Annotated in this window: 55 protein-coding genes (1 of these 55 running past the window's edge); 38 read left to right on the top strand and 17 right to left on the bottom strand. The window is 51.6% G+C overall.

Going from position 1 to position 57,671, the window contains the following annotated elements:
* The 7 genes from mrcB to fhuB form a co-directional block, all read left to right on the top strand.
* A protein-coding gene (gene mrcB / locus HEM79_RS03065) for a bifunctional glycosyl transferase/transpeptidase (RefSeq protein WP_000918199.1) crosses the window boundary here: on the top strand, window positions 1-403 show its end. Its footprint begins 2,102 nt before the window's first position; 403 of the gene's 2,505 nt are visible here — the last part of the coding sequence; its start codon lies off the left edge, out of view; its stop codon occupies window positions 401-403.
* A 392-nt stretch (window positions 404-795) separates the two neighbouring features.
* The gene (locus HEM79_RS03060) at window positions 796-2,886 is read left to right on the top strand and encodes a DNA methyltransferase (protein WP_286178526.1); all 2,091 of its coding nucleotides are present in this window, start codon (window positions 796-798) and stop codon (window positions 2,884-2,886) included.
* A complete protein-coding gene (locus HEM79_RS03055) occupies window positions 2,886-3,851 on the top strand; it encodes a hypothetical protein (protein WP_000323818.1) in 966 nt (321 codons plus the stop codon). Before HEM79_RS03060 ends, HEM79_RS03055 begins: the two co-directional genes overlap by 1 nt.
* A gap of 254 nt (window positions 3,852-4,105) precedes the next feature.
* Entirely contained in the window at window positions 4,106-6,349 is a 2,244-nt protein-coding gene (gene fhuA / locus HEM79_RS03050; protein WP_176241752.1) for a ferrichrome porin FhuA, read from the top strand.
* Between the two features lie 50 nt (window positions 6,350-6,399).
* Entirely contained in the window at window positions 6,400-7,197 is a 798-nt protein-coding gene (gene fhuC, locus HEM79_RS03045; protein ID WP_001158929.1) for a Fe3+-hydroxamate ABC transporter ATP-binding protein FhuC, read from the top strand.
* Window positions 7,197-8,087 carry a Fe(3+)-hydroxamate ABC transporter substrate-binding protein FhuD gene (gene fhuD, locus HEM79_RS03040; RefSeq protein WP_176241751.1) on the top strand — a complete coding sequence of 297 codons (891 nt, stop codon included), beginning with the start codon at window positions 7,197-7,199 and terminating at the stop codon, window positions 8,085-8,087. Before fhuC ends, fhuD begins: the two co-directional genes overlap by 1 nt.
* Window positions 8,084-10,066 (top strand): Fe(3+)-hydroxamate ABC transporter permease FhuB, encoded by a 1,983-nt coding sequence (gene fhuB, locus HEM79_RS03035; protein WP_176241750.1) that lies wholly within the window; start codon window positions 8,084-8,086, stop codon window positions 10,064-10,066. The genes fhuD and fhuB overlap by 4 nt, the downstream gene beginning before the upstream one ends.
* A 34-nt stretch (window positions 10,067-10,100) precedes the next feature.
* Here the strand turns inward: fhuB and hemL are convergent, their stop codons facing one another.
* Window positions 10,101-11,381: a glutamate-1-semialdehyde 2,1-aminomutase gene (gene hemL, locus HEM79_RS03030; RefSeq protein ID WP_176241749.1), complete on the bottom strand. Its 1,281-nt coding sequence runs from the start codon at window positions 11,379-11,381 to the stop codon at window positions 10,101-10,103.
* A 165-nt stretch (window positions 11,382-11,546) separates the two neighbouring features.
* Between hemL and HEM79_RS22565 the strand changes: the two genes are divergently transcribed.
* Genes HEM79_RS22565 through erpA form a run of 4 tightly spaced genes read left to right on the top strand, consistent with a single transcriptional unit; the run spans window position 11,547 to window position 13,453 of the window.
* On the top strand, window positions 11,547-11,609 hold the full coding sequence (locus HEM79_RS22565) for a hypothetical protein (protein WP_212741837.1): 63 nt from the start codon (window positions 11,547-11,549) through the stop codon (window positions 11,607-11,609).
* A complete protein-coding gene (gene clcA / locus HEM79_RS03025; RefSeq protein WP_000846360.1) occupies window positions 11,606-13,027 on the top strand; it encodes a H(+)/Cl(-) exchange transporter ClcA in 1,422 nt (473 codons plus the stop codon). Before HEM79_RS22565 ends, clcA begins: the two co-directional genes overlap by 4 nt.
* A gap of 23 nt (window positions 13,028-13,050) precedes the next feature.
* Entirely contained in the window at window positions 13,051-13,116 is a 66-nt protein-coding gene (gene yadW, locus HEM79_RS03020) for a small protein YadW (protein WP_122998795.1), read from the top strand.
* On the top strand, window positions 13,109-13,453 hold the full coding sequence (erpA, locus tag HEM79_RS03015) for an iron-sulfur cluster insertion protein ErpA (protein WP_001295564.1): 345 nt from the start codon (window positions 13,109-13,111) through the stop codon (window positions 13,451-13,453). The genes yadW and erpA overlap by 8 nt, the downstream gene beginning before the upstream one ends.
* 46 nt (window positions 13,454-13,499) lie before the next feature.
* Here erpA and HEM79_RS03010 read toward each other — a convergent pair whose 3' ends face one another.
* Genes HEM79_RS03010 through mtnN form a run of 3 tightly spaced genes read right to left on the bottom strand, consistent with a single transcriptional unit; the run spans window position 13,500 to window position 15,651 of the window.
* Window positions 13,500-14,123, bottom strand: a complete 624-nt coding sequence (locus HEM79_RS03010; protein WP_000964220.1) for a TRIC cation channel family protein — start codon at window positions 14,121-14,123, stop codon at window positions 13,500-13,502.
* Window positions 14,124-14,159: 36 nt separating this feature from the next.
* Window positions 14,160-14,960: a vitamin B12 ABC transporter substrate-binding protein BtuF gene (btuF, locus tag HEM79_RS03005; protein WP_176241748.1), complete on the bottom strand. Its 801-nt coding sequence runs from the start codon at window positions 14,958-14,960 to the stop codon at window positions 14,160-14,162.
* Window positions 14,953-15,651, bottom strand: coding sequence for a 5'-methylthioadenosine/S-adenosylhomocysteine nucleosidase (mtnN, locus tag HEM79_RS03000; RefSeq protein ID WP_000689855.1), 699 nt, complete (start codon window positions 15,649-15,651; stop codon window positions 14,953-14,955). Before mtnN ends, btuF begins: the two co-directional genes overlap by 8 nt.
* Before the next feature lie 83 nt (window positions 15,652-15,734).
* On the opposite strand from mtnN, the gene dgt reads away from it, so the two are divergent.
* From dgt to cdaR, 3 genes are all read left to right on the top strand, one after another.
* Window positions 15,735-17,252 (top strand): dGTPase, encoded by a 1,518-nt coding sequence (dgt, locus tag HEM79_RS02995; RefSeq protein WP_176241747.1) that lies wholly within the window; start codon window positions 15,735-15,737, stop codon window positions 17,250-17,252.
* 129 nt (window positions 17,253-17,381) lie between these two features.
* Entirely contained in the window at window positions 17,382-18,806 is a 1,425-nt protein-coding gene (degP, locus tag HEM79_RS02990; protein ID WP_000753934.1) for a serine endoprotease DegP, read from the top strand.
* 153 nt (window positions 18,807-18,959) lie between these two features.
* Window positions 18,960-20,117 carry a DNA-binding transcriptional regulator CdaR gene (cdaR, locus tag HEM79_RS02985; protein ID WP_000929428.1) on the top strand — a complete coding sequence of 386 codons (1,158 nt, stop codon included), beginning with the start codon at window positions 18,960-18,962 and terminating at the stop codon, window positions 20,115-20,117.
* 63 nt (window positions 20,118-20,180) lie between these two features.
* Here cdaR and HEM79_RS02980 read toward each other — a convergent pair whose 3' ends face one another.
* The 4 genes from HEM79_RS02980 to map all read right to left on the bottom strand — a co-directional run bounded on the left by HEM79_RS02980 (window position 20,181) and on the right by map (window position 25,386).
* Entirely contained in the window at window positions 20,181-20,567 is a 387-nt protein-coding gene (locus tag HEM79_RS02980) for a DUF3461 family protein (RefSeq protein ID WP_000272188.1), read from the bottom strand.
* Between the two features lie 315 nt (window positions 20,568-20,882).
* A complete protein-coding gene (dapD, locus tag HEM79_RS02975) occupies window positions 20,883-21,707 on the bottom strand; it encodes a 2,3,4,5-tetrahydropyridine-2,6-dicarboxylate N-succinyltransferase (protein WP_001186663.1) in 825 nt (274 codons plus the stop codon).
* A gap of 30 nt (window positions 21,708-21,737) precedes the next feature.
* Window positions 21,738-24,410 (bottom strand): bifunctional uridylyltransferase/uridylyl-removing protein GlnD, encoded by a 2,673-nt coding sequence (gene glnD / locus HEM79_RS02970; protein ID WP_001094593.1) that lies wholly within the window; start codon window positions 24,408-24,410, stop codon window positions 21,738-21,740.
* Between the two features lie 181 nt (window positions 24,411-24,591).
* The gene (gene map, locus HEM79_RS02965) at window positions 24,592-25,386 is read right to left on the bottom strand and encodes a type I methionyl aminopeptidase (protein ID WP_176241746.1); all 795 of its coding nucleotides are present in this window, start codon (window positions 25,384-25,386) and stop codon (window positions 24,592-24,594) included.
* Between the two features lie 367 nt (window positions 25,387-25,753).
* Between map and rpsB the strand changes: the two genes are divergently transcribed.
* The 20 genes from rpsB to tilS all read left to right on the top strand — a co-directional run bounded on the left by rpsB (window position 25,754) and on the right by tilS (window position 47,728).
* Window positions 25,754-26,479 (top strand): 30S ribosomal protein S2, encoded by a 726-nt coding sequence (gene rpsB / locus HEM79_RS02960; protein WP_000246882.1) that lies wholly within the window; start codon window positions 25,754-25,756, stop codon window positions 26,477-26,479.
* 134 nt (window positions 26,480-26,613) lie between these two features.
* Entirely contained in the window at window positions 26,614-27,465 is an 852-nt protein-coding gene (gene tsf, locus HEM79_RS02955; protein WP_000818112.1) for a translation elongation factor Ts, read from the top strand.
* A 146-nt stretch (window positions 27,466-27,611) separates the two neighbouring features.
* Entirely contained in the window at window positions 27,612-28,337 is a 726-nt protein-coding gene (gene pyrH, locus HEM79_RS02950; RefSeq protein WP_000224573.1) for a UMP kinase, read from the top strand.
* Between the two features lie 291 nt (window positions 28,338-28,628).
* On the top strand, window positions 28,629-29,186 hold the full coding sequence (frr, locus tag HEM79_RS02945) for a ribosome recycling factor (RefSeq protein WP_000622418.1): 558 nt from the start codon (window positions 28,629-28,631) through the stop codon (window positions 29,184-29,186).
* A 92-nt stretch (window positions 29,187-29,278) separates the two neighbouring features.
* Complete coding sequence (gene ispC, locus HEM79_RS02940) at window positions 29,279-30,475, top strand: 1-deoxy-D-xylulose-5-phosphate reductoisomerase (protein WP_176241745.1); 1,197 nt, start codon at window positions 29,279-29,281, stop codon at window positions 30,473-30,475.
* Between the two features lie 188 nt (window positions 30,476-30,663).
* A complete protein-coding gene (ispU, locus tag HEM79_RS02935; protein ID WP_001517776.1) occupies window positions 30,664-31,422 on the top strand; it encodes a (2E,6E)-farnesyl-diphosphate-specific ditrans,polycis-undecaprenyl-diphosphate synthase in 759 nt (252 codons plus the stop codon).
* Between the two features lie 12 nt (window positions 31,423-31,434).
* Window positions 31,435-32,292: a phosphatidate cytidylyltransferase gene (gene cdsA / locus HEM79_RS02930; protein ID WP_000922433.1), complete on the top strand. Its 858-nt coding sequence runs from the start codon at window positions 31,435-31,437 to the stop codon at window positions 32,290-32,292.
* 11 nt (window positions 32,293-32,303) lie between these two features.
* The gene (rseP, locus tag HEM79_RS02925) at window positions 32,304-33,656 is read left to right on the top strand and encodes a sigma E protease regulator RseP (protein ID WP_000948225.1); all 1,353 of its coding nucleotides are present in this window, start codon (window positions 32,304-32,306) and stop codon (window positions 33,654-33,656) included.
* A gap of 29 nt (window positions 33,657-33,685) precedes the next feature.
* On the top strand, window positions 33,686-36,118 hold the full coding sequence (gene bamA / locus HEM79_RS02920; RefSeq protein ID WP_001240898.1) for an outer membrane protein assembly factor BamA: 2,433 nt from the start codon (window positions 33,686-33,688) through the stop codon (window positions 36,116-36,118).
* Between the two features lie 121 nt (window positions 36,119-36,239).
* Window positions 36,240-36,725: a molecular chaperone Skp gene (skp, locus tag HEM79_RS02915; RefSeq protein ID WP_176241744.1), complete on the top strand. Its 486-nt coding sequence runs from the start codon at window positions 36,240-36,242 to the stop codon at window positions 36,723-36,725.
* Window positions 36,726-36,728: 3 nt separating this feature from the next.
* The gene (lpxD, locus tag HEM79_RS02910) at window positions 36,729-37,754 is read left to right on the top strand and encodes a UDP-3-O-(3-hydroxymyristoyl)glucosamine N-acyltransferase (RefSeq protein WP_176241743.1); all 1,026 of its coding nucleotides are present in this window, start codon (window positions 36,729-36,731) and stop codon (window positions 37,752-37,754) included.
* Between the two features lie 104 nt (window positions 37,755-37,858).
* A complete protein-coding gene (gene fabZ, locus HEM79_RS02905) occupies window positions 37,859-38,314 on the top strand; it encodes a 3-hydroxyacyl-ACP dehydratase FabZ (RefSeq protein WP_000210739.1) in 456 nt (151 codons plus the stop codon).
* 3 nt (window positions 38,315-38,317) lie between these two features.
* Window positions 38,318-39,106, top strand: a complete 789-nt coding sequence (gene lpxA, locus HEM79_RS02900; protein ID WP_000565966.1) for an acyl-ACP--UDP-N-acetylglucosamine O-acyltransferase — start codon at window positions 38,318-38,320, stop codon at window positions 39,104-39,106.
* Window positions 39,106-40,254: a lipid-A-disaccharide synthase gene (gene lpxB / locus HEM79_RS02895; protein ID WP_000840595.1), complete on the top strand. Its 1,149-nt coding sequence runs from the start codon at window positions 39,106-39,108 to the stop codon at window positions 40,252-40,254. The genes lpxA and lpxB overlap by 1 nt, the downstream gene beginning before the upstream one ends.
* Window positions 40,251-40,847 (top strand): ribonuclease HII, encoded by a 597-nt coding sequence (rnhB, locus tag HEM79_RS02890; RefSeq protein ID WP_176241742.1) that lies wholly within the window; start codon window positions 40,251-40,253, stop codon window positions 40,845-40,847. The genes lpxB and rnhB overlap by 4 nt, the downstream gene beginning before the upstream one ends.
* A 36-nt stretch (window positions 40,848-40,883) precedes the next feature.
* On the top strand, window positions 40,884-44,366 hold the full coding sequence (gene dnaE / locus HEM79_RS02885; RefSeq protein ID WP_176241741.1) for a DNA polymerase III subunit alpha: 3,483 nt from the start codon (window positions 40,884-40,886) through the stop codon (window positions 44,364-44,366).
* A gap of 12 nt (window positions 44,367-44,378) precedes the next feature.
* Window positions 44,379-45,338 carry an acetyl-CoA carboxylase carboxyl transferase subunit alpha gene (gene accA, locus HEM79_RS02880; protein ID WP_000055746.1) on the top strand — a complete coding sequence of 320 codons (960 nt, stop codon included), beginning with the start codon at window positions 44,379-44,381 and terminating at the stop codon, window positions 45,336-45,338.
* A gap of 221 nt (window positions 45,339-45,559) precedes the next feature.
* Window positions 45,560-45,814, top strand: a complete 255-nt coding sequence (locus HEM79_RS02875; protein WP_000644313.1) for a DUF4282 domain-containing protein — start codon at window positions 45,560-45,562, stop codon at window positions 45,812-45,814.
* Between the two features lie 164 nt (window positions 45,815-45,978).
* Entirely contained in the window at window positions 45,979-46,368 is a 390-nt protein-coding gene (locus HEM79_RS02870) for a VOC family protein (protein WP_176241740.1), read from the top strand.
* 64 nt (window positions 46,369-46,432) lie between these two features.
* Window positions 46,433-47,728, top strand: coding sequence for a tRNA lysidine(34) synthetase TilS (gene tilS, locus HEM79_RS02865; protein ID WP_176241739.1), 1,296 nt, complete (start codon window positions 46,433-46,435; stop codon window positions 47,726-47,728).
* 52 nt (window positions 47,729-47,780) lie between these two features.
* Here the strand turns inward: tilS and rof are convergent, their stop codons facing one another.
* Window positions 47,781-48,041 (bottom strand): Rho-binding antiterminator, encoded by a 261-nt coding sequence (gene rof / locus HEM79_RS02860; RefSeq protein ID WP_000062320.1) that lies wholly within the window; start codon window positions 48,039-48,041, stop codon window positions 47,781-47,783.
* The gene (locus tag HEM79_RS02855; protein WP_000417058.1) at window positions 48,028-48,228 is read right to left on the bottom strand and encodes a YaeP family protein; all 201 of its coding nucleotides are present in this window, start codon (window positions 48,226-48,228) and stop codon (window positions 48,028-48,030) included. The genes rof and HEM79_RS02855 overlap by 14 nt, the downstream gene beginning before the upstream one ends.
* Before the next feature lie 165 nt (window positions 48,229-48,393).
* Between HEM79_RS02855 and HEM79_RS02850 the strand changes: the two genes are divergently transcribed.
* From HEM79_RS02850 to nlpE, 3 genes are read left to right on the top strand one after another with little or no spacing between them, the layout of a single operon-like run.
* Complete coding sequence (locus HEM79_RS02850; protein ID WP_176241738.1) at window positions 48,394-48,939, top strand: YaeQ family protein; 546 nt, start codon at window positions 48,394-48,396, stop codon at window positions 48,937-48,939.
* On the top strand, window positions 48,936-49,358 hold the full coding sequence (gene arfB, locus HEM79_RS02845) for an alternative ribosome rescue aminoacyl-tRNA hydrolase ArfB (RefSeq protein WP_176241737.1): 423 nt from the start codon (window positions 48,936-48,938) through the stop codon (window positions 49,356-49,358). The genes HEM79_RS02850 and arfB overlap by 4 nt, the downstream gene beginning before the upstream one ends.
* Before the next feature lie 14 nt (window positions 49,359-49,372).
* Window positions 49,373-50,083 (top strand): envelope stress response activation lipoprotein NlpE, encoded by a 711-nt coding sequence (gene nlpE, locus HEM79_RS02840; protein WP_176241736.1) that lies wholly within the window; start codon window positions 49,373-49,375, stop codon window positions 50,081-50,083.
* 155 nt (window positions 50,084-50,238) lie between these two features.
* Here nlpE and HEM79_RS02835 read toward each other — a convergent pair whose 3' ends face one another.
* From HEM79_RS02835 to metN, 7 genes are all read right to left on the bottom strand, one after another.
* Window positions 50,239-51,063 carry a YaeF family permuted papain-like enzyme gene (locus HEM79_RS02835; RefSeq protein ID WP_176241735.1) on the bottom strand — a complete coding sequence of 275 codons (825 nt, stop codon included), beginning with the start codon at window positions 51,061-51,063 and terminating at the stop codon, window positions 50,239-50,241.
* Window positions 51,064-51,115: 52 nt separating this feature from the next.
* Entirely contained in the window at window positions 51,116-52,834 is a 1,719-nt protein-coding gene (gene proS / locus HEM79_RS02830; RefSeq protein WP_176241734.1) for a proline--tRNA ligase, read from the bottom strand.
* Window positions 52,835-52,944: 110 nt separating this feature from the next.
* On the bottom strand, window positions 52,945-53,652 hold the full coding sequence (gene tsaA, locus HEM79_RS02825; RefSeq protein ID WP_000094021.1) for a tRNA (N6-threonylcarbamoyladenosine(37)-N6)-methyltransferase TrmO: 708 nt from the start codon (window positions 53,650-53,652) through the stop codon (window positions 52,945-52,947).
* Window positions 53,649-54,053 (bottom strand): Rcs stress response system protein RcsF, encoded by a 405-nt coding sequence (gene rcsF / locus HEM79_RS02820; RefSeq protein ID WP_176241733.1) that lies wholly within the window; start codon window positions 54,051-54,053, stop codon window positions 53,649-53,651. Before rcsF ends, tsaA begins: the two co-directional genes overlap by 4 nt.
* Before the next feature lie 117 nt (window positions 54,054-54,170).
* Window positions 54,171-54,986 carry a methionine ABC transporter substrate-binding lipoprotein MetQ gene (gene metQ, locus HEM79_RS02815; RefSeq protein ID WP_000874226.1) on the bottom strand — a complete coding sequence of 272 codons (816 nt, stop codon included), beginning with the start codon at window positions 54,984-54,986 and terminating at the stop codon, window positions 54,171-54,173.
* A 39-nt stretch (window positions 54,987-55,025) separates the two neighbouring features.
* Window positions 55,026-55,679 carry a methionine ABC transporter permease MetI gene (locus tag HEM79_RS02810; protein ID WP_001294600.1) on the bottom strand — a complete coding sequence of 218 codons (654 nt, stop codon included), beginning with the start codon at window positions 55,677-55,679 and terminating at the stop codon, window positions 55,026-55,028.
* Window positions 55,672-56,703 carry a methionine ABC transporter ATP-binding protein MetN gene (gene metN, locus HEM79_RS02805; protein ID WP_000593991.1) on the bottom strand — a complete coding sequence of 344 codons (1,032 nt, stop codon included), beginning with the start codon at window positions 56,701-56,703 and terminating at the stop codon, window positions 55,672-55,674. The genes HEM79_RS02810 and metN overlap by 8 nt, the downstream gene beginning before the upstream one ends.
* A gap of 187 nt (window positions 56,704-56,890) precedes the next feature.
* Between metN and gmhB the strand changes: the two genes are divergently transcribed.
* Window positions 56,891-57,463, top strand: coding sequence for a D-glycero-beta-D-manno-heptose 1,7-bisphosphate 7-phosphatase (gene gmhB, locus HEM79_RS02800; RefSeq protein WP_001140174.1), 573 nt, complete (start codon window positions 56,891-56,893; stop codon window positions 57,461-57,463).
* Window positions 57,464-57,671: the final 208 nt, after the last annotated feature.

The following is a 57,671-nucleotide window of genomic DNA, read 5'->3' as shown; positions in this document are numbered from 1 at the left end:
TGATACCTGGTTTGCGGGCATTGACGGCAGTACGGTGACCATCACCTGGGTAGGCCGCGATAACAACCAGCCAACTAAGCTGTATGGTGCCAGCGGGGCAATGTCGATTTACCAGCGTTATCTGGCTAACCAGACGCCAACGCCGCTGAATCTTGTACCGCCGGAGGATATTGTGGATATGGGCGTGGACTACGACGGTAACTTTGTTTGCAGCGGTGGTATGAGAACTTTGCCAGTATGGACCAGCGATCCAGATTCGTTGTGCCAGCAAAGCGAGATTCAACAGCAGCCGTCGGGCAATCCGTTTGATCAGTCTTCTCAGCCGCAGCAGCCTGCGCAACAGGAGCAGAAAGACAGCGACGGCGTAGCAGGCTGGATCAAGGATATGTTTGGCAGTAATTAACGTTCTCAGGTAGTAATGCGTTGATACTAATGGCAGGTTCTCTGTGGATACAGGGAACCTGCTAAATTTAGTGGGATGCAAATATCAGAAGAAATTGACCTGTTTAATATTCAACGCAATGAATTTAAATATTTTTTGCGTGAAGCATTCTTCCTTTGATGCCAACAGACATCCTCTCAGAATGGTCGATGAAAGCGTATCGACACAGCCTTTGCCGGACTTAATGAGAAAGCGAATCAAAAAGGTAAATAGTGAATGACTATAGCAGTGCACGCTAATGAGGTATCTCTCAACGTTGTTATTGGTATTAATGAGGGGGGCAAAAGATGATGCGCTCTGGTCAGCAAGTATCACATCCTGAGAATCACTATCAGGCATTATTGCAGGAAATTATGGCATTAAGTGGCCTGGATCCGAAAGGCGTGGCGCAGTATCTCGGCACTTCTTACATTGCAGTTACTCGCTGGATTCGCGGAGATATTGAACCCAGTGCCGATACGATAAAAGAATTGCATGAGCTACTTGCGAAGCTCAATGCGGGTCTGGCGATCGATCTTGCAAATCTGAATACGACACGAACATTCGCCTCTCGTGGGATACGTAAAAAAACCACAGCCGACAAATATGAAGGCACGATTGTGCTGCGCGATGAGCCGGGCCCGGCTCTGCTCTCCCGACTTAAAAAAGGAGAACTTTGGGGCAATGGTGAATACCAGTTGGCTGAAATTCTTTCATCGCATCCTGAAGCCGCGCAGACCGTGAAAGAGGCTGTGGCGGAGGGCGTTTCAGCAGGAAAGAATACGTATACTTATGACGCGCATACATATCACACCAAAGTTCCGCCTCAAGGGATTGCCCAGGTGCTGCAAAAATATTTGCCCGAAGGCGGACTGGTGCTTGATCCCTTTGCGGGAAGCGGTATGACAGGGGTTGCGGCGCTGACGACCGGCCATGATGTCATTCTTAATGAACTGTCACCTGCAGCCAGTTTTATCGCTAATCGATTTACATCGCAATGTGATCCCGCTGCGCTCGCGGCGGCGGTAAAAGTAGTTACTGAGAGTCTGGTGGATCTGCGCAAAACCCTTTACACAACGCAATGCCGTACCTGTGGAAAAGAGGCGGAGTTGCTCTTTACTGTCTGGTCATACAAAGTCATTTGCAGTGAGTGTAGTAAGGAGTTTGTGCTTTGGGACGAATGCCGTAGCTACGGTAACACCGTGCGCGAACATAAATTTTTGCGCGAGTTCCCGTGCCCTCATTGCCATCATCAGGTCAAAAAATCGCGCCTTGCCCGAACGACGCCTGTGCCGGTTCTCGTGGGGTACAAATGCTGCGGTAAAGCTCAGTCTGAGGTGCCGCCTGTAGAAGCCGATCTCAAGCTCATTACCGCAATTGACGCAGGCAAATATCTTGCTGAGGAGTTCATCCCGGATTTCGAGCTGCCAGATGGGGTGAATCTGGCACAGCCCAAGCGTCATGGTCTGACTAACATAAAGCATTTTTATACTGCCAGAAATCTGGCGGCGATGAGCCAGTTGTGGAAAGCGATTCATCGCGTTGAAGATACTAATATTGCCGCATTTCTCGGCTTTGTTTTCACTTCGCTCTATCAGCGTGTGACCCGGCTTTCTGAGTACCGTTTTTGGGGCGGTAGCGGTAATACGGCAAATTTTAATGTCCCTTATATTTTCAATGAAGCAAATATCTTTTTGACCTTCGAACGCAAGGCCAGATCAATTATTGATCACCTTGAAACCACGGCTAAAGCCTACGTTGGTCGTTGTCAGGTTAAAACGGGTTCCGCGACCGATCTTTCGTTTCTGCCGGATAATAGTGTTGATTTGATTTTCACCGATCCGCCATTTGGAGCCAACATTAACTATAGCGAAATGAATATGTTGTGGGAGTCCTGGTTAATGTCCTATACGGATGCCACGGATGAAGCCATAGTTAATCGCGTACAAAAAAAGGATGCCAACAGATATCAGGAATTAATGACGCAGAGTCTGGCTGAAAGTTATCGTGTGCTAAGACCTGGGCACTGGATGGTGTTGGTATTTATGAACTCTTCGGAGGATATCTGGAATCGTCTGCGTAATGCCGTGCTGGATGCTGGTTTTACCATTGAAAGGATCGATATTTTCGACAAGCAGCACGGTACGTTTAAGCAATTTGTTAGCGATAACACCGCAGGTGCGGATCTCATGCTGCATTGTCGTAAAGTTGAAAATGGCAACAAGCGGGCAGTGTCAACGGCGGAGGCGAAAACTATTTCAGTTAAGGAATTTCTGAGCCAGCGAAATGGTACGATCCCCGTGCTTCCTTATCTGCACGTTAAACGTGAGGCTGATATCGACTATCGCACTCTCTACAGCGAATATCTGGCTGAAAGTCTTTTACTGCATGGGAAAATGTTGGACTTCGCGACCTTCAGGTCTCAGGCAATTGCTCTTTTGGAAGGTAATAAGGATCCGTTGTAATGGCATACTTACAAGCATTTACTGATACTGAAAAGGTATTTGCTAAACGGTGGTTGGCAACTCAGGTTGCCGCCATGATGGGCAGAAAGCTGGAGGAAGGCGACTGGAGCCGCGTTTACTGCCTGGCAAAAAATATTCCCGATGGTGGCTGGAGCAATTTACATATTGATGTCAATTATCAGGGATTGGGGCTGGAGATGAAACTCTTGCGCATAGCAGGCCTGCGGGACAGACCGATCAAGTCAGTCTGCGGTACTACGCTTATGCACCCAGCTGCAACGCGTTCGATCCGTATTGATGATACCACTCGTGATGCTAACGATGTGATGCATGACGTCTTCCAGCAATACGCAGAGCTTATTGAACGTCGAACGCAAACGGTAAGAGATGCCGCACCTCATAAGACCCCTGATATGCGTACAGGCTGGCTGCTATGGGAGGATAGTCTGACGGAATTCCTCTATTTTGAAGAGCGGATGATCCCGCCAAATCCGGAACAGTACACAGCGGTATGGAATGTTACTCCAGCTAAAGGGGCACGTAAGGCCAGCAAAAGTTTGTGGATATATGACCGGGATACAAAGCAGAAACGCTATTCTGTGACGACGAGTGCGGGTATCAAGATCCAGCCATATTTTGACGTGCCGCTGCCGTCAGACGAGAATCTTTGCTATTTTCGCGTGCAGAGTGAGCCGGTGAATGAAGAGATCGTCCGCATGTGGGTTTCTGCCTCCACCGCTCAGGCACTAAAAAGCCGGCTGGGTTCGCTCGATACCGCCACCATGAATGAAGCAATTTTCCGTGCCATTGAACAGAGTGAGAACAACACTCAGGCGCCGGAAGTTGATGAAGGACTGGCGGTTTCTATAGATATCAGTAAACAAGCGCACGTTCAGCTCGCGGAAGCCTGGGAGGCCGTGAGCGATGAGCACCGCGCGCAGCTTCTTCTGAAAGCGTTATCCTGACGCTGCTTGTATAGACTGGGGAATAAATCACTACGCCTTGTGGAGTGAATGAACACAGGGCGTAGATAAATCAATATCAGTAACATCCCGCCTAAACAATTAACCCTTTCTTTTCATCTGATTGTTTATTGACCCTTCAGGGGCGCGCATATTGCGTACCGCTTGCGAACCCGTCAGCCTTTCGAATATTATCTTATCTTTATAATAATCATTCTCGTTTACGTTATCATTCACTTTACATCAGAGATATACCAATGGCGCGTTACAAAACTGCTCAGCCAAAACACTCGCTGCGTAAAATCGCAGTTGTAGTAGCCACAGCGGTTAGCGGCATGTCTGTTTATGCACAGGCAGCGGTTGAACCGAAAGAAGACACTATCACCGTTACCGCAGCACCTGCACCGCAAGAAAGCGCGTGGGGGCCGGCGGCTACCATAGCAGCGCGACAATCCGCTACCGGCACCAAAACAGATACGCCGATTCAAAAAGTGCCACAGTCTATTTCTGTTGTGACCGCCGAAGAGATGGCGCTGCATCAGCCTAAGTCAGTAAAAGAGGCGCTCAGCTACACGCCTGGTGTCTCTGTTGGTACGCGTGGCGCATCCAACACCTATGACCACCTGATCATTCGCGGTTTCGCTGCAGAAGGCCAAAGCCAGAATAACTATCTGAATGGCCTGAAGTTGCAGGGCAACTTCTATAACGATGCGGTCATTGACCCGTATATGCTGGAACGCGCTGAAATTATGCGTGGCCCGGTTTCCGTGCTTTACGGTAAAAGCAGCCCTGGCGGCCTGTTGAACATGGTCAGCAAACGCCCGACTACCGAACCTCTGAAAGAAGTTCAGTTTAAAGCCGGTACTGACAGCCTGTTCCAGACTGGTTTTGACTTTAGCGATGCGCTGGATGATGACGGCGTTTACTCTTATCGCCTGACTGGTCTTGCGCGTTCTGCCAATGCTCAGCAGAAAGGGTCAGAAGAGCAGCGTTATGCTATTGCACCGGCGTTCACCTGGCGTCCGGACGATAAAACCAATTTCACCTTCCTTTCTTACTTCCAGAACGAGCCGGAAACCGGTTATTACGGCTGGTTGCCAAAAGAGGGAACCGTTGAGCCGCTGCCGAACGGTAAGCGTCTGCCGACGGACTTTAACGAAGGCGCGAAAAACAACACCTATTCTCGTAATGAGAAGATGGTAGGGTACAGCTTCGACCACGAATTTAACGATACCTTTACCGTGCGTCAGAACCTGCGCTTTGCGGAAAACAAAACCTCGCAAAACAGCGTTTATGGTTACGGTGTCTGCTCCGATCCGGCGAATGCTTACAGCCAACAATGTGCGGCATTAGCGCCTGCGGACAAAGGCCATTATCTGGCGCGTAAATACGTCGTTGATGATGAGAAACTGCAAAACTTCTCTGTTGATACCCAGCTGCAGAGCAAATTTGCCACTGGCGATATTGACCACACCCTGCTGACAGGTGTTGATTTCATGCGTATGCGTAACGACATCAACGCCTGGTTTGGTTACGACGACTCCGTACCGCTGCTCGATCTGTACAATCCGGTGAATACCGATTTCGACTTCAATGCGAAAGATCCGGCAAACTCCGACCCTTACCGCATTCTGAATAAGCAGAAGCAAACGGGTATTTACGTTCAGGATCAGGCGCAGTGGGATAAAGTTCTGGTCACCCTGGGCGGCCGTTATGACTGGGCGGATCAAGAATCTCTTAACCGCGTTGCCGGGACGACCGATAAACGTGATGACAAACAGTTTACCTGGCGTGGTGGTGTTAATTACCTGTTTGATAATGGCGTAACACCTTACTTCAGCTATAGCGAATCGTTTGAACCTTCTTCCCAGGTCGGAAAGGATGGTAATATTTTCGCACCGTCTAAAGGTAAGCAGTACGAAGTCGGCGTGAAATATGTGCCGGAAGATCGCCCAATTGTGGTGACAGGTGCACTGTATAATCTCACCAAAACCAATAACCTGATGGCGGACCCTGAGGGTTCCTTCTTCTCGGTTGAAGGTGGCGAGATCCGCGCACGTGGCGTAGAAATCGAAGCAAAAGCGGCGTTGTCGGCGAGTGTTAACGTGGTGGGTTCTTATACCTACACCGATGCGGAATACACCACCGATACTACCTACAAAGGCAATACGCCTGCGCAGGTGCCAAAACACATGGCTTCTCTGTGGGCTGACTACACCTTCTTTGACGGCCCACTTTCAGGTCTGACGCTGGGCACTGGTGGTCGTTATACTGGCTCCAGCTATGGTGATCCGGCTAACTCCTTTAAAGTGGGAAGTTATACGGTCGTGGATGCGTTAGTGCGTTATGATCTGGCGCGAGTCGGTATGGCTGGCTCCAACGTGGCGCTGCATGTCAACAACCTGTTCGATCGTGAATACGTCGCCAGCTGCTTTAATACCTATGGCTGCTTCTGGGGCGCAGAACGTCAGGTCGTTGCAACCGCAACCTTCCGTTTCTAATTTCTCTTTTGGGGCACGGATTTCCGTGCCCGTTTCACAAGTTGGCTGTTATGCAGGAATACACGAATCATTCCGATACCACTTTTGCACTGCGTAATATCTCCTTTCGTGTGCCCGGGCGCACGCTTTTGCATCCGCTGTCGTTAACCTTTCCTGCCGGGAAAGTGACCGGTCTGATTGGTCACAACGGTTCCGGTAAATCCACGTTACTGAAAATGCTCGGTCGTCATCAGCCGCCGTCGGAAGGTGAAATTCTTCTTGATGCCCAGCCGCTGGAAAGCTGGAGCAGCAAAGCGTTCGCCCGCAAAGTGGCTTATTTGCCGCAGCAGCTTCCTCCGGCAGAAGGGATGACGGTGCGTGAACTGGTGGCGATTGGTCGTTACCCGTGGCATGGCGCGCTGGGGCGCTTTGGTGCGGCAGATCGCGAAAAGGTCGAGGAAGCTATCTCGCTGGTTGGTTTAAAACCGCTGGCGCATCGTCTGGTCGATAGTCTCTCTGGCGGCGAACGTCAGCGGGCGTGGATCGCCATGCTGGTGGCGCAGGATAGCCGTTGTCTGTTGCTCGACGAACCGACCTCGGCGCTGGATATCGCCCACCAGGTTGACGTACTGGCGCTGGTGCATCGTTTAAGTCAGGAACGTGGTCTGACGGTCATTGCCGTGCTGCACGATATCAATATGGCAGCGCGCTACTGTGATTATCTGGTCGCCCTGCGCGGCGGTGAAATGATTGCTCAGGGAACGCCTGCGGAAATTATGCGCGGCGAAACCCTCGAAATGATTTATGGCATCCCGATGGGGATTTTGCCACATCCGGCGGGTGCAGCACCTGTGAGTTTTGTTTATTAATGAACGGCTTACCTCTTATTTCGCGCCGCCGACTGTTAACGGCGATGGCGCTTTCTCCGTTGTTATGGCAGATGAATACCGCCCGCGCGGCGGCTATTGATCCAAATCGTATTGTGGCACTGGAGTGGTTGCCGGTGGAGTTACTACTGGCGCTCGGCATCGTACCTTACGGCGTGGCGGATACTATCAACTATCGACTGTGGGTCAGCGAGCCGCCATTGCCGGAGTCGGTGATTGACGTTGGTTTGCGTACAGAACCTAACCTCGAACTGCTGACTGAAATGAAACCGTCGTTTATGGTCTGGTCGGCGGGATATGGCCCTTCACCAGAAATGTTGGCTCGTATTGCGCCGGGACGCGGATTTGACTTCAGCGACGGCAAACAGCCGCTGGCGATGGCGCGTAAATCACTGACGGAAATGGCCGATTTGCTTAACCTGCAAAGCGCAGCGGAAAAGCATTTAGCGCAATATGAAGATTTTATCCGCAGCATGAAACCCCGCTTCGTGAAGCGTGGTGCACGCCCGTTATTGCTGACAACATTGATTGATCCGCGCCATATGTTGGTCTTCGGTCCAAACAGCCTGTTCCAGGAAATTCTCGATGAATACGGCATTCCAAATGCCTGGCAGGGTGAAACCAACTTCTGGGGCAGTACCGCCGTCAGTATCGATCGTCTGGCAGCGTACAAAGACGTTGATGTGCTCTGTTTTGATCACGACAACAGCAAAGAGATGGACGCGTTAATGGCAACCCCGCTGTGGCAGGCAATGCCGTTTGTCCGTGCCGGACGCTTTCAGCGCGTACCCGCAGTCTGGTTCTATGGTGCGACACTTTCGGCAATGCACTTTGTGCGGATTCTGGATAACGCCATTGGAGGTAAAGCGTGAGTAAACGTATTGCGCTTTTCCCTGCGTTATTGCTGGCGCTGCTGGTGATTGCCGCAGCGGTGTTGACCTGGATGAACTTCTCGCAGGCGCTGCCGCGTAACCAGTGGGCGCAGGCTGCCTGGTCGCCGGATATCGATGTCATTGAACAGATGATTTTTCACTACAGCTTGCTGCCGCGTCTGGTGATTTCGCTGCTGGTTGGCGCAGGTCTGGGGTTAGTGGGCGTGTTGTTTCAGCAAGTGCTGCGTAACCCTTTGGCAGAACCGACCACGCTGGGCGTCGCAACGGGCGCACAATTGGGGATTACCGTCACTACGCTCTGGGCGATCCCCGGCGCGATGGCGAGCCAGTTTGCCGCGTTGGCAGGGGCTTGTGTCGTTGGCTTAATTGTCTTTGGCGTCGCGTGGGGCAAGCGCCTTTCGCCGGTAACGCTGATCCTCGCGGGGCTGGTGGTGAGCCTTTATTGTGGGGCAATCAACCAGTTACTGGTTATCTTCCATCACGACCAACTGCAAAGCATGTTCCTGTGGAGTACAGGAACGCTGACGCAAACCGACTGGGGCGGCGTTGAGCGTTTATGGCCGCAGCTGCTGGGCGGCGTGATGCTGACGTTACTGCTATTGCGTCCGTTAACCCTGATGGGGCTTGATGATGGCGTGGCGCGCAATCTCGGGCTGGCCTTGTCGCTCGCGCGTCTGGCGGCGCTGTCGCTGGCGATAGTCATCAGTGCGCTGCTGGTGAACGCAGTGGGGATTATCGGCTTTATCGGGTTGTTCGCGCCACTGCTGGCAAAAATGCTGGGGGCGCGGCGTTTGTTGCCACGGTTGATGCTGGCGTCGCTGATTGGTGCGTTAATTCTGTGGCTTTCCGATCAAATCATTCTCTGGCTAACCCGCGTGTGGATGGAAGTTTCTACCGGTTCGGTGACTGCGTTGATAGGTGCGCCGCTGCTACTGTGGCTGCTGCCGCGTTTACGCAGCATTAGTGCGCCAGATATGAAGGTGAACGATCGTGTCGCGACTGAACGCCAACATGTGCTGGCGTTTGCTCTCGCTGGCGGCGTGCTGCTGCTGATTGCAGTGTTGGTGGCGTTGTCGTTTGGCCGTGATGCGCACGGCTGGACGTGGGCGAGCGGGGCGCTGCTTGATGATTTAATGCCCTGGCGCTGGCCGCGAATTATGGCAGCACTGTTTGCGGGCGTAATGCTGGCGGTGGCGGGCTGCATTATTCAGCGGTTGACTGGCAACCCGATGGCAAGCCCGGAAGTGCTGGGGATTAGTTCCGGTGCGGCGTTTGGCGTCGTGTTGATGCTGTTTCTGGTGCCGGGCAACGCCTTTGGCTGGCTGTTGCCTGCGGGAAGTCTCGGCGCGGCGGTGACCTTGTTAATCATTATGATCGCTGCCGGTCGCGGAGGTTTTTCCCCACACCGGATGTTGCTTGCGGGGATGGCGTTAAGCACCGCGTTCACCATGCTTCTGATGATGTTGCAGGCGAGTGGTGACCCGCGAATGGCGCAAGTGCTGACCTGGATTTCCGGTTCGACCTACAACGCGACCGATGCACAGGTCTGGCGCACTGGAATTGTGATGGTGATTTTGCTGGCGATTACTCCGCTGTGCCGCCGCTGGCTGACCATTTTACCGCTGGGTGGTGATACCGCACGAGCTGTGGGAATGGCGCTGACGCCGACGCGAATTGCGTTGCTGATGTTGGCGGCCTGTCTGACAGCGACCGCGACGATGACTATTGGACCGTTGAGTTTTGTTGGTCTGATGGCACCGCATATCGCGCGGATGATGGGCTTTCGACGGACGATGCCGCACATTGTGATTTCGGCGCTGGTGGGAGGTTTGCTGCTGGTATTCGCTGACTGGTGTGGGCGGATGGTGCTGTTTCCGTTCCAGATCCCAGCGGGATTGTTGTCGACCTTTATTGGCGCGCCGTATTTTATCTATTTGTTGAGAAAGCAGAGCCGTTAATTGAATGCCTCGCCCGGTGGGCGAGGCAAAATCATCACAACTTCGCAAACACCCGACGCGCAGCATCGATGGTGTTATTGATATCTTCCATGCTGTGCGCTACAGACATAAAGCCCGCTTCAAACGCTGACGGTGCCAGGTAAATACCTTCGTCCAGCATCATATGGAAGAAACGCTTAAAGCGTTCCACGTCACAGGCCATCACGTCCTGATAGCACGTCACGGACTCGGCGTCGGTAAAGAAAATACCGAACATGCCGCCAACATGGTTAACGACCAGCGGAATTCCCGCTTCTTCTGCCGCTTCCAGCAGGCCTTCCGCCAGACGCGTGGTTAACTCGTTCAGTGTTTCGTGAACGCCCGGTTGCGCAACTTCATTCAGACAGGCGAAACCTGCTGCCATCGCAATTGGGTTACCGGAAAGCGTACCAGCCTGATAGACCGGGCCGGTCGGAGCCAGTGCATCCATTACATCACGACGACCGCCGAATGCGCCTACTGGCATCCCACCGCCGATGATTTTGCCGAGGCAGGTGAGATCCGGCACCACGCCGTAATAATCCTGTGCGCCTGCCAGCGCCACGCGGAAGCCGGTCATAACTTCATCGATGATCAGCAATGCGCCAAACTCGTCACACAGCGCGCGCAGACCCGGCAGGAACTCTGGCAGCGGAGGAACACAGTTCATGTTGCCTGCCACTGGCTCGACGATAATGCAGGCAATCTCTTGCGGATACTGTTCAAACGCGGCGCGTACAGACGCCAGATCGTTATAGGTACAGGTTAAGGTATGTTTGGCGAAATCTGCCGGAACGCCCGGAGAGTTTGGCTGACCTAACGTGAGCGCACCAGAACCGGCTTTCACCAGCAGGCAGTCAGCGTGGCCGTGGTAACAACCTTCGAATTTAATGATTTTGTCGCGACCGGTAAAACCACGCGCCAGGCGGATGGCGCTCATCGTTGCTTCGGTGCCGGAGTTCACCATGCGCACCATATCCATCGTCGGCACGAGTTCGGTCACCAGCTCCGCCATTTTTACTTCCATTTCGGTCGGCGCGCCAAAGCTCAGACCACGTTCAGCGGCTTCAATCACTGCATTGCGGATCGCCGGATGGTTATGGCCCAGCACCATCGGCCCCCAGGAACCGACATAATCGATATAGGCTTTGCCATCAACGTCGTACAGATAAGCACCGTCCGCTTTTTCGATAAACAGTGGAGTGCCGCCCACGCCGGTAAAGGCGCGAACAGGAGAGTTCACACCGCCAGGGATCAGCTCGCGCGCTGCGCTGTAAAGGTTTTCAGACTTACTCATGGAGGGTTCCTGATTCGTAGAAAAAGTGAATGGCTGCTATTCTATGTTATTCATAACAAGTTAAATACTCGTCAAACATCAGGTTGCTTATACTGCTGCAACCTGGATTTCTAAGAGTATAAAAGTTTTGAGTATTTGAAACATTACGCTTTGCAAAGGATTTTCATGGAACGAGCGAGTAAAATGCCGTCATCTTATTTGTATGACCAATATGTGATCATTGGATGAAAACCGAAACTCCTTCTTATGAAATACCGCAGGCCGCGCGTCTGCGACGCAGACAACTGATTCGCCAACTTCTTGAGCGCGACAAAACGCCATTAGCCATTTTGTTTATGGCGGCGGTCGTCGGCACCCTTGTCGGGCTGGCGGCAGTTGCTTTTGACAAAGGCGTCGCCTGGTTGCAAAACCAACGTATGGGCGCGCTGGTACATACCGCTGATAATTACCCACTTCTGTTAACCGTCGCTTTTCTTTGTTCGGCGGTGCTGGCAATGTTCGGCTACTTTCTGGTGCGTAAATACGCGCCAGAAGCAGGTGGTTCGGGGATTCCGGAAATTGAAGGGGCGCTGGAAGATCAACGTCCCGTTCGCTGGTGGCGTGTATTGCCGGTGAAATTCTTTGGCGGGTTGGGGACACTCGGTGGTGGCATGGTTCTTGGGCGTGAAGGACCAACCGTGCAGATCGGCGGTAACATTGGCCGTATGGTGCTTGATATTTTCCGCATGAAAGGTGATGAAGCTCGCCACACGTTGCTGGCAACCGGTGCTGCGGCGGGTCTGGCGGCGGCCTTTAACGCGCCGCTGGCGGGTATTCTATTTATTATCGAAGAGATGCGTCCGCAATTTCGCTATACGCTGATTTCGATTAAGGCGGTATTTATTGGCGTCATTATGTCGACCATTATGTACCGGATATTTAATCACGAAGTCGCGTTAATTGACGTCGGTAAACTTTCTGACGCGCCGCTCAATACGCTGTGGCTTTATCTGATCCTCGGGATTATTTTTGGTATTTTCGGCCCTATTTTTAATAAATGGGTACTGGGGATGCAGGATTTACTGCACCGTGTGCACGGCGGCAATATCACTAAATGGGTGCTGATGGGCGGTGCGATTGGCGGCCTGTGCGGTTTGCTGGGGTTCGTTGCGCCAGAAACTTCGGGCGGCGGTTTTAACCTGATTCCTATCGCCACAGCGGGGAATTTCAGCATGGGAATGCTGATTTTTATTTTTGTCGCTCGGGTGATCACTACGCTGCTCTGCTTTTCTTCCGGTGCGCCGGGCGGTATTTTCGCCCCGATGCTGGCGCTCGGTACAGTTTTGGGAACGGCATTTGGCATGGCTGCCACGGAGATATTTCCGCAATACCACCTTGAAGCAGGGACATTTGCTATTGCTGGAATGGGGGCGTTACTGGCAGCCTCTGTTCGTGCGCCGTTGACCGGGATCATCCTGGTACTTGAGATGACAGATAACTATCAGCTCATTTTGCCAATGATTATTACCGGTCTTGGCGCAACACTATTAGCACAATTTACTGGTGGAAAACCGTTATACTCGGCGATTCTTGCCCGCACGCTGGCAAAACAGGAAGCGGAGCAGCTGGCGCGAAGCAAGGCCGTGGCTGCCAGTGAGAATACTTGAACGAAATACCAGGGTATTAGATAATGGCAGTTATTATTGGGTTAGAATTTGCCCAATTGCCGATGTCGTTTGGAGCAAAATATGAGTGATGACGTAGCACTGCCGCTGGAGTTTACCGACGCAGCAGCCAACAAAGTTAAAAGCCTGATCGCTGACGAAGATAACCCGAATCTGAAATTACGCGTGTATATCACCGGTGGCGGTTGCAGCGGCTTCCAGTATGGTTTCACCTTTGATGATCAGGTGAACGAAGGCGATATGACCATCGAAAAACAGGGCGTTGGCCTGGTGGTTGACCCGATGAGCCTGCAATATCTGGTCGGCGGTTCCGTTGATTATACCGAAGGTCTGGAAGGTTCACGCTTCATCGTAACCAACCCGAATGCGAAAAGCACCTGCGGTTGCGGTTCTTCCTTCAGCATCTAATCTGCTGTTAATGTGCCGGATAAACTATCCGGCACATCTTCTCTCTTCAACGCCCATTCTCATCCAGCGCAAAAGTCGGCAATTTCAGATGCCACCGAATAGCCGCCAGCCGAATTAATAGCGTTACAACCATTCCCATCATACTGGCTGTTTCCAGCGGTACGGAGAAGGTGTAATGAGCTGTAGCGTGGACAATACCGCCGATAATACAGGCCGTTGCGTAGATTTCTGTGCGTAATATCATGGGGATTTCGCGCGCCAGTACATCGCGGATGATCCCGCCGCCAACGCCGGTGATCACACCCATACAAACCGCGATTAACGGACCGGCTTCCGCATTAAAGGCTTTGTTGACGCCAATACCAACGAACACTGCCAGACCAACAGCATCCAGCACTGGCAGCATCCATTTGGGTAAGCGCCTTGGCTGGCGTACCAGAACGATAGTCAGCATACTGGTCACCATCGCGACGACCAGATCGGTGGGATCTTTCACCCAAAATACCGGACCGTGATCCAGCGCCATGTCACGAATTGTCCCGCCACCTACTGCGGTAACCACGCCCAGAACCAGGACGCCAAAAGGGTCCATACGCAATTTTCCGGCCAGCAAAACGCCGGAGATGGCAAATACCGCTGTACCGACTATATCCAGCCAATAGACGAGCATTTTTCAATCCCCACTGAGCACCTGAAAGGTCAGGCGCTAATCCACTTGTGAAAGCGCATTACAGAGTTGTTGTGCAGCGAGGATAATACGTGGGCTTGCGCGTTCAAACCAGTCACTTGTGAGAGGAATAACGGGAATTTTGAGTTGTTCGCCCCAGTATTGCTTTATTTTAGGAATTTTATCCGCTCCGCCAGTGATGACAATAGCCTGCGGCGCGCGTGCTAATACTTGTTCACGGCTAACCTGCGGCCAGGGAACTCGACTGTCTTTAAAGATGTTTTCTCCGCCGCAAACTTCCAGTATCTGGTTCTGAATCGACTCTTTTCCGCTGGTGAACGGCGGATTAATGCCGAATTGTAAGAAAACACGTTTTTTCGGTTTATCAGCATATTGCGCTTTCAGTTGCGTATACTGTTCCAGTAAGGTTTGCGCGGCTTTCCCGGCCTTGTCAGGTTGCGGACTCCAGGGAGCCAGTTGACGTAACGCATCGGCAATTTGTTCAATGCTTGTCGCATCGACCCACATGACGTTTATTCCCAGTGAAGCAAGCTGGTCAACCTGCCGCTCGGCATTGCCTCCGCGCCAGGCAACCACCAAATCGGGTTTCAGCGCCACGATGCGTTCCAGATTCATCCCTTGCCAGGTGGAAACCTGCTCAATCTTCTGTGCTTCTGGCGGGTAGTCGGAATAACTGCTGACCCCTACCGGCGTGATCCCGGCGGCAAAGGCAAGTTCAGTGTTGGCAGGAGAAAGTGTGATAACGCGCGGCGCGGCGTTTAGCCACAGCGGCGCGAGAAAAGACAGGGCGACCAGCGCCCTGAACAGTGACTTAGCCATGAGCCAGTTTCTGCACCAGTGATTCAACCATCAGGCTGGACTGTTTGGCTGCAACGGCCAGAAATTCGTCGAAGCTGAGATGAGACTGTTGATCAGCCACGTCGGAGATGGCGCGTACCACCACAAACGGTACGTTAAAATTGTGGCAAACATGAGCGATAGCTGTCGCTTCCATCTCTACCGCAATGGCCTGCGGGAAGTTGTGGCGGATTTTCGCCAGGCCAACAGAGCCGTTGATGAACGCGTCGCCGCTGACAATCAGGCCACGTACAGCGTTAAGATTCAGTTCGGCAATGCAGGACTCGGCGGCAGCGATCAGTTTATCATCAGCTTTGAAGCCTGCCGGACAGCCAGGTAACTGACCATATTCATAACCAAATGCCGTGACATCCGCGTCGTGATAGCGTGCTTCGTCAGAGACAACGATATCGCCCACTTTCAGCGTTGGCGCCAGACCCCCTGCAGAACCGGTGTTAATAATCACATCTGGTTTGCAGTGTTCCAGCAGCAGAGTTGCACCCAGCGCCGCAGCGACTTTACCGATGCCCGATTTCAGAAGCGCAACCTCGGTTCCGTTCAGTTGACCTGTGTAGATTTCACAGCCACCCAGACGGAGAGTTTGACGGTTTTCGATTTTGTCACGCAGCAGCGTAACTTCTTCTTCCATTGCACCAATGATGCCGATTTTCATAGATTTACTCGCGATAAGCCCGATTTGAGGGCATAGTTTATCATGCGCTTACGGGGAAGCGTATTTCTCACGCGGGAGAGGACATGGCACAGATTGATTTCCGAAAAAAAATAAACTGGCATCGTCGTTATCGTTCACCGCAGGGTGTTAAAACCGAACATGAGATCTTGCGGATCTTCGAAAGCGATCGCGGACGTATTATTAACTCTCCGGCGATTCGTCGTCTGCAACAAAAGACCCAGGTTTTTCCACTTGAGCGCAATGCTGCTGTACGCACGCGTCTTACCCATTCAATGGAAGTTCAGCAGGTGGGGCGCTATATCGCCAAAGAGATTTTAAGTCGTCTGAAAGAACTTAAATTGCTGGAGGAGTACGGCCTGGATGAACTGACCGGGCCGTTTGAAAGCATTGTCGAGATGTCATGCCTGATGCACGATATCGGTAATCCACCGTTTGGTCATTTTGGCGAAGCGGCTATAAATGACTGGTTTCGCCAGCGTTTGTACCCAGCGGATGCCGAAAGTCAGCCGCTGACCGACGATCGCTGTAGCGTGACAGCGTTGCGATTGCGGGAAGGAGAGGAACAACTCAACGAGCTGCGGCGCAAAATTCGTCAGGACTTATGTCATTTTGAAGGCAATGCACAAGGTATTCGCCTGGTGCATACATTGATGCGGATGAATCTCACCTGGGCGCAGGTTGGCGGTATTTTAAAATATACTCGTCCGGCGTGGTGGCGTGGTGAAACGCCTGAGACTCACCACTATTTAATGAAAAAACCGGGCTATTATCTTTCTGAAGAAGTCTATATTGCCCGTTTGCGTAAAGAACTTAATTTGGCGCTTTACAGTCGTTTTCCATTAACGTGGATTATGGAAGCAGCTGACGATATCTCTTATTGTGTGGCTGATCTTGAAGATGCGGTAGAGAAAAGAATATTCACCGTTGAGCAGCTTTATCATCATCTGCATGATGCGTGGAGCCAGCATGAGAAAGGTTCGCTGTTTGCACAAGTGGTAGAAAATGCCTGGGAAAAATCGCGTTCAAATAGTTTAAGCCGCAGTACGGAAGATCAGTTTTTTATGTATTTACGGGTGAACACCCTGAATAAGCTGGTGCCCTATGCGGCACAACGATTTATTGATAATTTGCCGACGATTTTTGCCGGAACGTTTAATCATGCCCTGTTAGAAGATGCCAGTGAATGTAGTGAACTTTTGAAGTTATATAAAAATGTCGCCGTAAAACATGTGTTTAGCCATCCAGATGTCGAGCAGCTTGAGTTGCAGGGATATCGGGTGATTAGCGGGTTATTAGAGATTTATCGTCCTTTATTAAGCATGTCATTATCAGACTTTACTGAACTGGTAGAAAAAGAGCGAGTAAAACGTTTCCCCATTGAATCACGCTTATTCCATAAGCTCTCAACGCGCCATCGGCTGGCCTATGTCGAGGCTGTCAGTAAATTACCGTCAGATTCTCCTGAGTTCCCGTTATGGGAATATTATTATCGTTGTCGGCTGTTACAGGATTATATCAGTGGCATGACGGACCTTTATGCGTGGGATGAATATCGGCGGCTGATGGCGGTAGAACAATAACCAGGCTTTTGTAAAGACGGACAATAAATTTTTACTTTTTGCAGAAACTTTAGTTCGGAACTTCGCGCTATAAAACGAATCTGAAGAACACAGCAATTTTGCGTTATCTGTTAATCGAGACTGAAATACATGAAAAAAACCACATTAGCACTGAGTGCACTGGCTCTGAGTTTAGGTTTGGCGTTATCTCCGCTCTCTGCAACGGCGGCTGAGACTTCTTCAGCAACGACAGCCCAGCAGATGCCAAGCCTTGCACCGATGCTCGAAAAGGTGATGCCTTCAGTGGTCAGCATTAACGTAGAAGGTAGCACAACCGTTAATACGCCGCGTATGCCGCGCAATTTCCAGCAGTTCTTCGGCGATGATTCTCCGTTCTGCCAGGACGGTTCTCCGTTCCAGAGCTCTCCGTTCTGCCAGGGCGGGCAGGGCGGTAACGGCGGCGGCCAGCAACAAAAATTTATGGCGCTGGGGTCTGGCGTTATTATTGATGCCGATAAAGGCTATGTCGTCACCAACAACCACGTTGTCGATAACGCGACGGTCATTAAAGTTCAGTTAAGTGATGGTCGTAAGTTCGACGCGAAAATGGTCGGCAAAGATCCGCGTTCTGATATCGCGCTGATCCAAATCCAGAACCCGAAAAACCTGACTGCAATTAAGATGGCGGATTCCGACGCGCTGCGCGTGGGGGATTACACCGTCGCTATCGGTAACCCGTTTGGTCTGGGCGAGACGGTAACTTCTGGTATCGTCTCTGCACTGGGGCGTAGCGGCCTGAATGCCGAAAACTACGAAAACTTCATCCAGACCGATGCAGCGATCAACCGTGGTAACTCCGGTGGTGCGCTGGTTAACCTGAACGGCGAACTGATCGGTATCAACACCGCGATCCTCGCACCGGACGGCGGCAACATCGGTATCGGTTTTGCTATCCCGAGCAACATGGTGAAAAACCTGACTTCGCAGATGGTGGAATACGGTCAGGTGAAACGCGGCGAGCTGGGTATTATGGGAACCGAACTGAACTCCGAACTGGCGAAAGCGATGAAAGTTGACGCCCAGCGCGGTGCATTTGTAAGTCAGGTTCTGCCGAATTCTTCTGCCGCGAAAGCAGGTATTAAAGCAGGTGATGTGATCACCTCCCTGAACGGTAAGCCAATCAGCAGCTTTGCCGCGCTGCGAGCTCAGGTTGGCACTATGCCAGTGGGCAGCAAACTGACTCTGGGCTTACTGCGCGACGGTAAGCAGGTTAACGTGAACCTGGAACTGCAGCAGAGCAGCCAGAATCAGGTTGATTCCAGCTCCATCTTCAACGGCATTGAAGGCGCTGAAATGAGCAACAAAGGCAAAGATCAGGGCGTCGTCGTGAACAACGTGAAAACGGGCACCCCGGCTGCACAGATTGGCCTGAAAAAAGGTGATGTGATTATTGGCGCGAACCAGCAGGCAGTGAAAAACATCGCTGAACTGCGTAAAGTTCTCGACAGCAAACCGTCCGTGCTGGCACTGAACATTCAGCGCGGCGACAGCACCATCTACCTGTTAATGCAGTAATTTCCCTTAACCCCTTCCCGCCCAGGGAAGGGGTTCTTCATGCAATCTGTGAACTTCCCCACAACTCCATATATATCTTCGTTCCTTTGGGCATTTGCACAATGCCGCGCTTCCCTCACTTCTTTATGCTAAACCGTGCACAACGGAGGGCTTATGGCTGGCTGGCATCTTGATACCAAAATGGCGCAGGACATTGTGGCGCGCACCATGCGCATTATCGATACCAATATCAATGTAATGGATGCTCGCGGGCGCATTATTGGCAGCGGCGATCGTGAACGTATTGGTGAATTGCACGAAGGTGCGTTGCTGGTACTTTCGCAGGGACGAGTAGTCGATATCGATGACGCGGTAGCACGTCATCTGCACGGTGTGCGGCAGGGGATTAATCTACCGTTACGGCTGGAAGGTGAGATTGTCGGCGTAATTGGCCTGACTGGTGAACCAGAGAATCTGCGCAAATATGGCGAACTGGTCTGTATGACGGCTGAAATGATGCTGGAACAGTCGCGGTTGATGCACCTGCTGGCGCAGGATAGCCGTTTGCGGGAAGAACTGGTGATGAACCTGATTCAGGCCGAGGAGAATACTCCCGCACTCACTGAATGGGCGCAACGGCTGGGGATCGACCTCAATCAACCGCGAGTGGTGGCTATTGTCGAGGTCGACAGCGGTCAGCTTGGCGTAGATAGCGCAATGGCGGAGTTACAGCAATTGCAAAACGCGCTGATTACCCCCGAGCGTAATAATCTGGTGGCGATTGTCTCGCTGACCGAAATGGTGGTGTTGAAACCGGCGTTGAATCCGTTTGGGCGCTGGGATGCAGAAGAACATTGTAAGCGAGTTGAGCAGCTCATTACTCGTATGAAAGAGTACGGTCAGCTGCGATTTCGCGTTTCGTTGGGTAATTATTTTACCGGACCTGGCAGTATTGCTCGCTCTTACCGCACGGCGAAAACAACGATGGTGGTTGGTAAACAGCGAATGCCCGAAAATCGCTGCTATTTTTATCAGGATTTGATGCTGCCAGTCTTACTTGATAGTTTGCGCGGCGACTGGCAGGCCAACGAACTGGCGCGACCGCTGGCGCGATTGAAAGCGATGGACACTAATGGCTTGTTACGGCGAACGCTGGCAGCGTGGTTTCGCCATAATGTGCAACCGCTGGCAACGTCAAAGGCGCTGTTTATCCATCGAAATACGCTGGAGTATCGACTTAATCGCATCTCTGAATTAACCGGGCTGGATTTGGGCAATTTTGATGACAGGTTGCTGCTGTATGTGGCGCTACAACTGGATGAAGAGCGGTAGGTTCATAACAAAATTAAAGCCGGGTGATACTTTACCCGGCTCGCAGAATGACATCAGTTACTATTATTTGCGTGTCAGCTTTTCCAGATCCGCTTCAATCTCACTGATCTTATTGGTTACCACTGACTCCAGGTGACGCAAGTCGTCGAGGATCTTACGCTTAAGATCAACTTCACTGCGGTCACGCTGGCAGATTTGATCAAGCTCATCAATGATATAACGAAGATTCGGGCTGATTTCCTGTACTTCTTTATAACCCTGACCCACACCATCGGCGACGACCGTTTTGCGCTGACGCGGATATTTAAACTTCACGCTCTTGGCGAAAAACTCACCTTTGTCTTTCTGAAAATAGATTTTCAGAATATCGTTGTTGGCTTCCTGCCGGAGGCTGTAACGATCAATTTCTTCAGGATTGGTAATACCCAGACTTTTCAGATTGTCGTACATAGCGTTACCTCAAAATGAGTCAGTAAATTGTGCTTATCTTAGCATTTGGCCTGGCCCGCCCGGCTCGACTGTGATCGCAGAAAGCCTTTTTCTTCCAGACTTCTATCATGGCGTAAAAATCAAAAAATTACCTGCTTTATTCTGGCGATATTCCATGGGATGGATTAGCACATTTATCTTCGTTTTGCGAATTACATGACAGTCCGAAACAAGATGAAAAAGTATTTAAAAAAGGGGGGGAGGAAGAATGAGTAGGACGAATTATTCTGAGCCAGAAAGCACACGGGCAGCATCTTGCTGCCCGTGTGCATACTTTTAGTCGATGGTACGCAGCAGTTCGTTAATGCCGACTTTGCCGCGAGTTTTCGCGTCAACTTTCTTAACGATAACCGCACAGTAGAGGCTGTATTTGCCATCTTTCGACGGCAGGTTGCCAGAAACAACCACAGAACCTGCCGGAACGCGGCCGTAGTGGATTTCGCCGGTTTCACGGTCGTAAATACGGGTGCTCTGACCGATATATACGCCCATGGAAATGACGGAGCCTTCTTCGACAATTACGCCTTCAACCACTTCAGAGCGCGCGCCGATGAAGCAGTTATCTTCAATGATGGTCGGGTTAGCCTGCAGCGGCTCCAGCACACCACCAATGCCTACACCACCAGACAGGTGGACGTTTTTACCAATCTGCGCACAGGAACCGACGGTGGCCCAGGTATCAACCATCGTACCTTCATCAACATATGCGCCAATGTTGACGTAAGACGGCATCAGCACGGTGTTACGGGCAATAAACGCACCCTGACGTACCGCCGCTGGTGGTACAACACGGAAGCCTTCTTTCTGGAAACGTGCTTCGTCGTAGTTGGCGAATTTCATCGGCACTTTATCGAAGTAGCGGCTTTCTGCCCCTTCGATCACCTGATTATCATTAATACGGAAAGAGAGCAGCACCGCTTTTTTCAACCACTGATGCGTCACCCACTGACCGTCGATTTTTTCCGCAACACGCAGAGCGCCGGAGTCCAGCAGCGAGATCACCTGATTTACCGCTTCGCGGGTAACGGTGTCTGCATTGGCTGGCGTGATTTCGGCACGGCGTTCAAAAGCGGTTTCAATAATGTTCTGTAACTGCTGCATTGTTAAACTCTTTTCATATCAGTAAACACATCACCCTTTATCGTTTGGATTGAGGGCCTCTGTCAACCGCTGATGCACTTCCTGCTGCAACTCATTATTAAGTGCACGTCGGTCGGCGGTGGCGATTATGAATAAATCTTCTACTCGCTCACCAATGGTTGTAATTCGGGCGCCATGAAGCGAAATTCCCAGATCGGCAAAAATTTTCCCCACCCTCGCCAGCAAGCCTGGTTGATCCAGCGCGATCAATTCGAGGAATGATTTTCGGTCGGTATGGGTTGGCAAAAACGTCACTTCGGTTTCAACAGTAAAGTGACGTAATTTGGCGGGTTGACGACGCGGCTGTGGCGGTTGCCAGGTGCTTTGTGTCAGCACCTGTTCCAGACCAAAGCGAATAACCTCATGGCGATCTGCGGATAGCGGGCTGCCATCCGGCTCCAGCACAATGAAGGTATCCATCGCCATACCGTCGCGGGTCGTGAAAATTTGCGCGTCATGAACGCTTAAATTGCGGCGGTCTAATTCGGCACACACGGCAGCAAAGAGATATGGACGGTCAGGGCTCCAGATAAATATCTCCGTACCGCCGCGCGTAGCCTGTGGGCTAAGTAATACCAGCGGCTTGCTTAAATCATGTTGTAATAAATGGCGAGCGTGCCAGGCCAGTTGATTTGGGCTGTGGCGGACAAAATAGTTAGCGCGACAGCGAGACCAGATCTGGTGTAGCGCCTCTTCGTCGATATTGTCCATACGCAGCAGCGCCAGCGCCTGAAGCTGGTGATGGCGAACCCGTTCGCGCATATCTGGCGTGTTTTGCATTCCGCGTCGTAGCTGTTTTTCGGTGGCAAAATAGAGTTCGCGCAACAGACTTTGCTTCCAGCTATTCCACAGTGTTTCGTTGGTGGCGCAAATATCGGCTACCGTCAGACAGACCAGAAAACGCAGTCGATTTTCCGTTTGTACTTCTTCGGCGAATTGTTTGATGACTTCCGGATCCTGAATATCGCGGCGCTGGGCGGTGACCGACATCAGCAAGTGCTGGCGAACCAGCCAGGCGACCAGTTGCGTTTCGCGCGAGTTCAGGCCGTGCAGTTCGGCAAAATGCACCACGTCTTGTGCGCCGAGTATGGAGTGGTCACCGCCGCGCCCTTTGGCGATATCGTGAAACAGTGCGGCGATGAAAATCAGCTCCGGTGACGGCAGGCGCGGCCAGACGTCCACACACAACGGATGGCGCTGGCGCGTTTCTTCACTGGCAAAACTCTCCAGTTTCAACATCACGCGAATGGTATGTTCATCCACTGTGTAAGCGTGGAACAGGTCAAACTGCATCTGCCCGACGATATGCGACCATTGCGGCATATAGGCGCCCAGCACGCTATGGCGATGCATCGGCAGTAACCCGCGACGCATTGCGCCGGGGTGACGCAGAATGCTCAAAAATAGCTTTCGCGCTTCAGGAATGTTGCACAGTGGTTGTTGCAGATGACGGCGGGCGTGACGTAACTGGCGCAGCGTGGTGGAGTAAATGCCGGTGATCGCGCTATTACGCACCATCGTATAGAACATGCGTAATATCGCTTCCGGTTGACGCATAAACAGCGTTTCATCACGCAGGTCGATAAGCGTACCGCGTAGCTGAAACTCATCGTCAATCGGACGCGGCTTTTCATCGGCGGGCAGGGCGAGGATGGCTTCATCAAACAGTTGTAGCAGCATCTGGTTGAGTTCGCTGACGCGGCGCGTGACGCGGAAGTAATCCTTCATCATCCGCTCGACCGGTTCGTTACCTTCCCCACTGTAATTCAGGCGCTGGGCGACGCTAAGCTGGCGATCAAACAACAGGCGGTTATCGTAACGGCTGACTACCAGATGCAGGGCAAAGCGAATACGCCACAAAATATGCAGGCACTCGTTTAATTCTGCTCGTTCCGCTGAGGTTAAGAAGCCAAACCCGACCATTTCATCCAGCGATGTTGCGCCAAAATGGCGGCGGGCCACCCACTGTAAAGTGTGAATATCACGCAAGCCACCGGGGCTGCTTTTGATGTCTGGCTCAAGGTTGTAGCTGGTTCCGTGGTAACGCTGGTGGCGCTGGTTCTGTTCTTCAACTTTCGCCGCGTAGAACTTGTCGGAAGGCCAGAATCCTTCGCTGAAAATATGTTTTTGCAGTTCGAGAAATAGCGCCACATCGCCAATCAACAGGCGTGATTCAATTAAATTGGTGGCGACGGTTAAATCCGATAACCCTTCCAGGATGCATTCTTCAAGCGTGCGTACGCTATGACCGACTTCCAGTTTCACATCCCAGAGCAGCGTTAACAGCTCGCCAACTTTCTGTGCCTGATCGTCCGGGAGTTTCTTACGGCTTAAGATCAGTAAATCGACGTCTGAAAGTGGATGCAGCTCGCCACGACCATAGCCACCGACAGCGACCAGCGCCAGGTCGGCAATCTGACTGAAACCGGCTTCAATCCACAAGCGTTGCAGGAGTTGGTCGATAAACTCGGTGCGGGCTTCAATCAATTGTTCTGCGGAGATCCCACTATCAAAGGCATCGCCCAGCCAACGCTGGAAGGTATCAATATGGGCTTTTATCCCAGAGACGGTTAATTCGTCACGGGGCCAGACGCATGGATTTTGCGGTTGACCGGGCAAGGTGGGGAGAGCGGTATTTGCGTACTGTTCTGGAAGGGTATTCATTGTGCGCCACCCATAAGATTAAATTATCGCATTAAAAAAGCCGGCATTCGCCGGCTTCAGATGACTGACAAACTGGCTTAATAGCCAAAATGGGCACGTTTTCCCCCTCGCCCTATAAGGGGCGAGGGGACTGTCCGGGCTCTTTTTTAGACCTTGTCATCAGTCTGAAGCCAGCTTTATTTTATTCGTCGTGCGAGATTATCGCCGGGATGGTGTCATCCTTACGTAGCGTCAGAATTTCGCAGCCGTTATCGGTCACCACAATAGTATGCTCGTATTGTGCAGACAAGCTGCGATCTTTGGTTTTTACCGTCCAGCCATCTTTCATGGTGCGGATCTCTTTTTTACCCGCGTTGACCATTGGCTCGATGGTGAAGGTCATCCCCGGTTTCAGCACGACGTTGGTTTCAGGAGAGTCATAGTGCAGCACCTGCGGTTCTTCATGGAAGCCGCGACCAATACCGTGTCCGCAATATTCACGAACGACGGAGAAGCCTTCTACCTCGACAAATTTCTGAATCGCCGCGCCGATTTCGCGCAAATTGATGCCTGGTTTCACCATACGCAGCGCCAGGTACAGGCTCTCTTGCGTGATGCGGCACAGGCGTTCGCCCATGATGGTTGGCTTACCGACGATAAACATTTTCGAGGTGTCGCCGTGGAAACCGTCTTTAATTACGGTGACGTCAATGTTAACGATATCGCCGTCTTTCAGCAGCTTGGCGTCGTCCGGGATACCGTGGCACACCACTTCATTAATAGAGATGCAAACGGATTTCGGATAACCGTGATAGCCGAGGCAGGCAGAAACCGCGTGTTGTTTATTCACAATGTAATCATTACAGATGCGATCCAGCTCGCCGGTGCTGACGCCCGGTTTAACATAGGGTTCGATCATTTCCAGCACTTCGGCAGCCAGGCGGCCAGCGACGCGCATTTTTTCGATATCTTCAGGGGTCTTGATTGAGATAGCCATTAATTCTGTCCATCAGTGTCGGTGATACCGACAATATATATGTAAGTGCTGTCAATGGTATCACACCCTGTCAAATTGAGAATCATTCTGAACTTCGCGAAACGTGCCACCGAGGGTTTTCTATAATAGAAAATTCAGCGTCTGATGCTGTACACAGCGCCAACAATTATTGGAGTCCACGGCGTATTTGTGGTATAAAGCGCGCCGGACTTCCGATCCATTTCGTATACACAGACTGGACGGAAGCGACAATCTCACTTTGTGTAACAACACACACGTATCGGCACATATTCCGGGGTGCCCTTTGGGGTCGGTAATATGGGATACGTGGAGGCATAACCCCAACTTTTATATAGAGGTTTTAATCATGGCAACTGTTTCCATGCGCGACATGCTCAAGGCTGGTGTTCACTTTGGTCACCAGACCCGTTACTGGAACCCGAAAATGAAGCCGTTCATCTTCGGTGCGCGTAACAAAGTTCACATCATCAACCTTGAGAAAACTGTACCGATGTTCAACGAAGCTCTGGCTGAACTGAACAAGATTGCTTCTCGCAAAGGTAAAATCCTTTTCGTTGGTACTAAACGCGCTGCAAGCGAAGCGGTGAAAGACGCTGCTCTGAGCTGCGACCAGTTCTTCGTGAACCATCGCTGGCTGGGCGGTATGCTGACTAACTGGAAAACCGTTCGTCAGTCCATCAAACGTCTGAAAGACCTGGAAACTCAGTCTCAGGACGGTACTTTCGACAAGCTGACCAAGAAAGAAGCGCTGATGCGCACTCGTGAGCTGGAGAAACTGGAAAACAGCTTGGGCGGTATCAAAGACATGGGCGGTCTGCCGGACGCTCTGTTTGTAATCGATGCTGACCACGAACACATTGCTATCAAAGAAGCAAACAACCTGGGTATTCCGGTATTTGCTATCGTTGATACCAACTCTGATCCGGACGGTGTTGACTTCGTTATCCCGGGTAACGACGACGCAATCCGTGCTGTGACCCTGTACCTGGGCGCTGTAGCTGCAACCGTACGTGAAGGCCGTTCTCAGGATCTGGCTTCCCAGGCGGAAGAAAGCTTCGTAGAAGCTGAGTAATAAGGCACGCTCGTACGAGCCCTTATAGACCAGGTAGTACACGTTTGGTTAGGGGGCCTGCATATGGCCCCCTTTTTCACTTTTATATCTGTGCGGTTTAATGCCGGGCAGATCACATCTCCGAGGATTTTAGAATGGCTGAAATTACCGCATCCCTGGTAAAAGAGCTGCGTGAGCGTACTGGCGCAGGCATGATGGATTGCAAAAAAGCACTGACTGAAGCTAACGGCGACATCGAGCTGGCAATCGAAAACATGCGTAAGTCCGGTGCTATCAAAGCAGCGAAAAAAGCAGGCAACGTTGCTGCTGACGGCGTGATCAAAACCAAAATCGACGGCAACTACGGCATCATTCTGGAAGTTAACTGCCAGACTGACTTCGTAGCAAAAGACGCTGGTTTCCAGGCGTTCGCAGACAAAGTTCTGGACGCAGCTGTAGCTGGCAAAATCACTGACGTTGAAGTTCTGAAAGCACAGTTCGAAGAAGAACGCGTTGCGCTGGTAGCGAAAATCGGTGAAAACATCAACATTCGCCGCGTTGCTGCGCTGGAAGGCGACGTTCTGGGTTCTTATCAGCACGGTGCGCGTATCGGCGTTCTGGTTGCTGCTAAAGGCGCTGACGAAGAGCTGGTTAAACACATCGCTATGCACGTTGCTGCAAGCAAGCCGGAATTCATCAAGCCGGAAGACGTATCCGCTGAAGTGGTAGAGAAAGAATACCAGGTACAGCTGGATATCGCGATGCAGTCTGGTAAGCCGAAAGAAATCGCAGAGAAAATGGTTGAAGGCCGCATGAAGAAATTCACCGGCGAAGTTTCTCTGACCGGTCAGCCGTTCGTAATGGAACCGGCAAAAACTGTTGGTCAGCTGCTGAAAGAGCATAACGCTGAAGTGACTGGCTTCATCCGCTTCGAAGTGGGTGAAGGCATCGAGAAAGTTGAGACTGACTTTGCAGCAGAAGTTGCTGCGATGTCCAAGCAGTCTTAATTATCGAAAAGGAGCCGCCTGAGGGCGGCTTCTTTTTGCGCCCATCTTGTAAATTCAGCTAACCCTTATGGGGCTGCGCTGAAAAGCGACGTACAATGTCGCTAGTATTAATTCATTTCAATCGTTGACAGTCTCAGGAAAGAAACATGGCTACCAATGCAAAACCCGTCTATAAACGCATTCTGCTTAAGTTGAGTGGCGAAGCTCTGCAGGGCACTGAAGGCTTCGGTATTGATGCAAGCATACTGGATCGCATGGCTCAGGAAATCAAAGAACTGGTTGAACTGGGTATTCAGGTTGGTGTGGTGATTGGTGGGGGTAACCTGTTCCGTGGCGCTGGTCTGGCGAAAGCGGGTATGAACCGCGTTGTGGGCGACCACATGGGGATGCTGGCTACCGTAATGAACGGTCTGGCAATGCGTGATGCACTGCACCGCGCCTATGTGAACGCTCGTCTGATGTCCGCTATTCCATTGAATGGCGTATGCGACAGCTACAGCTGGGCAGAAGCTATCAGTCTGTTGCGTAACAACCGTGTGGTGATCCTCTCCGCCGGTACTGGTAATCCATTCTTTACCACTGACTCCGCAGCTTGCCTGCGTGGTATCGAAATTGAAGCCGATGTGGTGCTGAAAGCAACCAAAGTTGACGGTGTGTTTACCGCTGACCCGGCGAAAGATCCAACTGCAACTATGTACGAGCAGCTGACCTACAGTGAAGTTCTGGAAAAAGAGCTGAAAGTAATGGATCTGGCGGCCTTCACGCTGGCTCGTGACCACAAATTACCGATTCGTGTTTTCAACATGAATAAACCGGGTGCGCTGCGCCGTGTGGTAATGGGTGAAAAAGAAGGGACTTTAATCACGGAATAATTCCCGTGATGGATAAATAAGGGTAAGATTCCGCATAAGTATCGCGGGGGCGTAAGTCTGGTTATAAGGCGTTATTGTTGCAGGCAGTTTGGTCACGGCCAGCGCGCAGCAACCGGAGTGTACATAAGTACGTGAGGATGGCGAGCACTGCCCCGGGCCAAAATGGCAAATAAAATAGCCTAATAATCCAGACGATTACCCGTAATATGTTTAATCAGGGCTATACTTAGCACACTTCCACTGTGTGTGACTGTCTGGTCTGACTGAGACAAGTTTTCAAGGATTCGTAACGTGATTAGCGATATCAGAAAAGATGCTGAAGTACGCATGGACAAATGCGTCGAAGCGTTCAAAACCCAAATCAGCAAAATACGCACGGGTCGTGCTTCTCCCAGCCTGCTGGATGGCATTGTCGTGGAATATTACGGCACGCCGACGCCGCTGCGTCAGCTGGCAAGCGTAACGGTAGAAGATTCCCGCACTCTGAAAATCAACGTGTTTGATCGTTCAATGTCTCCGGCCGTTGAAAAAGCGATTATGGCGTCCGATCTCGGCCTGAACCCGAACTCTGCAGGTAGCGACATCCGTGTTCCGCTGCCGCCGCTGACGGAAGAACGTCGTAAAGATCTGACTAAAATCGTTCGTGGTGAAGCTGAACAGGCGCGTGTTGCAGTACGTAACGTGCGTCGTGATGCGAACGATAAAGTGAAAGCACTGTTGAAAGATAAAGAGATCAGCGAAGACGACGATCGCCGTTCTCAGGACGATGTACAGAAACTGACTGATGCTGCAATCAAGAAAATTGAAGCGGCGCTGGCAGACAAAGAAGCAGAACTGATGCAGTTCTGATTTCTTGAACGACAAAAAACGCCGCTCAGTAGATCCTTGCGGATCGGCTGGCGGCGTTTTGCTTTTTATTCTGTCTCAACTCTGGATGTTTCATGAAGCAACTCACCATTCTGGGCTCGACCGGCTCGATTGGTTGCAGCACGCTGGACGTGGTGCGCCATAATCCCGAACACTTCCGCGTAGTTGCGCTGGTGGCAGGCAAAAATGTCACTCGCATGGTAGAACAGTGCCTGGAATTCTCTCCCCGTTATGCCGTAATGGACGATGAAGCGAGTGCGAAACTTCTTAAAACGACGCTACAACAACATGGTAGTTGCACCGAAGTCTTAAGCGGTCAGCAGGCTGCCTGTGATATGGCGGCGCTTGAAGATGTTGATCAGGTGATGGCTGCGATTGTCGGTGCTGCAGGCCTGTTACCTACGCTTGCTGCTATCCGTGCGGGTAAAACCATACTGCTGGCTAACAAAGAATCACTGGTCACCTGTGGACGTCTGTTTATGGACGCCGTAAAGCAGAGTAAAGCGCAGTTATTACCGGTCGATAGCGAACATAACGCCATTTTTCAGAGTTTACCGCAACCTATCCAGCACAATCTGGGATACGCTGACCTTGAGCAAAATGGCGTGGTGTCCATTTTGCTTACCGGGTCTGGTGGCCCTTTCCGTGAGACGCTATTGCACGATTTGGCAACAATGACGCCCGATCAAGCCTGCCGTCATCCGAACTGGTCGATGGGACGTAAAATTTCTGTCGATTCGGCTACCATGATGAACAAAGGTCTGGAATACATTGAAGCGCGCTGGTTGTTTAACGCCAGTGCCAGCCAGATGGAAGTGCTGATTCACCCGCAGTCAGTGATTCACTCAATGGTGCGTTATCAGGACGGCAGCGTTCTGGCGCAACTGGGAGAACCCGATATGCGTACGCCAATTGCCCACACCATGGCATGGCCGAATCGCGTGAACTCTGGCGTGAAGCCGCTCGACTTTTGCAACCTGAGTGCGTTGACATTTGCCGCACCGGATTATGATCGCTATCCATGCCTGAAACTGGCGATGGATGCTTTCGAACAAGGCCAGGCTGCGACGACCGCATTGAATGCCGCAAACGAAATCACCGTTGCTGCGTTTCTTGCGCAACAAATCCGCTTTACGGATATCGCCGCATTGAATTTATCCGTTCTGGAAAACATGGATATGCGCGAACCACAATGCGTGGACGATGTGTTGTCTGTCGATGCCTGTGCGCGTGAGGTCGCCAGAAAAGAGGTGATGCGTCTCGCAAGCTGAGGATAATCCGGCTACAGAGAGTCGTGCTATTTGTTAGCGTAGGGCTTCAGTGATATAGTCTGCGCCATCTGATCGTAAGTAGTTGGCTTTCTAAGGTCAGGTATGCCGTGGTTTTACACGGCTTTTTTTTGTATAGGCTTCAGTATTCCTGAGTACCGTAAACCCTGTCAGGGAATAAGAAACGCGTGATGTTGTCTGCTACTCAACCACTTAGCGAAAAATTGCCAGTTCATGGCTGTCGCCATGTCGCGATCATTATGGATGGCAACGGGCGCTGGGCAAAAAAGCAAGGGAAGATTCGTGCCTTTGGGCATAAAGCCGGGGCTAAATCGGTCCGCCGGGCGGTCTCTTTTGCGGCCAACAACGGTATTGAGGCGTTAACGCTGTATGCCTTTAGTAGTGAAAACTGGAACCGACCAGCGCAGGAAGTCAGTGCGTTAATGGAACTGTTTGTGTGGGCGCTCGATAGCGAAGTAAAAAGCCTGCACCGACATAACGTGCGTCTGCGTATTATTGGCGATACCAGTCGTTTTAACTCGCGTTTGCAAGAACGTATTCGTAAATCTGAAGCGTTAACTGCCGGGAATACCGGTCTGACGTTGAATATTGCGGCGAACTACGGTGGACGTTGGGATATAGTCCAGGGCGTCAGGCAACTGGCTGAAAAGGTGCAGCAAGGAAACCTGCAACCGGATCAGATAGATGAAGAGATGCTAAACCAGCATGTCTGTATGCATGAACTGGCCCCTGTAGATTTAGTAATTAGGACTGGGGGGGAGCATCGCATTAGTAACTTTTTGCTTTGGCAAATTGCCTATGCCGAACTTTACTTTACAGATGTTCTCTGGCCCGATTTCGATGAACAAGACTTTGAAGGGGCACTAAATGCCTTTGCTAATCGAGAGCGTCGTTTCGGCGGCACCGAGCCCGGTGATGAAACAGCCTGATGGGGGTCGCTTTTGCTGAAGTATCGCCTGATATCTGCTTTTGTTTTAATACCTGTCGTCATCGCGGCGCTATTCTTATTGCCGCCGGTGGGGTTCGCTATTGTTACGCTGGTAGTCTGTATGCTGGCAGCGTGGGAATGGGGACAGCTTAGCGGTTTTACCTCTCGCTCGCAGCGGGTATGGCTGGCGGTGCTGTGCGGGTTATTGTTGGCGCTGATGCTTTTTCTGTTGCCGGAATATCACCGAAATATCCATCAACCACTGGTTGAGGTCTCACTTTGGGCTTCGCTTGGCTGGTGGGTTGTCGCGTTATTGCTGGTGTTGTTCTATCCCGGTTCCGCGACAATATGGCGTAAATCCAAAACATTGCGCATTATCTTTGGCGTGCTAACTATTGTTCCCTTCTTTTGGGGCATGTTGGCGTTACGAGCCTGGCACTATGACGAGAATCATTACAGTGGCGCGATATGGCTGCTCTATGTCATGATCCTGGTCTGGGGCGCTGACTCTGGCGCATATATGTTTGGCAAATTGTTTGGCAAACATAAGCTGGCACCGAAGGTTTCTCCGGGTAAAACCTGGCAAGGCTTTATTGGCGGACTCGCGACCGCAGCGGTAATCTCATGGGGTTATGGCATGTGGGCGAATCTGGACGTTGCACCCGTCACCTTACTCATTTGCTCTATTGTCGCAGCGTTAGCCTCAGTGCTCGGCGATCTGACCGAGAGCATGTTTAAGCGTGAAGCAGGAATTAAGGACAGCGGTCATTTAATTCCAGGACATGGCGGTATTTTGGATCGTATTGATAGCCTGACGGCTGCTGTACCGGTCTTTGCTTGCCTGCTGTTGCTGGTATTCAGGACGCTTTAACGGAAGGTATTATGCTGAGTTTTCTCTGGGATTTGGCTTCGTTCATCGTTGCATTGGGTGTACTTATCACCGTGCATGAATTTGGTCATTTCTGGGTTGCCCGGCGTTGCGGTGTTCGCGTTGAGCGTTTCTCTATAGGTTTTGGTAAGGCGCTCTGGCGCCGAACTGATAAGCTAGGCACCGAATATGTCATCGCCCTGATCCCTTTGGGCGGTTATGTCAAAATGCTGGATGAGCGTGCTGAACCGGTTGTTCCGGAGCTTCGCCACCATGCCTTCAATAATAAATCTGTTGGCCAACGTGCGGCGATCATTGCCGCAGGTCCGGTTGCAAACTTCATTTTTGCTATCTTTGCTTACTGGCTGGTTTTTATCATTGGTGTGCCTGGCGTACGCCCGGTGGTTGGTGAAATATCAGCCAATTCGATAGCTGCACAAGCACAAATTGCACCAGGAACGGAACTAAAAGCCGTAGATGGTATCGAAACGCCTGATTGGGATGCCGTGCGTTTGCAGTTGGTCGATAAAATTGGTGATGAAAGCACCATCATTACCGTAGCACCATTTGGTAGCGACCAGCGGCGAGATGTAAAGCTCGATTTACGTCAGTGGGCGTTTGAGCCTGATAAAGAAGATCCAGTATCTTCTTTGGGGATTCGTCCCCGTGGGCCGCAAATTGAACCTGTAGTGGAAAATGTGCAGCCAAATTCGGCGGCAAACAAGGCGGGTTTGCAAGCAGGCGACAGGATCGTTAAAGTCGATGGTCAGCCATTAACGCAATGGGTGACCTTTGTGATGCTTGTCCGGGATAATCCGGGTAAATCCTTAGCGTTGGAAATCGAAAGGCAGGGGAGTCCCTTGTCTTTAACATTAGTCCCGGAGAGCAAACCGGGCAATGGTAAGGCGATTGGTTTTGTCGGCATTGAGCCGAAAGTCATTCCTTTGCCAGATGAGTATAAAGTTGTACGCCAGTATGGGCCGTTCAACGCCATCGTCGAAGCCACGGACAAAACGTGGCAGTTGATGAAGCTGACGGTCAGTATGCTGGGAAAATTGATCACCGGTGATGTGAAACTGAACAACCTCAGTGGGCCGATCTCTATCGCCAAGGGGGCTGGGATGACAGCGGAACTCGGGGTTGTTTATTATCTACCGTTTCTTGCGCTTATTAGCGTGAACTTAGGGATAATTAACCTGTTTCCGTTGCCCGTACTTGACGGGGGGCATCTGCTGTTCCTTGCGATCGAAAAGATCAAGGGCGGACCGGTATCCGAGCGGGTTCAAGACTTTTGTTATCGCATTGGCTCGATTCTGCTGGTGCTGTTAATGGGGCTTGCACTTTTCAATGATTTCTCTCGGTTATGAGAGTTAGTTAGGAAGAACGCATAATAACGATGGCGATGAAAAAGTTGCTCATAGCGTCGCTGCTGTTTAGCAGCGCCACCGTATACGGTGCTGAAGGGTTCGTAGTGAAAGATATTCATTTCGAAGGCCTTCAGCGTGTCGCCGTTGGTGCGGCCCTCCTCAGTATGCCGGTGCGCACAGGCGACACGGTTAATGATGAAGATATCAGTAATACCATTCGCGCTCTGTTTGCTACCGGCAACTTTGAGGATGTTCGTGTCCTTCGTGATGGTGATACCCTTCTGGTTCAGGTAAAAGAACGTCCGACCATTGCCAGCATCACTTTCTCCGGTAACAAATCGGTGAAAGATGACATGCTGAAGCAAAACCTCGAGGCTTCTGGCGTGCGTGTGGGCGAATCTCTTGATCGCACCACCATTGCTGATATCGAAAAAGGTCTGGAAGACTTCTACTACAGCGTCGGTAAATATAGCGCCAGCGTAAAAGCTGTCGTGACTCCACTGCCGCGTAACCGTGTTGACCTTAAACTGGTGTTCCAGGAAGGTGTGTCAGCAGAAATCCAGCAAATCAATATTGTTGGTAACCATGCTTTCACCACCGACGAACTGATCTCTCATTTCCAGCTGCGTGACGAAGTGCCGTGGTGGAACGTGGTAGGCGATCGTAAATACCAGAAACAGAAACTGGCGGGTGACCTTGAAACCCTGCGCAGTTACTATCTGGATCGCGGTTATGCCCGTTTCAACATCGACTCGACCCAGGTCAGTCTGACGCCGGATAAAAAAGGTATCTACGTCACGGTGAACATCACCGAAGGCGATCAGTACAAGCTTTCTGGCGTTGAAGTGAGCGGCAACCTTGCCGGGCACTCCGCTGAAATTGAGCAGTTGACTAAGATCGAGCCGGGCGAGCTGTATAACGGCACCAAAGTGACCAAAATGGAAGATGACATTAAAAAGCTTCTCGGTCGCTATGGTTATGCCTATCCGCGCGTACAGTCGATGCCTGAAATTAATGATGCCGACAAAACCGTTAAATTACGTGTGAACGTTGATGCGGGTAACCGTTTCTATGTGCGTAAGATCCGTTTTGAAGGTAACGACACGTCGAAAGATGCTGTTCTGCGCCGTGAAATGCGCCAGATGGAAGGGGCATGGCTGGGTAGCGATCTGGTCGATCAGGGTAAAGAGCGTCTGAATCGTCTGGGCTTCTTTGAAACAGTCGATACTGACACTCAGCGTGTTCCGGGTAGCCCGGATCAGGTTGATGTGGTCTACAAGGTCAAAGAACGTAACACCGGTAGCTTCAACTTCGGTATTGGTTACGGTACTGAAAGTGGCGTGAGCTTTCAGGCTGGCGTGCAACAGGATAACTGGTTAGGTACGGGTTATGCTGTTGGTATCAACGGAACCAAAAACGATTACCAGACCTATGCTGAACTGTCGGTAACCAACCCGTACTTCACCGTAGACGGCGTAAGCCTCGGTGGCCGTCTCTTCTATAATGACTTCCAGGCAGATGACGCCGACCTGTCCGACTATACCAACAAGAGTTATGGTACAGACGTGACGTTGGGCTTCCCGATCAACGAATATAACTCGCTGCGTGCAGGTCTGGGTTATGTACATAACTCCCTGTCCAACATGCAGCCGCAGGTTGCGATGTGGCGTTATCTGTACTCTATGGGTGAACATCCGAGCACCTCTGATCAGGATAACAGCTTCAAAACGGACGACTTCACGTTCAACTATGGTTGGACCTATAACAAGCTTGACCGTGGTTACTTCCCGACAGATGGTTCACGTGTCAACCTGACCGGTAAAGTGACCATTCCGGGATCGGATAACGAATACTACAAAGTGACGTTAGACACGGCGACCTATGTGCCGATCGATGACGATCACAAATGGGTTGTTCTGGGTCGTACTCGTTGGGGTTACGGTGATGGTTTAGGCGGCAAAGAGATGCCGTTCTACGAGAACTTCTATGCTGGTGGTTCCAGCACCGTGCGTGGCTTCCAGTCCAACACCATTGGTCCGAAAGCAGTTTACTTCCCGCATCAGGCCAGTAATTATGATCCGGACTACGATTACGAATGTGCGACTCAGGACGGAGCGAAAGACCTGTGTAAATCGGATGATGCTGTAGGTGGTAACGCCATGGCGGTTGCCAGCCTCGAACTCATCACCCCGACGCCGTTCATTAGCGACAAGTATGCTAACTCGGTTCGTACTTCCTTCTTCTGGGATATGGGCACCGTTTGGGATACAAACTGGGATTCCAGCCAATATTCTGGATATCCTGACTATAGTGATCCAAGCAATATCCGTATGTCTGCGGGTATCGCATTACAATGGATGTCCCCATTGGGGCCGTTGGTGTTCTCCTACGCCCAGCCGTTCAAAAAGTACGATGGAGACAAGGCAGAACAGTTCCAGTTTAACATCGGTAAAACCTGGTAAGTGTTCTCCACAAAGGAATGTAGTGGTAGTGTAGCGATGACTTTAGGCGATCACTATAAGATCGCCGGGCCACGCAAAGAACTGCACCCTCCGGTGCAAATGGGATGGTAAGGAGTTTATTGTGAAAAAGTGGTTATTAGCTGCAGGTCTCGGTTTAGCACTGGCAACTTCTGCTCAGGCGGCTGACAAAATTGCAATCGTCAATATGGGCAGCCTGTTCCAGCAGGTAGCACAGAAAACCGGTGTTTCTAACACGCTGGAAAATGAGTTCAAAGGCCGTGCCAGCGAACTGCAGCGTATGGAAACCGATCTGCAAGCTAAAATGAAAAAGCTGCAGTCTATGAAAGCCGGTAGCGATCGTACTAAGCTGGAAAAAGACGTGATGGCTCAGCGCCAGACTTTTGCTCAGAAAGCGCAGGCTTTTGAGCAGGATCGCGCACGTCGTTCCAACGAAGAACGCAGCAAACTGGTTACTCGTATCCAGACTGCTGTGAAATCCGTTGCCAACAGCCAGGATATCGATCTGGTTGTTGATGCAAACGCCGTTGCTTACAACAGCAGCGATGTAAAAGACATCACTGCCGACGTACTGAAACAGGTTAAATAAGTAATGCCTTCAATTCGACTGGCTGATTTAGCGCAGCAGTTGGATGCAGAACTACACGGTGATGGCGATATCGTCATCACCGGCGTTGCGTCCATGCAATCTGCACAAACAGGTCACATCACGTTCATGGTTAACCCAAAATACCGTGAACATTTAGGCTTGTGCCAGGCGTCTGCGGTTGTCATGACCCAGGACGATCTTCCTTTCGCGAAAAGTGCCGCGCTGGTAGTGAAGAATCCCTACCTGACTTACGCGCGCATGGCGCAAATTTTAGATACCACGCCGCAGCCCGCGCAGGACATTGCACCCAGTGCAGTGATCGACGCGACGGCGAAGCTGGGTAACAAGGTTTCGATTGGCGCGAACGCGGTGATTGAGTCCGGTGTTGAGCTGGGCGATAACGTGATTATTGGTGCCGGTTGCTTCGTGGGTAAAAACAGTAAAATCGGCGCAGGTTCGCGCCTTTGGGCGAACGTAACCATTTACCATGAGATCCAGATCGGTCAGAATTGCCTGATCCAATCCGGAACGGTGGTAGGTGCGGACGGTTTTGGCTATGCCAACGATCGGGGTAACTGGGTGAAGATCCCTCAGATTGGTCGCGTGATTATTGGCGATCGCGTGGAGATCGGCGCCTGTACTACTATCGATCGTGGTGCTCTGGATGACACCATTATCGGCAATGGCGTGATCATTGATAACCAGTGCCAGATTGCACATAACGTCGTGATTGGCGACAATACGGCGGTTGCCGGTGGCGTCATTATGGCGGGCAGCCTGAAAATTGGTCGTTACTGCATGATCGGCGGTGCCAGCGTAATCAACGGGCATATGGAAATATGCGATAAAGTGACGGTTACGGGCATGGGTATGGTGATGCGTCCTATCACTGAACCTGGCGTCTATTCCTCAGGCATTCCGCTGCAACCCAACAAAGTCTGGCGCAAAACCGCTGCACTGGTGATGAACATTGATGATATGAGCAAGCGTCTGAAATCGCTTGAGCGCAAGGTTAATCAACAAGACTAACGTTCCATCTTTTGTTCGCCAAACTTTACGGCCTGTCTCATTCTTACGATTGCGGCAGGCCGTGTTATTATTGTCGTTTCTTATATTTTGACAGGAAGAGTATCTTGACTACTAACACTCATACTCTGCAGATTGAAGAGATTTTAGAACTTCTGCCACACCGTTTCCCGTTCTTACTGGTGGATCGCGTGCTGGATTTTGAAGAAGGTCGTTTTCTGCGCGCAGTAAAAAATGTCTCTGTCAATGAGCCATTCTTCCAGGGCCATTTCCCTGGAAAACCGATTTTCCCGGGTGTGCTGATTCTGGAAGCAATGGCACAGGCAACAGGTATTCTGGCGTTTAAAAGCGTAGGAAAACTGGAACCGGGTGAGCTGTACTACTTCGCCGGTATTGACGAAGCGCGCTTTAAGCGCCCGGTCGTGCCAGGCGATCAAATGATCATGGAAGTCACTTTCGAAAAAACGCGCCGTGGCCTGACCCGTTTTAAAGGGGTTGCTCTGGTCGACGGTAAAGTAGTTTGCGAAGCAACGATGATGTGTGCTCGTAGCCGGGAGGCCTGATACGTGATTGATAAATCCGCCTTTGTGCATCCAACCGCCATTGTGGAAGAGGGCGCGTCGATTGGCGCCAACGCTCACATTGGTCCTTTTTGTATCGTTGGACCCCATGTCGAAATTGGTGAGGGTACCGTACTGAAATCTCACGTTGTCGTGAATGGCCATACTAAAATTGGTCGCGACAATGAGATTTATCAGTTCGCCTCCATCGGCGAAGTTAACCAGGATCTGAAATATGCTGGCGAACCGACCCGTGTGGAAATCGGCGATCGTAACCGCATTCGCGAAAGCGTCACCATTCATCGTGGCACAGTCCAGGGCGGTGGATTGACGAAGGTGGGCAGCGACAACTTACTGATGATCAATGCTCACATTGCGCACGATTGTACGGTAGGTAACCGCTGTATTCTCGCCAACAACGCAACGCTGGCGGGGCACGTATCGGTAGATGACTTCGCGATCATCGGTGGCATGACCGCAGTCCATCAGTTCTGCATCATTGGTGCGCACGTGATGGTTGGCGGTTGTTCCGGTGTGGCGCAGGACGTCCCTCCTTATGTTATTGCGCAGGGTAACCACGCAACGCCGTTCGGTGTCAATATCGAAGGGCTGAAGCGTCGCGGTTTTAGCCGTGAGGCGATTACCGCTATCCGCAATGCGTATAAGCTGATTTATCGCAGCGGAAAAACGCTCGATGAAGTGAAACCGGAAATTGCTGAACTGGCGGAAACTTATCCGGAAGTGAAAGCGTTTACCGATTTCTTTGCACGCTCAACGCGCGGTCTGATTCGTTAATGGCTGAACAGCGTCCATTAACAATTGCCCTGGTCGCCGGAGAAACCTCCGGCGATATCCTGGGGGCCGGTTTAATCCGCGCTCTGAAAGAACGTGTGCCCAACGCCCGTTTTGTTGGTGTTGCCGGGCCACGGATGCAGGCTGAAGGCTGCGAAGCCTGGTACGAAATGGAAGAGCTGGCGGTGATGGGCATTGTTGAAGTGCTCGGTCGTTTGCGTCGCTTACTGCATATTCGAGCCGATCTGACGAAACGTTTTGGTGAGCTAAAGCCAGATGTTTTTGTCGGCATTGATGCGCCTGACTTCAATATTACCCTCGAAGGTAACCTCAAAAAGCAGGGTATCAAAACCATTCATTACGTCAGTCCGTCCGTGTGGGCGTGGCGACAGAAACGCGTTTTCAAAATAGGCAGAGCCACCGATCTGGTGCTCGCATTTCTGCCTTTCGAAAAAGCGTTTTATGACAAATACAACGTGCCGTGCCGTTTTATCGGTCACACCATGGCTGATGCCATGCCGTTAGATCCAGATAAAAACGCCGCCCGTGATGTGTTGGGTATCCCTCACGATGCCCACTGCCTGGCGTTGCTGCCTGGCAGTCGTGGCGCGGAAGTTGAGATGCTTAGCGCCGATTTCCTGAAAACGGCCCAGCTTTTGCGCCAGACATATCCCGATCTTGAGATTGTGGTGCCGCTGGTGAATGCCAAACGCCGCGAGCAGTTTGAACGCATCAAAGCTGAAGTTGCGCCAGACCTTGCTGTTCATCTCTTGGATGGATTGGGGCGTGAGGCGATGGTGGCAAGCGATGCGGCGTTACTGGCGTCGGGCACGGCGGCACTCGAGTGTATGCTGGCGAAATGCCCGATGGTGGTTGGGTATCGCATGAAGCCTTTCACCTTCTGGCTGGCGAAGCGACTGGTGAAAACTGATTATGTCTCTCTACCCAATTTGCTGGCGGGCAGAGAGTTAGTCAAAGAGTTATTGCAGGAAGAGTGTGAGCCGCAAAAACTGGCTGCGGCGCTGTTACCGTTGTTGGCGGATGGTAAAACCAGCCACGCAATGCACGACACCTTCCGCGAACTGCATCAGCAGATCCGCTGCAATGCCGATGAGCAGGCGGCACAAGCCGTTCTGGAGTTAGCACAATGATCGAATTTGTTTATCCGCACACGCAGCTTGTTGCGGGTGTGGATGAAGTCGGGCGCGGGCCGTTGGTTGGCGCGGTTGTCACCGCTGCCGTGATCCTCGACCCGGCGCGTCCGATTCTGGGGCTGAATGATTCCAAAAAGCTGAGCGAAAAACGCCGTCTGGCGTTGTATGAAGAGATTAAAGAGAAAGCGTTAAGCTGGAGTCTGGGTCGCGCGGAACCCCATGAAATCGACGAACTGAATATTCTACACGCGACCATGCTGGCGATGCAGCGTGCCGTCGCTGGGCTGCATATTGCGCCGGAATATGTGTTGATTGATGGTAACCGCTGTCCGAAATTACCGATGCCGTCGATGGCTGTAGTTAAAGGCGACAGCCGCGTGCCGGAAATCAGTGCCGCGTCTATTCTGGCGAAAGTCACGCGCGACGCTGAAATGGCGGCGCTGGACATCGTTTATCCACAATATGGTTTTGCCCAACACAAAGGGTATCCAACAGCTTTTCATCTTGAAAAACTGGCTGAACACGGCGCGACCGAACACCATCGGCGCAGCTTTGGCCCTGTCAAACGCGCACTGGGACTTGCGTCCTGATTCTTGTGTCGAGATTAAGTAAACCGGAATCTGAAGATGTCTGAACCACGTTTCGTTCACCTGCGGGTGCACAGCGACTACTCGATGATTGATGGCCTGGCAAAAACCGCGCCGCTGGTAAAAAAGGCGGTGGCGTTGGGTATGCCAGCACTGGCGATCACCGATTTCACCAACCTTTGCGGTCTGGTGAAGTTCTACGGAGCGGGACATGGCGCAGGGATTAAACCCATCGTCGGGGCGGATTTTAACGTCCAGTGCGATCTGTTGGGGGATGAGTTAACTCACCTGACGGTACTGGCGGCGAACAATACCGGCTATCAGAATCTGACGTTGCTGATCTCAAAAGCGTATCAGCGCGGGTACGGTGCTGCCGGGCCAATCATCGATCGCGACTGGCTTATCGAATTAAACGAAGGGCTGATCCTCCTTTCCGGCGGGCGCATGGGCGACGTCGGACGCAGCCTTTTGCGTGGTAACAGCACGCTGGTGGATGAGTGTGTCGCGTTTTATGAAGAACACTTCCCGGATCGCTATTTTCTCGAATTGATTCGCACCGGCAGGCCGGACGAAGAAAGCTATCTGCACGCGGCGGTAGAACTGGCGGAAGCGCGCGGTTTGCCCGTCGTGGCGACCAACGACGTGCGCTTTATCGACAGCAGCGACTTTGACGCGCACGAAATCCGCGTCGCGATCCACGACGGCTTTACCCTCGATGATCCTAAACGCCCACGTAACTATTCGCCGCAGCAATATATGCGTAGCGAAGAGGAGATGTGCGAGCTGTTTGCCGACATCCCCGAAGCCCTTGCCAACACCGTTGAGATCGCCAAACGTTGTAACGTAACTGTGCGTCTGGGTGAATACTTCCTGCCGCAATTCCCGACCGGGGACATGAGCACCGAAGATTATCTGGTCAAGCGTGCAAAAGAAGGGCTGGAAGAGCGTCTGGCATTTTTATTCCCTGACGAGGAAGAACGTCTTAAGCGTCGCCCGGAATATGACGAACGTCTGGATACTGAACTACAGGTTATCAACCAGATGGGCTTCCCCGGCTACTTCCTCATCGTTATGGAATTTATCCAGTGGTCGAAAGATAACGGCGTACCGGTAGGGCCAGGTCGTGGCTCCGGTGCGGGTTCTCTGGTGGCTTATGCGCTGAAAATCACCGACCTCGATCCGCTGGAATTTGACCTGCTCTTCGAACGTTTCCTTAACCCGGAACGTGTCTCCATGCCTGACTTCGACGTTGACTTCTGTATGGAGAAACGCGACCAGGTTATCGAACACGTGGCGGACATGTACGGTCGTGATGCGGTATCGCAGATCATCACCTTCGGTACGATGGCGGCAAAAGCGGTGATCCGCGACGTAGGCCGCGTGCTGGGACATCCGTACGGCTTTGTCGATCGTATCTCGAAACTGATCCCGCCCGATCCGGGGATGACGCTGGCGAAAGCATTTGAAGCAGAGCCGCAACTGCCGGAAATCTACGAAGCGGACGAAGAAGTTAAGGCGCTGATCGACATGGCGCGCAAACTGGAAGGGGTCACCCGTAACGCTGGTAAACACGCCGGTGGGGTGGTTATCGCGCCGACCAAAATTACCGATTTTGCGCCGCTTTATTGCGATGAAGAGGGCAAACATCCGGTCACGCAGTTTGATAAAAGCGACGTTGAATACGCCGGGCTGGTGAAGTTCGACTTCCTCGGTTTGCGTACGCTCACCATCATCAACTGGGCGCTGGAGATGATCAACAAGCGGCGGGCGAAGAATGGCGAGCCGCCGCTGGATATCGCTGCGATCCCGCTGGATGACAAGAAAAGTTTTGACATGCTGCAACGCTCGGAAACCACGGCGGTATTCCAGCTTGAATCGCGCGGCATGAAAGACCTGATCAAGCGTCTGCAACCTGACTGCTTCGAAGATATGATCGCACTGGTGGCACTATTCCGCCCCGGTCCGTTGCAATCAGGGATGGTGGATAACTTTATCGACCGTAAACATGGTCGCGAAGAGATCTCCTATCCGGACGTGCAGTGGCAGCATGAAAGTCTGAAACCAGTACTGGAACCGACTTACGGCATTATCCTGTATCAGGAACAGGTAATGCAGATTGCCCAGGTGCTTTCTGGTTATACCCTCGGCGGTGCAGATATGTTGCGTCGTGCGATGGGTAAGAAAAAGCCGGAAGAGATGGCTAAGCAGCGTTCTGTTTTTGCTGAAGGTGCAGAAAAGAACGGGATCAACGCCGAACTGGCGATGAAAATCTTCGACCTGGTGGAGAAATTCGCCGGTTACGGATTTAACAAATCGCACTCTGCGGCCTATGCTTTGGTGTCATATCAAACGTTATGGCTAAAAGCGCACTATCCGGCAGAGTTTATGGCGGCGGTGATGACCGCCGATATGGATAATACCGAGAAGGTGGTTGGCCTGGTGGATGAGTGCTGGCGGATGGGGCTGAAAATCCTGCCACCAGATATAAACTCCGGTCTTTACCATTTCCACGTCAACGATGACGGCGAAATCGTGTATGGTATTGGCGCCATCAAAGGGGTAGGTGAGGGGCCAATTGAGGCTATCATCGAAGCCCGTAATAAAGGCGGCTACTTTCGCGAACTGTTTGATCTCTGCGCCCGTACCGACACCAAAAAGTTGAACCGTCGTGTGCTGGAAAAACTGATCATGTCCGGGGCGTTTGACCGTCTGGGGCCACACCGCGCGGCGCTGATGAACTCGCTGGGCGATGCGTTAAAAGCGGCAGATCAACACGCGAAAGCAGAAGCCATCGGCCAGGCCGATATGTTTGGCGTACTGGCGGAAGAGCCGGAGCAAATTGAACAATCTTACGCTAGCTGCCAGCCGTGGCCGGAACAGGTGGTGTTAGATGGGGAACGTGAAACGTTAGGTCTGTACCTGACGGGCCACCCTATCAACCAGTATTTAAAAGAGATTGAGCGTTATGTCGGAGGCGTAAGGCTGAAAGACATGCATCCGACAGAACGTGGTAAAGTCACCACGGCTGCGGGGCTCGTTATTGCCGCGCGGGTTATGGTCACCAAGCGCGGCAATCGTATCGGTATCTGCACGCTGGATGACCGTTCCGGGCGGCTGGAAGTCATGTTGTTTACTGACGCCCTGGATAAATACCAGCAATTGCTGGAAAAAGACCGCATACTTATCGTCAGCGGACAGGTCAGCTTTGATGACTTCAGCGGTGGGCTTAAAATGACCGCTCGCGAAGTGATGGATATTGACGAAGCCCGGGAAAAATATGCTCGCGGGCTTGCTATCTCGCTGACGGACAGGCAAATTGATGACCAGCTTTTAAACCGACTCCGTCAGTCTCTGGAACCCCACCGCTCTGGGACAATTCCAGTACATCTCTACTATCAGAGGGCGGATGCACGTGCGCGGTTGCGTTTTGGCGCGACGTGGCGTGTCTCTCCGAGCGATCGTTTATTAAACGATCTCCGTGGCCTCATTGGTTCGGAGCAGGTGGAACTGGAGTTTGACTAATACAGGAATACTATGAGTCTGAATTTCCTTGATTTTGAACAGCCGATTGCAGAGCTGGAAGCGAAAATCGATTCTCTGACTGCGGTTAGCCGCCAGGATGAGAAACTGGATATTAACATCGATGAAGAAGTGCATCGTCTGCGTGAAAAAAGCGTAGAACTGACGCGTAAAATCTTCGCCGATCTCGGTGCATGGCAAATTGCGCAACTGGCTCGCCATCCACAGCGTCCTTATACCCTGGATTACGTTCGCCTGGCATTTGATGAATTTGACGAACTGGCAGGTGACCGCGCGTATGCAGATGACAAAGCTATCGTCGGTGGCATCGCACGTCTTGATGGTCGTCCGGTGATGATTATTGGTCACCAGAAAGGTCGTGAAACCAAAGAGAAAATTCGCCGTAACTTTGGTATGCCAGCGCCAGAAGGTTACCGCAAAGCACTGCGTCTGATGCAAATGGCTGAACGCTTTAAGATGCCAATCATCACCTTTATCGACACCCCGGGGGCATATCCGGGCGTGGGCGCAGAAGAGCGTGGTCAGTCAGAAGCCATCGCACGCAACCTGCGTGAAATGTCTCGCCTGAGCGTACCGACTATTTGTACCGTTATTGGTGAAGGTGGTTCTGGTGGCGCGCTGGCGATTGGCGTGGGCGATAAAGTGAATATGCTGCAATACAGCACCTATTCCGTTATCTCGCCGGAAGGTTGCGCGTCCATTCTGTGGAAGAGCGCCGATAAAGCGCCACTGGCGGCTGAAGCGATGGGCATCATCGCTCCGCGTCTGAAAGAACTGAAATTGATCGACTCCATCATCCCGGAACCGCTGGGCGGCGCTCACCGTAACCCGGAAGCGATGGCGGCGTCTTTGAAAGCGCAACTGCTGGCGGATCTGGCCGATCTCGACGTGTTAAGCACTGAAGATTTAAAAAATCGTCGTTATCAGCGCCTGATGAGCTACGGTTACGCGTAATCAGCAAATGTTCTGAAAAGGGTCACTTCGGTGACCTTTTTTGTATGTAGTTTATTTAGTCATATTATAAATACATTTAGATAATCTTACTTTCATTTTCCCCATCCCAAAAACTCTTGAACTCATGTTGATAACTCCGATTTCGGAGGCATATACCAATATACACAGTGGTTAAAAATAATATAAATTTATCAGGCTCATAGAATTTTTAAGGATAAAATATGAAAGCAATTTTAGGATTTGATCGTCTTCTTATGCCGCGTGTACTGGTGTTTTTTTACTGGCTGGCTATGGTGCTGACACTGATAGGCGGTGTCTTCTCCATATTTAGCGGAAACTTTCTCTTAGGGTTAGCTTATACCGTCATTGGTCTTATAAGCTGTCGTATGACTTTCGAATTAATTATGATAGCGTTTAAGAATAACGAATATTTGCGCCGCATTGCTGAGAGTGTTAGCAAGAATAGCGCAGAGTAATCTCCCGTAAAACGCTTCACCAAACCGCATCTCAACCGCTATTACAGGCGTTTGAGATGTTGTTTTAAAGTCAGTGTAAATGTCTGATTCATCTTTCCTGCAATTTATGCGTATTATCAATATATCGCGATGCACGTGCGTATCATATCAATGCAGGAGATTCTATGTTGGGTTTAAAACAGGTTCACCATATTGCGATTATTGCGACGGATTATGCGGTGAGCAAAGCTTTCTACTGCGATATTCTCGGCTTCACGCTGCAAAGTGAAGTCTATCGTGAAGAGCGCGATTCGTGGAAAGGAGATTTGGCGCTTAACGGACAATATGTGATTGAACTTTTCTCATTTCCGTTCCCGCCGGAGCGCCCCAGCCGACCGGAAGCCTGCGGCCTGCGGCATCTGGCGTTTAGCGTTGATGATATCGATGCGGTAGTGGTGCACTTGCAAAGCCATAACGTGAAGTGTGAAGCCATCCGTGTCGATCCATACACGCAAAGACGCTTCGCGTTCTTTAACGATCCTGACGGGCTGCCGCTGGAACTGTATGAGCAGTAAGGCTTGTCATCGCCGCATTTGCCCGGTAACGTGCCGGGCATTGCTACTGTAAAATCGCACCATCATGACATTCACGCTGAATAGACAACTTCTCACCTCACGCCAGATTCTGGTGGCCTTTAGCGGCGGGCTTGACTCCACCGTTCTGCTGCATCAGCTGGTGCAGTGGCGGGTGAAAAATCCGGACGTCACTCTGCGCGCTATCCATGTGCATCACGGTTTAAGTGCCAATGCCGATGCCTGGGTTACGCATTGCGAGGACATCTGCCAGCATTGGCAGGTGCCGCTGGTGGTCGAGCGCGTACAACTTGCGCAGGAGGGGCTAGGCATTGAGGGGCAGGCACGGCAGGCGCGTTATCAGGCATTTGCACGTACACTTCTGCCTGGCGAAGTGCTGGTTACCGCGCAGCATCTTGACGATCAATGTGAAACCTTTCTGCTGGCGCTAAAACGCGGTAGCGGCCCTGCCGGGCTTTCGGCTATGGGGGAAATCTCCGATTTTGCTGGAACGCGGCTTATCCGCCCGTTGCTCGCCCGCACGCGGGGAGAACTGGAGCTGTGGGCGCGTGAACATGATTTACGCTGGATTGAAGACGAAAGTAATCAGGATGATTCCTACGATCGTAATTTCCTGCGCCTGCGCGTAGTGCCGTTATTGCAGCAGCGTTGGCCGCATTTTACCGAAGCAACGGCCCGCAGCGCCGCACTTTGCGCTGAACAAGAGAGCCTGTTAGATGAACTGCTGGCGGATGATTTAGCGTACTGTCAAACGCCGCAGGGGACGTTGCAGATTGCGCCAATGATGACGATGAGCGACGCCCGTCGCGCGGCGATTATCCGCCGCTGGCTGGCAGGGCAGAATGCTCCGATGCCTTCCCGAGATGCGATGGTGCGCATCTGGCAAGAAGTGGCGCTGGCGCGGGAAGATGCTTCTCCTTGCTTGCGATTTGGTGCGTTTGAGATACGTCGCTATCAGTCGCAATTGTGGTGGATTAAATCCGTTGCCGGACAAAGCGAAACGGTTGTGCCGTGGCAGGCGTGGCAACAGCCGCTGGAATTACCGGCAAGTCTGGGAAGTGTGCAACTTATTGCGGGTGGAGATATTCGCCCTCCGCGTGCAGACGAAGCGGTCAGCGTGCGTTTTAAAGCGTCGGGATTGCTGCATATTGTCGGGCGCAACGGTGGGCGTAAGTTAAAGAAAATCTGGCAGGAACTGGGCGTGCCGCCGTGGTTGCGCGACACTACGCCGTTGCTGTTTTATGGCGAAACGCTGATTGCGGCAGCGGAGGTTTTTGTGACGCAAGACGGTGTGACTGAAGGTGAGAATGGCGTAAGTTTTGTCTGGCAGAGAAACGCTTAGTTAAGTGAAAGCCGGATAAGACGTATCAAGCGTCGCATCCGGCAAAAGTGAATCAGGACTCGCTCACCACCACCGTACCGATTTCCGGGTGGCTAAAGCTGGTAATTTTATCCAGACGTAGCTCGCGGGTTTCGCCAGCGGCTTCGACGACCAGATACTCCACATTTTTGCGGGAGACTAAATCGCTGGCCTTCCCCTGCAATTTTTCACCATCTTTCATCTCAAGTGTCAGCATTAAATGATGCTGGCAGGCGAGCTCAAGATTATCGTAATCATCACAATTGATTGGTTGATACGTATCATTCATTGACATAATCGCTCACCAGTAAGTTTGCCGCAGCGTATGCTGCTTTTTCCCTGACAGCCTCTGAAAGGGCGTCGTCGGCAGCCATTTCATTCAGCACTTTCAAAACGCAGCCCAGCGCGTCCGGAACGTATCCTAAATCTCCGCTGGCGATTTCCGCGTACCGCTTGCGTATTAACTCACAATATTTTTCCACATGCCCTCCTGTCAGCACTCTGACTTAACCGTGGATGCAAGTCTAAGCCTACGAAGATAAACTCTGTTTCGCAAGGTGACTATACCACACTCATTTCTGCAATATCAGCGCCGCAACTGCACGTATTCCGTTACAATGGCCTCCTGATTCGAAAGGAGTTTTCTTATGGCGCTTAAAGCGACAATTTATAAAGCGACGGTTAATGTAGCCGATCTCGACCGCAACCAGTTTCTCGATGCCTCTCTGACACTGGCGCGCCATCCTTCAGAAACCCAGGAGCGCATGATGCTGCGCCTGCTGGCGTGGCTGAAATATGCTGATGAACGTCTGCAATTTACCCGTGGCTTGTGTGCCGATGATGAACCGGAAGCGTGGCTGCGTAACGATCACCTGGGCATTGATTTGTGGATTGAGCTGGGGCTGCCGGATGAGCGGCGGGTTAAGAAAGCCTGCACCCAGGCCGCAGAAGTGGCGCTGTTTGCCTATAATAGTCGGGCGGCGCAAATCTGGTGGCAGCAAAATCAGAGCAAATGCGCGCAGTTTGCCAATCTTTCCGTCTGGTATCTGGACGACGAGCAACTGACAAAAGTGAGCGCCTTTGCCGATCGTACCATGACGCTGCAGGCAACGATTCAGGATGGCGTGATCTGGTTATCGGATGATAAGAATAATCTGGAAGTGAACTTAACCGCCTGGCAACAACCTTCATGATTGTGATTTCCCGACATGTTGTTATCCCTGATAATGAGTATGAGATCACCGCCATTCGTGCGCAGGGGGCGGGTGGGCAACATGTCAATAAGACCTCAACGGCCATTCATCTGCGTTTTGACATTCGGGCGTCCAGCCTGCCAGAGTATTACAAAGAGCGACTGCTCGCCGCCAGCCATCATTTGATCAGCAGTGATGGGGTGATTGTCATTAAGGCACAGGAATACCGCAGCCAGGAACTAAACCGTGAAGCGGCGCTGGCCCGGCTGGTGGCTGTGATTAAAGATTTAACAACAGAACAAAAAGCCCGCCGACCCACGCGCCCCACGCGTGCATCGAAAGAGCGCAGGCTGGTATCGAAATCACAAAAATCAAGCGTGAAGGCGTTGCGCGGCAAAGTGCGCAGCGGTCGGGAATAAAAAGTAAGGAATGGATGGTGAAAAAAGCGATAGTGACGGCGATGGCTGTAATCAGCCTCTTTACTCTAATGGGATGTAATAATCGGGCCGAAGTCGATACGCTTTCCCCGGCGCAGGCTGCCGAACTGAAACCGATGCCGCAAAGTTGGCGCGGCGTGCTGCCGTGTGCCGATTGCGAAGGAATCGAAACCTCTCTGTTCCTCGAAAAAGACGGAACATGGGTGATGAATGAACGTTATCTGGGGGCGCGTGAAGAGCCTTCCTCTTTCGCTTCCTACGGTACATGGGCGCGAACCGCTGACAAGCTGGTATTAACCGACAGCAAAGGTGAAAAGTCATATTATCGGGCGAAAGGGGATGCGCTGGAGATGCTTGATCGTGAAGGTAATCCGATTGAATCGCAGTTCAACTACACGCTGGAATCTGCAAAGTCCAGCCTTCCCATGACACCGATGACTCTGCGTGGCATGTATTTTTATATGGCTGATGCGGCGACCTTTACTGATTGCGCGACCGGAAAACGTTTCATGGTGGCGAATAACGCAGAGCTGGAACGGGGCTACCTGGCTGCGCGCGGTAACAGTGAAAAACCCGTGTTACTGTCTGTAGAAGGTCACTTTACGCTTGAGGCTAACCCGGATACCGGTGCGCCGATCAAAGTATTAGCGCCCGATACGGCGGGTAAATTTTACCCGAACCAGGATTGCAGTAGTTTGAGTCAGTAAACCTGCTTGAGGCAGAAACAAACGCAAAATTGCCTGATGCGCTGCGCTTATCAGGCCTATTGCATATAGTACAACATTTTGAATTAGCACGATTTTGTAGGCCGGATAAGGCGTTCACGCCGCATCCGGCATTTTGTGCACGAGGCTGGCTTTTATCACCGAGTCAGCCCAACAAAGCGACCCGCTTTGATATAAATTCCTGGCTTCAGGTGCCCAATATACTGTAGCTGTGTTTCTGGCTTAAACGCAGAGACATCACCAGCACGCATATGCATTAGATCGGCAGGGCTAATCCAGCCCGACTGCGCCAGCGTAAGCGGATGCCCGGCTTTGGCAAATGCATCAGTGACAAACTCCGAACAAAACCACGACTTTTTGTCTCCTTCTCCCACACCGCTTAACTGCGATTTCGCCAGGCCGCTGACGCACTGTTGGCGAAAATCTTCGGAGAAAGGATTTAGTGAGCACATCTGGCGGGTCACCATAAACGGAATGAACTCGACAATGCCGCGATAGTTGTAACCGCTATTTTTGATTTTATTGGCGAACGCGGTGATTTCTGTGGCTTGTTGCGGGGTAAGGTCCGGGACTCGTAAGACGAAAAGCTTATCGCTATGCCTCATGGCTTTTTTAAGGGGAACAATCTGGACGCCATCTCCAGTCGCTTCTGCAACGTTATTTTCACCCAAATAGATTGCAACGTGACTTACAGAGGAAGTGCTGAAGACGCGGATACCAAATGAGGTTACCCCAAGGCTTGAGGAGAACAGCAAATCGCCGGGTTTGAGATCAGGTTCGGTTATTTCTTTTATTGATCGTTCGGTGAAAGAGCTTTGATGCTGGAATTTGACTGCCCATGTTTTCGCCTCGGCATCTACCGCTGTGGCTGATGAGTCTGGCTGGCTGATATCAACGGTACAGGCCGAAAGTAAAAGAAAGCAGGGGAGAAGCAGGCGGCAGTACGCCTTTGGTTTATCCATTTTATACAATCCATGTAAAAAAGGGCCCTGAAATTCAGGACCCTTTCTGGCATCAGCCTTTAATCTGTTTCACCAGATAATCGACGATGTCACCGGTCTTAATTAACTGTTTCTCGCCGTTACGACGATATTTGTATTCGATATCGTCGTTGTCGAGGTTACGGTCGCCCAGCACGATAGTGTGCGGAATACCGATCAGTTCCATATCAGCAAACATCACGCCTGGACGCTCTTTGCGGTCATCCAGCAGCACTTCGATACCCTTCGCACGCAGTTCGCTGTACAGTTTCTCAGCCAGCTCTTGTACGCGGAAGGATTTGTGCATGTTCATCGGCAGAATTGCGACCTGGAACGGTGCGATAGCGTCAGGCCATACGATGCCGCGTTCGTCGTAGTTCTGCTCAATTGCCGCAGCCACAACGCGCGTTACCCCGATACCGTAGCAACCCATCGTCAGGATCTGGTTACGACCATCTTCTCCCTGTACGGAGGCTTTCAGTGCTTCGGAGTACTTAGTACCCAGCTGGAAGATGTGACCGACTTCGATACCACGTTTGATCAGCAGCGTACCCTGACCATCCGGGCTTGGATCGCCAGCCACCACGTTACGGATATCAGCAACTTCCGGGGTGGCGACATCGCGATCCCAGTTGATACCGAAGTAGTGTTTGCCATCGATGTTAGCACCGGCAGCAAAATCACTCATTGCCGCAACGGTACGGTCAATCACCACCGGAATCGGCATGTTTACCGGACCCAGTGAGCCAGGGCCTGCTTTAACCACGGCACGAATTTCTTCTTCGGTCGCGAAAGTCAGCGGGCTGGCAACCTGTGGCAGTTTTTCTGCTTTAACTTCGTTCAGCTCGTGGTCACCACGCACCAGCAACGCAACCAGCGGGAAGCTACTGCCTTCAACCGCTTTAACCAGCAGAGTCTTAACCGTTTTCTCAATCGGCAGATTGAACTGTTCAACCAGTTCCGCGATGGTCTTCGCGTTCGGCGTATCAACCAGCGTCATTTCCTGGGTAGCCGCAGCGCGCGGTTCTTTCGGCGCGATAGCTTCTGCCAGCTCAATGTTCGCTGCATAGTCAGAGGTGTCGGAGAAAACCACATCGTCTTCACCGCTCTGCGCCAGCACCTGGAATTCGTGAGAGGCGCTACCGCCGATAGAACCAGTGTCGGCCTGTACGGCGCGGAAATCCAGCCCCATGCGGCTGAAGATTTTGCTGTAGGCCGCATACATTGCATCGTAGGTTTCCTGCAGGGATTCCTGAGAAGTATGGAAAGAGTAAGCATCTTTCATCAGGAATTCGCGGGAACGCATGACGCCGAAACGCGGACGCACTTCATCACGGAACTTGGTCTGGATCTGATAGAAGTTCAGCGGCAGCTGTTTGTAAGAGCTAAGCTCGTTACGAATCAGGTCAGTGATCACTTCTTCGTGAGTCGGGCCGAGTACGAACGGACGCTCGCCACGGTCAACAAAACGCAGCAGTTCCGGACCGTACTGTTCCCAACGACCACTCTCTTGCCACAAATCGGCTGGCTGAACCACCGGCATCGACACCTCGATCGCACCGGCGTTGTTCATCTCTTCACGCACGATGTTTTCGACTTTTTTCAGAACGCGCACGCCGGTCGGCAGCCAGGTATATAACCCGGAGGCCAGCTTGCGGATCATCCCGGCGCGCAGCATCAGCTGATGGCTGATCACCTCGGCGTCGGCAGGTGTCTCCTTGAGAGTGGAGAGCAGGTATTGGCTAGTACGCATGTTGTTACGGTTCCAGTTGGAAGGTAGAACAGGCTCAAGGCGAGCCTGGGACAAAAAAAGTGATTTAGTTTACCAGTGCAGGAGAAATGTCAAAAGAGAAGGGCGTGAATTTAACGCGGTTCCAGCGCAAAGACTTCGAAACCTGCGTCGGTGACGCGCCAGCGAACGTTAAAATCATGCAGCCAGACGGCATAGGTTTTGCCCGTTTCCTCACCTTTACGATAGGCCGGGCGCGGGTCCTGCGCCAGTACTTCGCGGATAAACAGCGTTAACTGCGGATAACGCTTCTCCAGCGTCAAAAGTTGCTTTTCAACGTCTGCGGTAAAGCTTACTGCCATCTCTGCCACTGGCGCACTTTGCGCATAGCTGGCACTGGCATCGGGAAGCGATTCGGCAAAGGGGAGATACGGTTTGATATCCACTACCGGCGTACCATCGACCAGATCCAGACTGCCGAGCTTCAGAATTACGCTGTCTTTATGGCAAACAACCTCTTTCAGCTCTACCAGCGACATACCAATCGGGTTAGGGCGGAAAGTAGAGCGTGTGGCGAAAACACCCATTCTGGCGTTACCACCGAGGCGCGGAGGACGCACAGTCGGACGCCAGCCGCCTTCCATCGTTTGATGAAAGACGAAAAGGATCCATAAATGGCTGAACGCTTCCAGGCCGCGCACGGCGTCGGCCTGGTTGTAGGGAGCAATGAGATGCAGTTCGCCGTTGGCGCTTTTTACCAGACCCGGCTGGCGCGGAACGGCGAATTTTTCTTTATAGGGCGAGCGAATAACGCCTATTTGCTCAAACTGGAAACTACTCATTTTGCCGTAATGTTAAGCGCAGAACCGATACATACAGCCTGACGATAGCAGCCTGGCGTACCGCTGGTGACTTCACAGCTATGCAGTAAAACCGCATTGGCTTTCATTTTAGAGGCGTTGATTTGCATTCGTTTGCGCGCGGTCGGGATGCTCGGCGGAGAATCCTGATTAGAGGCCTGGCAAGAATCACCACTGACTTCCCCAAGATCGCGGAATGGCTTACCGACTAATTCTTCAGCATTAGTATAAATTCGGACCGGCGTGGCGCGCGGTGTTTTCGGTTTTGCTGGCTCCGCTTTTGGCTGGGGTGCGGTGCTTTGAACAGGTTCGACAGGGGATCTGCTTAACATGGAACAGCCGCTCAGCATGAGTGCTAATAAACAGATCGGTAAAGCACGCATAGTATTTCCTCAATGTATGATCAAAACGTCAATATTGAATCAGGCGCTTATAAAAATGACAAGACGGGCAAGCGCCCGTCCTGAATGATATTACAAATTGTGGAAACAGCCTAAAAATTACCAGCCTTTAACTGCACCGCCGTTAAACACTTTGTTTGCCGCTTCATAAACTTCGTCAGACTGATAAGCCTGGACGAATTTCTTCACGTTTTCCGCGTCTTTGTTATCTTCACGAGTCACGATCAGGTTTACGTACGGAGACTCTTTATCTTCGACAAAGATACCGTCTTTCGCCGGAGTCAGGCCAATCTGGCTGGCATAGGTGGTGTTGATAACTGCCAGAGCGATTTGCGCGTCGTCCAGAGAGCGCGGCAGCTGTGGTGCTTCCAGTTCAACAATTTTCAGGTTTTTTGGGTTCTCAACAACATCAAGAACGGTCGGCAGCAGGCCAACGCCATCTTTCAGTTTGATCAAGCCCACTTTTTGCAGCAGCAGCAGTGAACGACCGAGGTTAGTTGGGTCGTTTGGAACTGCAACCTGCGAACCATCCTGCAGTTCATCCAGCGATTTTATTTTCTTGGAGTAACCGGCAATTGGATAAACAAAAGTGTTGCCTACAGCTACCAGTTTGTAGCCACGATCTTTCAGTTGCTGATCAAGGTACGGCTTGTGCTGGAAAGCGTTAGCGTCGATATCGCCTTTGCTCAATGCTTCGTTTGGCAAAACATAGTCGTTGAAGGTTACCAGTTCAACGTCCAGACCATATTTGTCTTTCGCGACTTTTTGCGCGACTTCTGCAACCTGCTGTTCGGCACCAACAATCACGCCGACTTTAATGTGGTTCGGATCTTTTTCATCCTGACCGCAACCTACCAGTGCCAGTGATCCAATCAGGGCTCCCACTGCCGCAAAGGTTTTGAATTTGAACGCCATACCTTATTCCTTCTTCAATTATTTATGTTGTGTTGAACGTTACTTGCGAGTGACAGCCCGGACGATGCGGTCGCCTGCGAACTGAATTAAATAAACCAGAATGACCAGCAATACCAGTACCGTATTCATCACTGTCGCGTTATAGCCGATGTAGCCATACTGATAGCCAATCTGACCTAAACCACCGGCACCGACTGCGCCACCCATTGCGGAATAACCGACCAGGGTAATCAGGGTGATAGTTGCGGCGTTTACCAGACCCGGCAACGCTTCCGGTAACAGCACTTTACGGACGATCTGCATTGGCGTGGCACCCATTGCGCGGGAGGCTTCAATTAACCCGGTTGGGATCTCCAGCAGGGCGTTCTCGACCATACGCGCAATAAACGGTGCTGCACCAACGGTCAGTGGAACAATCGCTGCCTGCAAACCAATCGATGTACCGACAATAACGCGAGTAAACGGAATCATCCATACCAGCAAGATAATGAACGGGATGGAACGGAAAATGTTCACAATCGCTGAAACGGTACGATACAGCTTCGCGTTAGCAATAATTTGCCCTGGACGCGTGACATAAAGCAGGACGCCAACCGGCAGACCAATCACAAACCCAAAAAAACCGGATACGAAGGTCATTGCCAGCGTTTCCCATACGCCACGAACCAGCAGCCACATCATCGGCTCAGACATAACCCAGTACCTCTACTTTTACATGGTGTTCCTGCAGCCAGGCAATGGCGGCTTGCGTATCTTGTTGTGTGCCGTGCATTTCAGTCAGCATGATGCCGAACTTAACGCCACCGGCGTAATCCATCTGCGCGCTAATAATGTTGTTGTTGACGTTGAAACGACGCGCGGTTTCAGAAAGCAGTGGGGCATCGACCGATTGACCGGTAAACTCCAGACGCAGCATCGGCACGCAGTCTGCGAATGGCTCCGCTTGCAGACGTTCCTGATAATCTTCCGGGATATCCAGATGCAGGGTTGACTGAATAAACTTCTGCGCCAGCGGCGTTTTCGGATGCGAGAACACTTCGCTTACCGTGTCTTGCTCGATCAGTTCGCCATTGCTGATGACTGCCACACAATCACAAATGCGCTTCACAACGTCCATTTCGTGGGTGATCAACAGAATCGTCAAACCCAGACGGCGGTTGATGTCTTTTAGCAGTTCGAGAATAGAACGCGTGGTTGCTGGGTCCAGCGCGCTGGTGGCTTCATCGCACAGCAATACTTTGGGATTGCTGGCTAACGCACGGGCAATCGCCACACGTTGTTTCTGCCCGCCGGAAAGGTTCGACGGGTAGCTATCATGCTTATCGCCAAGACCAACCAATGACAGCAATTCTGTCACGCGACGTTTAATCTCGTCTTTCGGCGTGTTGTCCAGCTCCAGCGGCAGCGCCACGTTGCCAAAAACAGTACGCGAAGAGAGCAGGTTAAAATGCTGGAAAATCATACCAATCTGGCGGCGAGCTTTGGTCAACTCGGATTCTGACAGCGTGGTCAGTTCCTGGCCATCGACCAGCACGCTACCCTCGGTTGGGCGCTCCAGCAGGTTTACACAACGTATAAGCGTACTCTTACCCGCGCCTGAGGCACCGATAACGCCATAAATTTGTCCAGCTGGCACATGCAGGCTGACGTTGTTCAACGCCTGGATGGTGCGGGTGCCCTGGTGGAACACTTTGGTGATATTCGAAAGTTTTATCATTGATTATTTATTATCGTCATTAAGTTGGTCGTGGCATTTCGACTGCCTGAAACGGTCAAAGCCGTCAATGAAATGGATGTTAAGGCATCCAGACGTCTAAATCAATCAGGTTTATGCGAAGAGCACTTTCTTGCAGGTCGAAACATGCGATACTAGCGTCACATGCCTTATTAAGGAGCTATAAAAGGTGGCGAAGAGCGTACCCGCAATTTTTCTTGACCGTGATGGCACCATTAATGTCGATCACGGCTATGTCCATGAGATCGACAACTTTGAATTTATCGACGGTGTTATTGACGCCATGCGCGAGCTGAAAAAAATGGGCTTTGCGCTGGTGGTAGTAACCAACCAGTCTGGCATTGCTCGCGGTAAATTTACTGAAGCGCAGTTTGAAACGCTGACCGAGTGGATGGACTGGTCGCTGGCGGACCGAGATGTCGATCTGGATGGCATCTATTATTGCCCGCATCATCCGCAGGGTAGTGTTGAAGAGTTTCGCCAGGTCTGCGATTGCCGTAAACCGCATCCGGGGATGCTTTTGTCAGCACGCGATTATTTGCATATTGATATGGCCGCTTCTTATATGGTGGGCGATAAATTAGAAGATATGCAGGCAGCGGCTGCGGCGAACGTGGGAACAAAAGTGCTGGTGCGTACGGGTAAACCTATTACGCCTGAAGCAGAAAACGCGGCGGATTGGGTGTTAAATAGCCTGGCAGACCTGCCGCAAGCGATAAAAAAGCAGCAAAAACCGGCGTAATGATTAAAAGATGAGCGGTTGAGATAAAAATGCATTTTTCCGCTTGTCTTCCTGAAACGACTCCCTATAATGCGCCTCCATCGACACGGCGGATGTGAATCACTTCACACAAACAGCCGGTTCGGTTGAAGAGAAAAATCCTGAAATTCAGGGTTGACTCTGAAAGAGGAAAGCGTAATATACGCCACCTCGCGACAGTGAGCTGAAA

Source organism: Escherichia sp. 93.0816 (assembly GCF_013368855.2).
GTDB lineage: Bacteria > Pseudomonadota > Gammaproteobacteria > Enterobacterales > Enterobacteriaceae > Escherichia > Escherichia ruysiae.
This window is presented reverse-complemented; position numbering and strand designations above follow the sequence as displayed.

Excerpts from the sequence above, each read along its gene's own strand:
- HEM79_RS03060 (WP_286178526.1), top strand. The coding sequence starts at position 796 with ATGGCATTAAGTGGCCTGGATCCGAAAGGCGTGGCGCAGTATCTCGGC.
- HEM79_RS03055 (WP_000323818.1), top strand. The coding sequence starts at position 2,886 with ATGGCATACTTACAAGCATTTACTGATACTGAAAAGGTATTTGCTAAA.
- fhuA (WP_176241752.1), top strand. The coding sequence starts at position 4,106 with ATGGCGCGTTACAAAACTGCTCAGCCAAAACACTCGCTGCGTAAAATC.
- fhuC (WP_001158929.1), top strand. The coding sequence starts at position 6,400 with ATGCAGGAATACACGAATCATTCCGATACCACTTTTGCACTGCGTAAT.
- fhuD (WP_176241751.1), top strand. The coding sequence starts at position 7,197 with ATGAACGGCTTACCTCTTATTTCGCGCCGCCGACTGTTAACGGCGATG.
- hemL (WP_176241749.1), bottom strand. The coding sequence starts at position 11,381 with ATGAGTAAGTCTGAAAACCTTTACAGCGCAGCGCGCGAGCTGATCCCT.
- clcA (WP_000846360.1), top strand. The coding sequence starts at position 11,606 with ATGAAAACCGAAACTCCTTCTTATGAAATACCGCAGGCCGCGCGTCTG.
- erpA (WP_001295564.1), top strand. The coding sequence starts at position 13,109 with ATGAGTGATGACGTAGCACTGCCGCTGGAGTTTACCGACGCAGCAGCC.
- HEM79_RS03010 (WP_000964220.1), bottom strand. The coding sequence starts at position 14,123 with ATGCTCGTCTATTGGCTGGATATAGTCGGTACAGCGGTATTTGCCATC.
- btuF (WP_176241748.1), bottom strand. The coding sequence starts at position 14,960 with ATGGCTAAGTCACTGTTCAGGGCGCTGGTCGCCCTGTCTTTTCTCGCG.
- mtnN (WP_000689855.1), bottom strand. The coding sequence starts at position 15,651 with ATGAAAATCGGCATCATTGGTGCAATGGAAGAAGAAGTTACGCTGCTG.
- dgt (WP_176241747.1), top strand. The coding sequence starts at position 15,735 with ATGGCACAGATTGATTTCCGAAAAAAAATAAACTGGCATCGTCGTTAT.
- degP (WP_000753934.1), top strand. The coding sequence starts at position 17,382 with ATGAAAAAAACCACATTAGCACTGAGTGCACTGGCTCTGAGTTTAGGT.
- cdaR (WP_000929428.1), top strand. The coding sequence starts at position 18,960 with ATGGCTGGCTGGCATCTTGATACCAAAATGGCGCAGGACATTGTGGCG.
- HEM79_RS02980 (WP_000272188.1), bottom strand. The coding sequence starts at position 20,567 with ATGTACGACAATCTGAAAAGTCTGGGTATTACCAATCCTGAAGAAATT.
- dapD (WP_001186663.1), bottom strand. The coding sequence starts at position 21,707 with ATGCAGCAGTTACAGAACATTATTGAAACCGCTTTTGAACGCCGTGCC.
- glnD (WP_001094593.1), bottom strand. The coding sequence starts at position 24,410 with ATGAATACCCTTCCAGAACAGTACGCAAATACCGCTCTCCCCACCTTG.
- map (WP_176241746.1), bottom strand. The coding sequence starts at position 25,386 with ATGGCTATCTCAATCAAGACCCCTGAAGATATCGAAAAAATGCGCGTC.
- rpsB (WP_000246882.1), top strand. The coding sequence starts at position 25,754 with ATGGCAACTGTTTCCATGCGCGACATGCTCAAGGCTGGTGTTCACTTT.
- tsf (WP_000818112.1), top strand. The coding sequence starts at position 26,614 with ATGGCTGAAATTACCGCATCCCTGGTAAAAGAGCTGCGTGAGCGTACT.
- pyrH (WP_000224573.1), top strand. The coding sequence starts at position 27,612 with ATGGCTACCAATGCAAAACCCGTCTATAAACGCATTCTGCTTAAGTTG.
- ispC (WP_176241745.1), top strand. The coding sequence starts at position 29,279 with ATGAAGCAACTCACCATTCTGGGCTCGACCGGCTCGATTGGTTGCAGC.
- ispU (WP_001517776.1), top strand. The coding sequence starts at position 30,664 with ATGTTGTCTGCTACTCAACCACTTAGCGAAAAATTGCCAGTTCATGGC.
- rseP (WP_000948225.1), top strand. The coding sequence starts at position 32,304 with ATGCTGAGTTTTCTCTGGGATTTGGCTTCGTTCATCGTTGCATTGGGT.
- bamA (WP_001240898.1), top strand. The coding sequence starts at position 33,686 with ATGGCGATGAAAAAGTTGCTCATAGCGTCGCTGCTGTTTAGCAGCGCC.
- lpxD (WP_176241743.1), top strand. The coding sequence starts at position 36,729 with ATGCCTTCAATTCGACTGGCTGATTTAGCGCAGCAGTTGGATGCAGAA.
- lpxB (WP_000840595.1), top strand. The coding sequence starts at position 39,106 with ATGGCTGAACAGCGTCCATTAACAATTGCCCTGGTCGCCGGAGAAACC.
- rnhB (WP_176241742.1), top strand. The coding sequence starts at position 40,251 with ATGATCGAATTTGTTTATCCGCACACGCAGCTTGTTGCGGGTGTGGAT.
- dnaE (WP_176241741.1), top strand. The coding sequence starts at position 40,884 with ATGTCTGAACCACGTTTCGTTCACCTGCGGGTGCACAGCGACTACTCG.
- accA (WP_000055746.1), top strand. The coding sequence starts at position 44,379 with ATGAGTCTGAATTTCCTTGATTTTGAACAGCCGATTGCAGAGCTGGAA.
- HEM79_RS02875 (WP_000644313.1), top strand. The coding sequence starts at position 45,560 with ATGAAAGCAATTTTAGGATTTGATCGTCTTCTTATGCCGCGTGTACTG.
- HEM79_RS02870 (WP_176241740.1), top strand. The coding sequence starts at position 45,979 with ATGTTGGGTTTAAAACAGGTTCACCATATTGCGATTATTGCGACGGAT.
- tilS (WP_176241739.1), top strand. The coding sequence starts at position 46,433 with ATGACATTCACGCTGAATAGACAACTTCTCACCTCACGCCAGATTCTG.
- rof (WP_000062320.1), bottom strand. The coding sequence starts at position 48,041 with ATGTCAATGAATGATACGTATCAACCAATCAATTGTGATGATTACGAT.
- HEM79_RS02850 (WP_176241738.1), top strand. The coding sequence starts at position 48,394 with ATGGCGCTTAAAGCGACAATTTATAAAGCGACGGTTAATGTAGCCGAT.
- arfB (WP_176241737.1), top strand. The coding sequence starts at position 48,936 with ATGATTGTGATTTCCCGACATGTTGTTATCCCTGATAATGAGTATGAG.
- nlpE (WP_176241736.1), top strand. The coding sequence starts at position 49,373 with ATGGTGAAAAAAGCGATAGTGACGGCGATGGCTGTAATCAGCCTCTTT.
- HEM79_RS02835 (WP_176241735.1), bottom strand. The coding sequence starts at position 51,063 with ATGGATAAACCAAAGGCGTACTGCCGCCTGCTTCTCCCCTGCTTTCTT.
- proS (WP_176241734.1), bottom strand. The coding sequence starts at position 52,834 with ATGCGTACTAGCCAATACCTGCTCTCCACTCTCAAGGAGACACCTGCC.
- tsaA (WP_000094021.1), bottom strand. The coding sequence starts at position 53,652 with ATGAGTAGTTTCCAGTTTGAGCAAATAGGCGTTATTCGCTCGCCCTAT.
- rcsF (WP_176241733.1), bottom strand. The coding sequence starts at position 54,053 with ATGCGTGCTTTACCGATCTGTTTATTAGCACTCATGCTGAGCGGCTGT.
- metQ (WP_000874226.1), bottom strand. The coding sequence starts at position 54,986 with ATGGCGTTCAAATTCAAAACCTTTGCGGCAGTGGGAGCCCTGATTGGA.
- HEM79_RS02810 (WP_001294600.1), bottom strand. The coding sequence starts at position 55,679 with ATGTCTGAGCCGATGATGTGGCTGCTGGTTCGTGGCGTATGGGAAACG.
- metN (WP_000593991.1), bottom strand. The coding sequence starts at position 56,703 with ATGATAAAACTTTCGAATATCACCAAAGTGTTCCACCAGGGCACCCGC.